Source organism: Flavobacterium sp. (genome assembly GCF_043773265.1).
GTDB lineage: Bacteria > Bacteroidota > Bacteroidia > Flavobacteriales > Flavobacteriaceae > Flavobacterium.
In genome coordinates this window covers 1-51,298 of sequence record NZ_JAYVFH010000247.1, presented here as the reverse complement: position 1 = coordinate 51,298, position 51,298 = coordinate 1, and the positions used below count along the sequence as shown (strand labels likewise).

Below are 51,298 nucleotides of genomic sequence, written 5' to 3'. Positions count from 1 at the left end.
GTCATTTTATTATACAATTGAATTCTTGTTTTTCCGCCATAAATTCCATGATTTTTATCAGGATAAACTGCCCAGTCAAATTGCTTGTTGGATTGTACCAGAGCTTCAATCATTTGCATTGAATTTTGAAAATGCACGTTATCATCTGCTGTTCCATGAATTAAAAGAAAATTTCCTTTTAATTTATCTGTAAAATTTATTGGCGAATTACTGTCATATCCACTTGCGTTTTCTTGTGGCGTTTGTAAATATCTTTCGGTATAAATACTGTCATAAAATCTCCAATTGGTAACTGGCGCAACAGCAATGGCAGTTTTAAAAACATCTGCACCTTTTAAAATACAATTGCTTGCCATAAATCCTCCATACGACCAGCCAAATATACCAATTCTAGTTTTATCTACATAAGAATAATTTCCTATAACTTTGGCAGCATCAATTTGGTCTTCAACTTCATATTTTCCTAATTCTTTTTGGGTAATTTTCTTGAAAGCTGCACCTTTAAAACCTGTTCCACGACCATCAACACAAGCAATTATATAACCTTGTTGCGACAACATCATAAACCACATATCATTGGTATCTAACCAATTATTGGCAACTTCTTGCGAACCTGGACCAGAATATTGATACATAAAAACTGGATATTTCTTGGTTGCATCAAAATCTTTTGGCTTAATCATCCAAGCGTTTAGCTTGTTTCCTTTTTCTGTAGTAAGTTCGAAAAATTCCTTATTTGGAAGATTATATTTCTTTAATTTTTCTAATAAAGCATCGTTGTTTACAATAGATTGCACTTGTTTTCCATCTTTAGAATTATTCAAAGTATAAATTGTTGGAACAGTTACGCTTGAAAAAGTATTGATAAAATAATCAAAATTTGGACTAAAAGTGGCAGAATTAGTTCCTACTTGTTGTGATAATTTGACTTTCTTTTTTCCGTCGAGCGAAATTTTATAAACATCCCGAACTATTGAACCATTTTCAACCGATTGATAATAAATAGTTTTGTTTTTTTCGTCAAAACCATAATAAGCAGTTACTTCCCAATTTCCTTTGGTAACTTGATTTTTTAATTTTCCTGTTTTATCAAATAAATAAATGTGGTTGAAACCATCTTTTTCTGATGTCCAAATAAAACTATTGTCTTTTAAAAATGTTAAATTATCAGTTACATCTACATAAGCTTTGTCTTTTTCGTTCATTACAACTTTGGCATTTCCAGTAGTTGCGTCAACAAATATCAAATCTAGATTGTCTTGATGACGGTTTAAAACTTGTGCACAAACAATGTTGGCATCATTCGTCCATTTCATTCTTGCAATATAAAAGTCTTGATAATTTCCAAGATTTATATCTTTTTTAGATTTAGCATTTACATCATAAATATGTAAAGAAACAGTAGCGTTTTTTTCGCCAGCTTTTGGATATTTAAATGTTTCAACCGTTGGATACAATTCTTTTTTATAAATATTCATTGTAAATTCTGGCACTTCAGTTTCGTCAAAACGAATAAATGCTATTTTTTTAGAATCGGTACTCCAATCGAATGCTTTCACAAAGGCAAATTCTTCTTCATAAACCCAATCCGTAATTCCGTTAATTATAGCGTTTTTCTTTCCGTCAGAAGTAATTTGCACCGTTTGTTTGGACTCAATATCATATACAAATAAATCATTTGCTTTAGCATAAGCCACTTTTAAACCATCTGGAGAAAGCGTTGGTTCTTGAACTTGTTCAAATAATTTAGATAATTCTTTAGTTGTAGAATTATACAGATAATAATCGGCAGTAAACGAATGACGAAAAATTGGATTGGTATTGTTAGCAATTAAAATAAGTTTTTCATCAGACGAAAAAGTATAACTATCAATTCCATCTGACAATGCTGGGAAACTTTTAGTATCTATTAAAGTAGATGTTTTCTTTAGTGTAGCATAATCGTACAAATCTATTTGCTGACTATTAGAAGTTCTATCAGAATTTAAAATTGTGTATTGATTGGTGTTTTTCATTGCTTGCAATTCGTCCATTCCTTTGGTTCGAAAAGCTCCAGTGTATATTTCTTCAACAGTAATTTTTTGTTGTGCAACTAGCGAAATACTTACTAAAAATAGTAGTGCAAAAAGTTTAATTGATTTCATTTTTTAATTTGATTATAAACGACACCAATTTTAGTGAAAAATTTGGAAATAATTGCCATTATTTATGTTAAATGCAATTTTAGGATGCTTTATTTTTATCTGAAACCAAATATAACAATAAAATCTAAAACGTATCTTTACAAAAAATATAGCCAAAATCATTTCAACATGAAAAACGCCATTGCAGGATTTTCTAAACTAAGTAAAGAAGAAAAAATAAATTGGATTGCCAATGAATACTTTTCAAATCCAAATGAAGCTATATCGACAATAAAGCAATATTGGAATAGCGATGAAAATCTTCAAAAATTACACGACGAATTTATAGAAAACACTATTACCAATTTCTATTTGCCAATGGGAATTGCACCTAATTTTCTTGTAAACGGAAAATATCATTCAATTCCTATGGTTATTGAAGAAAGTTCGGTTGTTGCTGCAGCATCTAAATCGGCAAAATATTGGAGTACTCGTGGCGGTTTTAAAGCAACTGTTTTAAATTCTGAAAAAATTGGTCAAGTTCATTTTATTTATAAAGGTGATTCTGAAAAACTAGAAAAATTCTTCTCACAAATAAAAAATAAATTCTTCATTGCAACTGAAAGCATTACTAAAAATATGCAAAAACGTGGCGGTGGAATTTTAGATATTGAACTGAGAAATAAAACCAACGAACTAGAAAATTACTATCAACTTCATGCTACTTTTGAAACCAAAGATAGTATGGGTGCTAATTTTATTAACTCTTGTTTAGAACAATTTGCTAAAACTTTAAAGGAAGAATCTTTACTTTTTGATGATTTTTTAGAAGAAGAAAAAAATATCGAAGTTATAATGAGCATATTATCTAATTATGTTCCTAATTGCGTTGTACGAGCAGAAGTTTCATGTAAAGTTGAAGAATTATCAGATAAAAACATTTCAAATCCTAAAGAATTTGCAGAGAAAATTATTCAAGCCATTCGCATTGCAGAAGTAGAACCTTTTCGTGCTGTAACTCATAATAAAGGAATTATGAATGGTGTTGATGCTGTTGTGCTTGCAACTGGAAATGATTTTCGCGCTGTGGAAGCTGGAGTTCATGTTTATGCATCAAGAAACGGAAAATATACAAGTTTATCTCATGCTAAAATAGAAAATGATATTTTTACTTACTGGTTAGAAATTCCTTTAGCTTTGGGAACTGTTGGAGGTTTAACTTCGTTGCATCCAATGGTGAAAATGGCTTTAGAAATTTTAGGAAAACCATCTGCGCATGATTTGATGAAATTGGTTGCGGTTACAGGATTGGCGCAAAATTTTGCAGCTTTGCGTTCTTTAACCACGACTGGAATTCAAGAAGGACATATGAAAATGCATATAAATAATATTTTAAATCAGTTTAAAACAACTGATGAAGAACGGAAATTGATAAAAAAACATTTTGAAAATAATGCAATATCACATTCAGTAGTAGTTGAATTTATTGAAAATTTGAGGAAATAAGTTTTTTATTAAGGCACTTCGACTGCGCTCAGTATGACAAAAAAGCTTGTTGGCTTAGTGAGTTTGTGAAAAAATATATAAATTATTAACTTTTAATATACAAACTATGTGTTTTAGCGTCTTCGTGGCAAATACTTTACTGAAACAAGTTTATCATAAATGAAAAAAGAATTCTACAGCAACGGAAAATTATTAATAACAGGAGAATATGTTGTTCTTGATGGTGCGAAATCATTGGCATTACCTACAAAATTTGGTCAGAATTTAATTATTGAAGAAGCACAAAACGATTTAATTCATTGGACAAGTTTTGATGCTGACGGAAGCATTTGGTTTGAAGACACAATTCCGTTTTCATCTATAATTAGAAAAGAACGATTTGATGATGCTAAAAACATTAAGAATACTTTAATTGAAATTTTGAGCGAAGCTTATAAATTGAATTCAGATTTTATTACTAAATCAAGAGGTTACACTATTAAAACAGAATTAACTTTTCCGAAATTTTGGGGTTTAGGAACATCATCAACATTAATAAATAATATTTCTCAATGGTTACAAATTGATGCTTTTACATTGTTAAGAAATAGTTTTGGCGGAAGTGGTTATGATATTGCTTGTGCTCAAAATAATTCTGCAATTCTCTATCAATTAATTAATGAAAAACCAAAGATTGAAAATATAGTTTTTAAACCAAATTTTACAGAAAATATATATTTTGTATATCTAAATAAAAAACAAAATAGCAAATTGGCAATTGCATCTTATTATAATAAACAACCTAAAGTTTTTAAAATTATTGAAAAAATTAATGCCTTTACAAATACAATTATAAAAACTGAGAGTGTAAAAGAATTTGCTGAAGCTCTAAAAAAACACGAAATAGAAATGAGTTTGGTTTTAGAATTACAAACGGTTCAAGAAATATTATTTCATGATTTTATTGGTGTTGTAAAAAGTCTTGGTGCTTGGGGTGGAGATTTTGTTATGGTAGTTTCTAAAGAAAACCCAACAGAATATTTCAATGAAAAAGGATTTGAAATTGTAATTCCATATTGTGAAATGATTTTATAATATCATCTAAAATTAAAATAAAAATCCCAATTTGAAAAAACAAATTGGGATTTTTATTACTGTAGATTTTAAATTTATTAATAAAATTCTAATCTGTTATCGTCAATTTTAGCATCATTTTTTAATGCTGGAATTATTCTTCCTGCAGCTTGACCTGCGCTACCTTTTAATTTATTTACATAATCGTCATACTTTGCAATTTTTGGTGCTTTCGCAACTGATTTTGCTTTGATTACATATACTCCACTGTTACCTTCGATTGGTGCAGAAATTTTGTTTGCAGCAGTTCCATAAGCAGTTCCAACAACTTTTAGTTCCATTCCAGCTCCAGCTAAAACTGGGTTATCAATAGTAACATCTAACGCTTGTTGAACAGTTGTTGCGTTTGCTTTTGCAATTGTATCAAGTGAGCTACCTTTCATTTTAGCCATTAATTTTTCGGCTTTTTTCTGATTTTTCAAAGTAGTTTCAATCATTGGTTTAGCTTCTTCAACAGTCATCAAACCTTTTTGGTTTACTTTTTTCAATTTAGCAATTAGGTGACCAACATTAACAATTTCAAAACGTTTTACATCGCCAACATTAGTGTCTTCGTTATAAGCCCATTTTACAATTTGTCTTTGGTTTCCAACAGATCCAAAACTTTCGTCCATTGGCTTAGCTTTTATTGCAGGATTTACAATTACTCCAGCTGCTTTTGCAACTGTTGCAAAGTCTTTTCCGGCTGCATCCATTTCAAATTTAGTTGCTTTTGTGTATACTAAATTTGTAGTTGATTCTGAAGGATCAATTCTTTGAGCTATTGTAGCTAAACGAATTGCATCTTGTTTGTCTGTAACATTAATAACATGATAACCAAATTCAGATTCTACTAATCCTATTCTTCCAATTGGATTATTAAACACAAAATCATTGAAAGGTTTTACCATTTGATTTTGACCAAAAAACCCTAAATCACCACCTTGTTGAGCAGAAGAATCATCAGAACTTGTTAGTGCTAACATTGCAAAACTTGCAGGATTAGCTAATGCTTGAGCTAATATACTTTCGGCTTTAGCTTTAGCTTGTTCTTTAGTTCTTTTTTCTTTTTTGTTTGGCAATTGTGTTCCTTCCCAGCTTATTAAGATATGACTTGCTTTAGCTTTTGCTCCTGATTTTCTTCCCATTGATTTAGAAATACTATAGTTTTTTCCGTTCATGTATGGTCCATAAATTTCTCCTGCAGGCAAATTAAATAATGCTTCTGCATGTTCTGCAGGCAAATCTTGTTTTGCTATATAAGTAGAATCATAAGGTGTATCAGAATTTAAAGTAACAAATTCTTGAACATTTGTAGCTGCTTTAAAACTTGGTAATGTATCGTTTTGATTGGTTTCTTTGTTAAAAACAACTCCTCCAACTAAAAGTGCATTTACTTTATTTTTTACTTCATCTTCATCTTGTTTAGATGGTTTATCTTCTATAATTACATATTCTATTTCACGAGTTCCATCTGATTTGAATTTTTTCTCGTGTTTTTTCATGTAATCTAAATACTCTTCATCTGTAACTTTAATATCGCTATCTTTTACAGTTGAGTATGGAACGGCAACATATTCAAAAGAAACTTTGTTGGTTTCTAATTCATATTTAAACTTTCCTTCTGCAGTAGTTGTATACATTCCGCCTTTTACTAACGCTGCATACATTTGATATTTTGCATTTAAAACAGCATCTTTTTCTCTATCCTTCATCATTTGAGCTTGATCAGGATTGGTAACAAAATACTCTTTGAATTTTTTTAAATCAAATTTACCCAATTCGTTTTGAAACGCAAGATTTTGACCAATATTTGGATCGTTTTTGAAGTTTTCAATTATATGTTTTTCACCAGCACGAAGTCCTAAAGTTTCAAACTCAGAAGTTAACAATGCAATTGCAATTTCTTGATCCCAAAGTTGATTTGCGGCTTGAGTTGTTGTTGTACCTTGACCGTTTTTTTCCATATTTGCTACTTTCATTCTAAAAGTTTCAAATGGAATTTCTTTACCGTTTATATTTCCTACGTCTTTAGAAGGTGAATTAAAACCTCCGTTTTGGATTAAATCTCCAATAATAAATGCTAATAGACAAAACCCTATAACTAATATTAAAAGTAATGAACGTTGTCTGATTTTTTGTAAAACTGCCATTTTTAAGTTTGTTATTTTTATTTCAGTTTGCGAAAATACAATTATCTATGAAATAATTATAATACTAGACTATTAATTTACAATAAAATAGTATTTTTTTTATTTTTTACTCTCTAATTGTCATTTTCACCAAATCTATTTTAGTGTTTGAAGCTTCTTCTATGCTAAAATGAAAGTTATCAATTACTATTTGAGCTCCTTTTTGAGGAATTTCTTTTGTGAAATTTACAATAAATCCGCCAAGTGTTCCATAAGAATCATTTTCTGGAATATTGAGTTTGTATTCTTCGTTTAAATAAGTAACATCTAATCGAGCTGAAAAGAGGTAATTGTTTTCGTCTATTTGAGTTTCTAACAATTCTTCGTCATTGTCGTGTTCGTCTTCAATTTCTCCAAAAAGTTCTTCAACAATATCTTCAACTGTAATTATACCCGAAGTTCCTCCATATTCGTCTAGAATGATTGCAACACTTTTTCTTTTTTTGGTTAAAAGATTTAAGACATCTTTAATAAAAATCGTTTCTGGAACAAATTCTACAGCTATCATTATTGATTTAATGCTTCGTGGTTTTTTAAACAATTCAAACGAATGTATATATCCAATAATATCATCTAATGAGTTTTGATAAATTAAAATTTTAGAATAACCTGTTTTAATAAATAGTTCTTTTAATTCTGATATTGAACTATGTAACTCTACAGCAACAAGTTCTGTTCTTGGCGTCATTATTTCTCTTGCTTTTACTCCTGAAAATTCGAGTGCATTTTGAAAAATTTGAATTTCAGAATCTACATTTTCATTTTCATCCACTGTACTCATTTGTTCGTTAATATAGTTTCCTAATTCTACTTTACTAAAAAATGATGGTACATAATCGCCTTGGGTTTTAAAGAATTTTTTTAAAATAAAATCAGAAATCCAAATTACAAATGATGATAAATAGTTAAATATTATGTAGAAAAAATAGCTTGGAATTGCAAAAAACTTAATCAATGTATTGGCATAAATTTGAAAAAATACTTTTGGTAAGAATTCAGAAGTTATTAATACTATTAGTGTTGAGATTATAGTTTGAAGTAATAAATTAGTAAGTTCTGAGAAATGATATTCAAAGGAGTTTATCCAATTCATTACTAAATCGCCCATAAAAAAACCATATACAACTAGTGCAATATTGTTTCCAACAAGCATTGTTGCTATAAATTTAGACGGCTTTTCGGTGATTTTTGTTAAAATTTTTGATAGAAAAGTATCTTGTTTTTTTTCGATTTCAAGATAAATTTTATTGCTAGAAACATAGGCAATTTCCATTCCTGCAAAAAAAGCACAAAGAAGTAAACATGTTATGATTACTACTATTTCCATTTAGGAATTAGATTGGTTTTCTTGACTATTCTTTTGGTTTTGATTTTTTCTTTCTTCAAATTTTTTTGCAAAATGACTTCTAAAAAAATAGGTAAAAAATGCTGTTGCGGCAATAATAACTTGTAGCCATGGTTTTTCTGGCTCATTCCATTTAGAAATTGCATCATAAGTCATTACTGCTCCTACGATTAAATAAATGTATTTTGTAATGTTTAGATAATTCATAATTATTTTGAGCTTTCTACTTCGCCAGTTATTCTTTGCGAATTTATTATTTTAAAGTCTTTACTAAAATCTACTCCTTCGCCATAAGTGAATCCTTTTGGATCAGTAAATTTAAATCTTTTTTCGGTATAAAACCATTCGTTTTTTTGGTCAAAATACAATTGTTCTGTTTCAAATATTTGTCCAGTTTCGTTTGTTATTTTTACACTTCCTTGCAAATCAATTAAATCTGTGTTTTTAAATGATACTGCATATTTTGATGTTACAAATGTTTTTTTTCCATTTTCGTCATACATTGTAACTTTTATTCCAACAGGAAATTCGGTAAAAGGAAACGCAACAGTTGCATAATCTAGCATTTTTGGGCTTATTAAGATTGATTTAATTCGTCCTGAATCTGTATATTTTAAATTAATAGAATCAGCTTCTCCGCTTGGTGCAAATTCGGCAAAATTAGATTTTTGAACTTCTTTAAAATTACTTTCGCATGAAGTCATTACAAGCAATGAATAGATAATTGCTGATGCAAAAAAAAGTTTTTTTATTGAAAGAATCGCTTTAAAACTGTACTGTTTCATTTATCCAACAATTGATTAAAACCTTGTTATTAAATTTTTTCAAAGAATTTAATTCTTCTTTTGTAGGTGCGTTTTTTTGAGTTTCTTTTTCAAAAATAGATTCTGTAGCTTTATATTTTGGCTCTTTTAATGCTGCTTTTTGTGCTGTTAAATAAACAAGTCGTTTTATAGCTTTTTTTTCGATTTCTGTAGTTGCACATTCATTAGAATTTGAATATAAATTTACTAAAAACATATCATATTCACCATTAGCAGGATTGTTTTGCATTGCCAATTGAAGCATTTCTTTAGATTTTGCTTTATTATCTTGAGCAAGAATAGTTGCTAGTGTATAATAAATAGATGCTTTTTCTAATTTATCAGTTGCCAATGTTGCAGATAAAGAAAGATATTCTAATGCTTTTTCTCTGTTCCTGTTTTTTAAATTATAATTCGCTATATGATATGCCGATTTTGAAGTAGGATTTAATGTGTGTGATTTATTAGCAATTGTTCCAAATATTTTTGAATTGGGTGCTATTTCTGAAAGCAAAGTTGCTGTTGACGATAGCCATAATGGATTTTCTTTATTAGATTCAAAATTATTTTCAGAATAAGAAATGATATTTTCTTTATTAAAATCATCTTTTACTAATGAATTTACTGCTAGAATTGCATTGTCAAATTCAACTTTTTTTTCTGGAAAGTCAACGCTGTTTTTTTCAATAACTTCAATTACTTGACTGTATCTATTTAATAAATTGTCAAAGGAAATACTGTTTTTCTTGTCGTTATATTTTTCTTTAAATAGTTTAAAGTAAGTAAATAAAGCGTTTGGGTTTTTATATTGAAATTTGTCTTTTGCGAATGCTTTGTCAAAACTGAGGTAAGCTTCATCATCTTTTACAATGTTATTTTCATAAAGAAGCATTGCTTTACTAATTAAATTTCCGTTATTATTTAATGGAAAATTTTTATCGTATAAATCATAAAATTTGATTAGCTCTCTAATTTCATTTTCTTTTTTATCGCTTGCAGCAAATTCTATATTGTTTTGAAGAACTTCTATTCCCAAAAGATAAATATCTTCTGAATTTGAAGCACATTTAAGTTTTATTTGAGATAAAATTTCGTTTGCCTGCTTATACTCTTTATTAGAAATATTAGAAGATAGTTGTTTTAGTTTTTCTGCACAATTAATTTCTTGTGAAAAAAGAATTTCACTAGAAAAAACAAGTAAAATTAATATAACTGTCTTCATGATTTAACCAAATTAGTTTATTTTACGTTTCTTAAACCATTCATCATTAAATGAAATTCCAATGCTTATGTTGGCATAATTTTCTTCTATTAAACCTGCATTTGTTGTTCCTCTTTTTCCTAATTCAAAACCTAAATTAATGTTAGAAAAAGTTCCTCCTAAAGGTAACCCTAGTCCTAAAGACATTGCATAATCTTTAATTGGCTGACCATAAACAAGTAATCCTGTGTTTTCATATCTAAAACCACCACGATAGGTAACTTTTTTTAAATAACTTGTATAAGATGAATATTTAGGAATGTAATATCCACCTAAACTATATCTAACAGAATTTTCATAAGTTGCATTATTAATATCATTAAATCTATTGCCTAAATCGCTTGTTCCTTGCAAGGTAATTTCTGCTCCAACAGTCCATTTTCTTACTTCTCCAATTGCAGCACCAAAAGCCAATTTAGAAGGTAATTTTAATTTAGAATCGGCAACAACGACTTCTTCTTCATCAACAACAAATTCTCCGCCAGTTGACAAGAATTGAACTGTTGCAATTTTTCTTTCGTTATTTAAATTCAAATTAGATTGAGGAGAATAGGTTAAAGAACTAAAAAGTGTTAGTTTTTTATTTAGTTTAGATTGATAAGCAAGTCCAGTATTGATATTAACTCCAGAAACTTCTGAAATATTTTTTTCTCTTGAGCCAAATTGTACTCCATCAATAAACGCAATACTTGAAGTTTCTATATTTCCAAAATTGTATTGAAAATCAGCTCCAAAACTAAAATTTTTAGAAAATTGATATCCAACACCAACAAATGCTTTGTTAATTCCTCCGGTTCCATTAAATTTTTTAGTTGTTGGATCATCTGCTGTTGCAAAACTTTGAATTTTATATCCAACCGAAGAATAAGGAATTAAACCAAATCCAAATCCAAATTTCTTTGAAGGCAATCCAACAGCCAAATAATCTAGAGTTGTTCTTTGAGATTTTTCTTTTTGAGTATAAGTTTTTAGTTTGGTTGGTGTAAAAGTTCCAGCTAATGCAAAAGTTGTTAATTTTAATCCCGATAAATAGGCAGGATTTTGCAAATTAATATGAATACTGTCTGGAATTATTGATATTCCACCCATTGAACGGTTTTCTATTGAACCTCTAAAACGAACATCACCAATACCATAAAAAGAATAAGGAGAAGATGTACCTTCTTGTGCTAAAGAAACTAAAGATAAAAATAAGCTTATGCTTAAAATAAAATTTTTAATCATTGTGATTGTATTGATATGTTTGATTTAAACTTTCTAAAAGAAAATTTGAATTGGCAAATATGGTATTTTTTAATCGTTTAGCCAAAAATTCTGCATCGCCACCAGTTAAAATTATGATAAAGTTATCATTTTCATGTAATTTGGAGTTAATAAAACCATCTATTTCCATTGAAACACCATTTACAATTCCCGAATGAATAGATTGTATTGTAGAATTTCCAATAATGTTTTCTGGAATCTCTTTGTTTAGCAATGGTAACTTTGCTGTATAATTGTGTAATGATTCATATCTTAATCTAATTCCTGGCGATATTGCTCCGCCTAAATAATTATCTTTTTCATCGATAAAATCATAAGTTATACAAGTTCCTGCATCTATAACTAGTCGATTTTTTTTTGGAAATTGTAAAACTGCACCACAAGCTAAAACCATTCTATCTATTCCTAAACTATTTGGCGTTGCATACTTGTTTTGAAAAGGAAATTTAGTTTCTCTTGTAATAAAAAAGACTTTAATACCTACAATTTCTTCAATAAAGTCTTCTTTATTGAGTTTTGAAACAGATGCAATTACACAATTTTTAATATTTGGGAAGTTTTTTACAATACAATCAACTGCATTTTTCCAATCAGAACTTGCTGCTATTTCTTTTTGCAACAACGTATTGTGTTCAAATACAGCTAATTTGATTTTGGTGTTACCTACATCGATGGCTAGAAGCATATTTATATTTTTTGAAAGGCAAAGTTACAAATAGATTTTTTTTAAAAATTGTTTTGTATAAATTAAAATTCATTCTATATTTGCACCTCTTAAAAGAAAGGTACCTTAGCTCAGATGGTAGAGCAATGGACTGAAAATCCATGTGTCCCTGGTTCGATCCCTGGAGGTACCACAAAAAAATCCGAATAGAAATATTCGGATTTTTTGTTTCTATAATGTTCTTCCAAAAAAAAACTTTTCAAATAAATGAAAAGTCTTTTAGAAATCTATTTTAACTAACTCGAACTCTTTATTGTTTTATTAATTTCATTGTTTTTTGATGATTGTTATCATCTGAAACTTTTATTAAATAAATACCTTGATTCAAATCGTAAATTGGATATTGATTGTTTTCTACTTGACTTTCAAATGTTTTAACTAGTTGTCCCGTAATAGAAAATATTTGAACTTTAGTAAAACTTGAGTTATCAATTGAAAAATAAGTTGAAGCAGGATTTGGATATAAACTTACATCTAATAATGGATTAAAATCTACAGTGCTTAATGCAGGTTGATTTCCGTAAATTCTAAAACCACCTGAGTCAACATTAATTAACATTGCAGTATTTGTTACATTTATTGTTGAATTATCCATTAAATTATACCAAGTTCCTGCAAATGGAAAATCTGCAATGATATCTAAATTTGCAACTGAGAAATTTGCAAGAATGACAACATTAGATAATGGTGCTGCTGCTCCATATAAATAAACTCTTTGTCTAACATTATTGTTAACTCCACCTTGACCGCTAATTGTGTAATTGGCATTAAATACAGCATTGTTTTTTTTAAGATCAATCATCTTTGCCCAATTATTGTATACAACGCTTCTAGACACATCTGTTAACCAGTTGCTCGTCCATTGTGGTTGTAATTTAGTGTCTAGTTTACAGTCGCCTGCAGTTACATCATAATCTGTATTTACAGAACCACTATTGCACGTGAATATTGAACCTGCATGACCTAAATCACCAAAATGCCATATCATTTTTGGACCAGGAATTAGCAAACTTACTGCTCCAATTGCTGACATTCTTTTGATAGTATTTGTTAGATTTCCGTTTACTGGAAATGCTCCAGAACCATTTCCGAAGGTAAGTGCTGAATATAAAATTCTTTCTTTATCATGACTTTCAGGATATCCAATTAATCTTTTACCTGTAAATCCTCTAGAAACGTGTCCCATTCTTGTAATGTCTTTATCACCAGAAGTTCCTTGTGCAAGTTCAGCATATTTTGAAGTCATTTCACCCCACATCATGATTCCTTTACTTGGTGTTTCACCAATTCTATAATTTGCCCATTGTTGTTCTTCATTATCGGCACCAAGATGTTCAAAAATAACATAATGGTTAGTATCCAAACTCCAAGAATAATCTGCATATTCTTTTAAAACTGCAACTCTATCAGCTTGATAAGCATTAGTACAAGTGTCATCACCAGAAGAACATGCTTGAGTAAATCCTTTGGTTAAATCCCAACGGAAACCATCAATTTTAAACTCGTTAATCCATTGTTTAACAACTCTTTTGGTATAATTTTTTGTTAATGCAGAAGCATGATTAAAATCAGCTCCAACACCATAACTGTGTTTTGCAAACTCATTATAATATGGATTATCGGCAGCAGGATCACCCCAACCATCGCCATCGGCATCTTTCATCCACATTCTTACCATAGGGTTTCTTCCAAAAGAATGATTTAAAGCTACATCTAGAATTACTGCAATTCCGTTTTGATGACATAAATCTATAAATTCTTTAAATTTATTAGCAGTGCCATAAAACTTATCTAATGCTAAATGATATGCAGTATTGTAACCCCAAGATTCATTTCCTTCAAATTCCATTACTGGCATTAATTGAATAGCGTTTACTTTCAAATTTTTAAAGTAATCGATTCTGTTGATTAATGATTGAAAGTTTCTGGTGGCATCGAAATCTCTTATTAGAACTTCATAAACCACTAAATTATCTTTATTTGGTTTTACAAATCCTGTTGTAGCTGCACTCCAAGCATAAGGTGTTTGTCCTGTTTGTAAAACAGTAACTTCTCTTTCTTGACCAACTGGATAAACTGGCAAACTTGGATATGTTGTTGCTGGAATATATGGATCATCAAAAGGAGATAAAACTAATGTTGAATATGGATCGGCGGTTTTAACTAATGCCGGAGAATTTGTAGTTGGTGTAGTATCAACAACCCAATATTGATAGGAATGTTGTTGACCAGAAACTAATCCTGTTAATTCTAACCAAAACTTTCCTGTTGTTGCATCTTTTTTCATTGCATAACTAGAATTTGGTTGCCAGTTATTGAAACTTCCTGCTACATATACAAAATCTTTTCCTGGAGCATCAAGAACTAAGGTAGCTTTTGTTGCATCAGTTGTATTATAGTTTATTCCATCTTCTAAACCAGAAGGAATTGTTTGTGTAACTGTTCCTGGATTTACAATTACATTGAATTTTTTAATTTGAGTTACACTTGCTTGTGTAACTTCAAGTTGATATGCTTGATTTGTAGTAATTCCTGTATGAATAAAAGAATAAGCAGCAGTACTTGCATTTGTATTAATACTTATTCCATTTGCTTTTAAATTATAACTTGCATTTCCGTTAGAGTTTGTTGCAGCTATATTAATGCTTCCGCCTGAATTAATAATAGTAGAACTGTTAACTAAAGGAGAAGTTAAAGTTGATTGAAATAATCCAACTTCTAAAATAACATCTTGTGATTTTTTATCGCCTGTTGCATCTTTAGCTTTTATTAAAAAACCAATTCTTCCGATACCTGTTCTAGAATAAAATGTTTGTGGAACAAATGTAATTGTGTAATTATCTGGTCCAGAATTATAGGTTAATCTATTTGCTTCATTAGAATTTATCCAAGTTCCATTAGTTGGGCAATCTTGAATATTGGCATCATTTACATCGAATGACCATGACCAAATATAAAGTGCGTTACCAACAATTCCCCATGTAGATTCATTAACACTTGAGCCATTAATTGTAACGGTTATTGCTTGATTTTCTTCGAAAGTTGACGGAGAAACTGAATAGGTAACTGTTTGTTGTTGTGCAAAAACACTTAAGGAAAATAATAAAACAAATAATAAAGTGATTTTTTTCATAGCTTTAAAAATTATAAAAAAGGACTTTCAAAAAGAGAAAGTCCTTTTATTATTTTTTACAAATATTAATTTGCAGTTATTGTATAAGTATATGCTCTTGGATTAGATAAATCTAACTCTACAAGGTAATTTCCAGAAGTTGCAATATTAATATCGCTACCACCTTCATTAAGAGAACCATCTGCACCTGAATCACCATAATTTAAAGTCCATCTGTCGTTTGATCTAAATTTAATTTGGTTACCACCTGTTAATGCAATAGATATACTCCATTTTTTTGTTGTTGGATTGTAAGTCATGTCTTGATCTTGACCAGGAGTACCATCAGGACCAGCTGGCCAATTTAAAGGAGTTGCAGAACCAGTAATTGCCCAACTAGACAAAGTTGTTGTATAGGTCAAAGTTGTTGTGTTAGCTGTTATTTTATAATATCCAGGAGTTGATAATTGAATGTTAGATTCTCCTGTTTGTAATAATGCGCCTGAGAAACTTCCGTCATCACCATAATCACCATCAAAACTTGTGTTTGTTAGTAAAATTTTGAATTCTGGACTTGCAACATTCATGTAAACATATCCTTCAAAATCTGTAAGTCCAAAACCAGAAGCTGCCAATGCAGGTAAAGTTGATGCTGGTGACCAATCTGCGCCATATCCACTTGCATTTAAGAAATTACCAATTGCGTATACTTTTGGAGATTCTGTTGTGTATGGAGTGATGGTAATCGTGATTTTTTCAGAATACATTGGATCAAAACCTGTTGCTGAAGATTTAACTCTTACATCATAGCTTGAAACTGAAAATGGAGTTGCTCCAAGAGTTAAACAAGCTGTATTCATTGATTCTACAGAAACTGAAACTTGATTTGCGCTATTTGCACCACCTAAAACTGCTGGTGTAGCAAAATTTCCGTCTGCAACATCCATTTGAACTTCATAAGATATAGCAACACTACCACCATAATTAGCAGATGTCCATACAAATCTTTCAGCTTGTTGAGTCATGTTTTCTGGAGCTAAAACATAAATACTTGAATCATCTGGCGCACTTAAAACAGGTGCGTCAATTCCTTGAATCGTTGGTCTGTCTTGTACATCATCTGTACTACAAGCTACTGTAAAAACAGCAAATAAAGCTAAAATTGTTTTTGATATATTTTTCATTTTTTATATAATTATTAGTTAATAACCTGGGTTTTGTTGTAAGTTAGGATTAGATGAAATTGAATTTGATGGAATTGGAAATAATTTTCTAAAAGAAGCTGTTGGTGCACCATTAGGTACATTTCCTTTCCAAGGCCATAAATAAGAACCTCCAGTAAATTTACCAAAACGTATTAAATCTGTTCTTCTGTGTCCTTCCCAATGCAATTCTCTTCCTCTTTCATCTAAAATAAAGTCTAATGTTAAGTCACCACTGTCGATATTTGCAGTAGCATTGCCATATGCTCTTTCTCTTAATGAATTTACATAACCAACAGCTGTTGACATTGAACCACCTGCGCCTCTTGCTACACATTCTGTATACATTAAATACGCATCAGCTAAACGAAACATTGGAAAATCTGTATCTACAAAATCTCCTGTTGCATCTGAACCTGGATTTCCATTAACATCAACATTTTTCCATTTTCTAATAGCATATCCATCTGTAAATGAACCAACATTTCCAATTTCTAGAGTTTGTCCAGGTGAATGAAATTGTGCTCTCGAATCTCCTGTTGCTCCTGCAAATTTATTTACAAAAGCAGATGTAGTTCTTAAACCAGCCCAACCACCATTAATTCCAAAATCTGTTGCGGCCATGTTTCCACCAACTGGAGCATGAGTTAAATAAGTTGTTCCGCCATAGGTTTTTGTATTGATACCATCAAAAGCAACCGCAAAAATGAATTCATTTTGTGCTCCATTGGTATCATTATCAGCAATGAATAAATTTCTATAGTTAGAATTTATAGAATAACTTGATTCATTAATAACTTTAGAAATAGCTGTAAGTGCATCTGCATATCTATTTGTACCTACATAAACCTCGGCATTCATTAATAGTTTACCTTGTAACATCCAAGCAGCAGCTTTATCAACTCTGTACTGTTCATTGGTATTTGGAGATTTTAAATCAGTATGTAAATCAGTTAATTCCGCTTCAACAAAACTAAAAAGTTCTTGTCTAGTAGCATATGCTGGAACAAAATATGTTGTTGGAGATTCTTCTGTTACTAAAGATGCACCACCAAATAAATCTACAATATGCCAATAACTTAATGCTCTTAAAAATCTTGCTTCAGCTCGGTAAGTTTTAATTTCTGCTTTTAACTCATCAGAAACTCCTCTTGAACTTAATTTAGCATCAGTTGTTTGACGTAAAAACTCATTACAATTGGTAACTTGATAAGCTAATCTATTGAAAGTTGCAGTAATAAACACGTCTAATGAAGTCCATGTGTGATAATGAAAATCTTTAATAGTTGCATCATTCCAAGCAATAATAGCTTCGTCTGTAGTTAACTCTTGCATGTTCCAATAACCTCTTACATATTGACTAAAACCTTCGTCAATAAAAGAAATGTCTGGTGAACCTGCTGGTCCGCTTTGTCCTGTAGTAGCCAATCCTGCATACAATTTAGCTAAAAACTGTTTATATGAGTTAGGATTGCTAAAAAATGCTTCGTCTGATAATAAATTTTCATTATCAGGTGCTTGTTTAAGGTCATTCACACAGGAAGACATTAAAAAAAGCACTAAAAAAGAAGCAATACTTAAAAATTTAATTTGAATTCTTTTCATTTTTATTTTTTTTTTAAAAATTAACATTTAAACCTAATGTATAAATTTTTGGTCTAGGATATAAATTACTATCAATACCATTTTGAACTTCTGGATCTATACCTTTATAGTTAGTAAATAACAATAAATTTTGTCCTGCAAAAGATATTTTTACATTTGTTTTTGAACTCATGAAGTTTTTAAAATTATAACCTAAAGTTAGGTTGTCTAATCTTACAAATGAAGCGTCTTGAATATAATAATCAGATTCATATCTTTTAACATCTGTTGATGAAAAATCTGTTTCAAGAACATTTGTTACTCCATTTGATAAATCTGTATCTCTAACTAAAAGTTGGTTTGTCCATCCATATTGAGAATCAACATTATTATAATTATAATTACCCCAACTTCCTCTCCATGACATTGCTAAATCCCAATTTTTATAGTTCAAGCTTGTTGAGAAACCATAAAACACATCTGCTGCTGGCTTTTTATATCTGTATTTATCTTGTTCATTTACAGCACCATCACCATTTCTGTCAATAAAAACACCATCTATTGGACTTCCGTTTAAATCGTATGCTTGTTCATAAACATAAAATGAATTTGGAGCATAACCAACTTGATGATTTTGAATTGTATTTCCAACTCCACCTGAATATCCTCCAGTATTAATACCTGGAAAAAATTGAGGATCTAAAAACAAATCTTCAATCTCTGAGTTTTGGAATGTTACATTTCCACCAATTCTCCAATTTAAATTTTCGCCTTGAACAGCAACTACTTCAGCAGATAACTCAATACCTTTATTTCTCATTTTACCAATATTATAAAAATCGGCATTAGAGAAACCAAAAAATGGAGGATTTGATATAAATGCTAACAAATCTTTGGTTCTTTTTTCATAAACATCTATAGTACCATTAAATCTGTTTTTGAAAAATCCAAAATCAAGACCAATATTTCTTGTTTCTGTTTCTTCCCATTTTAAATTACTATTATATGATTGTGGTCTAAATGGTATAAAAAATTGATTGCCAAATTGGTACTGAGCTCCTGTATCAGCACCTAAATATAATGGTATTGATGGATAAATACTTCCAATATCTTGTTGTCCTGTAATTCCCCATCCAAATCTCAATTTCAAATTAGAGAGATTTTTAATATTTTTAAACAATCCTTCCTCATTCAGTTTCCAAGCTAAAGCAGCTGCAGGAAAATCACTCCATCTGTTTTCTTCTGTAAAACGAGAAGAACCATCTCTTCTATAAGAAAAAGTTAATAAATATTTATCTGCTATTGTTATATTAGTTCTAGCAAAGAAAGATTGAAGATTAGTTCTTGTTGGAATTATTGGATTAGGAATTAGAATATCATTTGCAGCATCATAATTAAATGATTCTGTAACGTCTCTAAAATCTTGATAAGTATATCCTGCCGTTAAATCAAAAACTGTTTTAATAGAATTAATATTTTTATTATAATTAAAAAACAAATCCATTAATTTATTTTTTCTTGTATTTCTACTATCATATCTATTTCCAGCTCCAGGAAATGCAAAATCAGTAGAAGTATTTCCATAAGAACGACCAGATAATTCATCATAACCTAGATTAGCAACTAATTTTAATTCTGGCAAGAAATGTAATTTATATTCTGTTTGAACATTTCCAATACTTCTAAATGAATTTCCATAATTATTAAATTGATTAATAAGCGAAAGCGGATTTCTGCCTGCTAAATTATTTGTCCATTGAAAATAATCGCCATTTGAATCAAAAACAGATTGTGTAGGATCAAATGAAACTGCTGCTCCAATTGCACCTCTATTACTATAATTATTTCTCATTGAAGAACTATTATTATTTAGCTCTACTTTTAAATGATTATCAAGAAATTTTCCTACTAAACTAAGACCAATTGTAGATCTAAATAAATTATCTCTTTTTAAAATACCATTCAAATCAGCTAAACCTAATGAAGCTCTGTAAGTTATGTTTTCAACTCCTCCAGATAACGCAACATTATGGTCGTTTCCTATTGCTGTTCTATAAATTTCATCTTGCCAATCTGTATCAGCTTGACCAACTAAAGCTTGTTGTGAAGCGTTACCATTTGCAGTAATAAAATCTCTGAATTGAGTCGACGATAGAGCATCAACTTTTTTATCTACTTGACTTAAAGAAAGATAACTATTGTATTCAACTTTTAAGTCGCCAGTCTTACCTTTTTTTGTAGTAATAATAATTACTCCATTGGATGCTCTAGAGCCATATATTGCTGTTGCAGAAGCATCTTTTAAAACAGTAACAGATTCAATATTGTTTTGATTAATTGTTGCTAAAGGATTTCTTCCTCCATTAATACCACCATTTGCAACTGGAATTCCATCTATTACAAATAACGGATCGTTATTTGCACTTAAAGATGAACCACCTCTAATTCTTATTGTTGCACCTTCACCAGGCGAACCACCACCGTTTGTAACTTGCAAACCTGCAACTTTACCTTGAATCATTTGGTCTACTGCAACCACTGGACCTTTAACAAAGTCTTTAGAAGTTATAGTAGTAACCGAACCTGTAGCATCTTTTTTCTTAACAGAACCATAACCAATTTGAACTACAACTTCTTGTAATTGATTAGCTTCTTCTTCTAAAGAAACCGAAATTGATTTTTGATTGTTAAATTGAACAATTTGTTCTTTGTAACCAATAAAAGAGAACACAATTTTGTCTCCACTTTTAACTTTTCCCAATTTAAATTTACCATCGAAATCGGTTGATGTACCTGTTGCGGTACCTTGAATAACTACATTTACTCCTGGAAGCGGCTGCTTAGATTTAGAATCTAAAACAACTCCTTCTAAACTGCTTTGAGCCAACAATGTAGCAGGCAGTAAGAGTATTAAAAATAACAACTTTTTGTAAATTGTTTTCATACATTTTGTTTAGGTTAATAATTTTGTTTTTGCGTATACTTTAAACTTCGAGTGTTAAATATATGTAAATTTTCAACATATACAAATAAACACTTGTTAAACACACTCCGAAAACGTTTTCGTGTTGAAAACTTTCTCAATATTTCATGTTTTTAATAGTAAAATTGATAGTAATAAAAAATAAATATATCTTTATTGAAAAATAAATATTTATCAAATTCGCATCATGAGAAGAAAAGTAACTTTAAAGCAAATTGCAAGAGAATTAGATGTGTCCATTTCAACTGTTTCAAAATCCTTAAGAAACAGTTTAGAAATAAGTGAAGACACACGTCAAAAAGTACAAGCTTTTGCCAAACTTTACAATTACAGACCTAACAATATTGCTCTGAGTTTAAAAAATAGAAAGTCAAAAACTATTTGCATTATTATTCCAGAAATTATTCATCATTTTTTTGCCACAGTTATTAGCGGAGTTGAACGCATTGCTAATGAAAAAGGATATAATGTAATTGTTTGTTTGTCTGACGAATCGTTTGATAAAGAAGTAATTAACATGGAAATGCTTGCCAATGGAAGCATTGACGGATTCATAATGTCATTATCTAAAGAAACCCAACAAAAAAGAGATTTTCATCATATTTCCGAAGTAATAAATCAAGGTATGCCAGTGGTAATGTTTGACAGAGTTACTAACGATATTTTATGTGACAAAGTCATTATTGACGATAGTTTAGCCGCTTTTAACGCAACCCAATTTCTAATTGAAAAAGGGTTTAAAAAAATTGCTATAATATCAACAGTTGATTATGTTAGCGTAGGAAAATTAAGAACAGAAGGTTATATCCGAGCATTAAAATCAAATGATTTAAAAGTAGACGAAAATTTAATTTTAAAAATTGAAGACACTAATAATTTTGAATCTCAAATTGTAACACTGATTGAAAACAATGATTTGGATGCCGTTTTTGCAGTAAATGAAATTTTTGCAGTTACAGCAATAAAAGTTGCCGCTAGATTAGGCAAGAAAGTTCCAGAAGACATTTCAATTATTGGTTTTACAGATGGAATTATTTCTAAATATTCTTCTCCGTCAATTTCTACAGTAAGCCAAAACGGCATTAAAATGGGAGAAAAAGCAGCCAAAATGTTAATAGAAAAATTAGAAATTGAAGAAGAAGAGGATGAAGAATATCAAGAACAGTACAAAACAGAAGTTATAGAAACCGAATTGGTTCAAAGAGAATCTACTTTGTAGAATTTATTCTATTTATTAACATATAACGTTTTCGTAATGCATTATTCCTAATTTGTATTTGATACTATATTGCATTTAAAAAACTTTTTTATCTTTACAAAATCAAAGCTTGTACTTTTTACTTCGAAAAAAAAAATAAGTTTTGATAAGCATCGCGCTTATCGTTTTATTAATCAATAAATTACGATAATGGAAAAGCGTAAGTTAAGTTTCTGGCAAATTTGGAACATGAGTTTCGGATTTCTAGGAATACAAATGGGTTTTGCACTACAAAATTCTAATGTAAGTAGGATATTTCAAACACTTGGCGCTGAAATTGACAACATACCAATTCTTTGGGTTGCCGCACCAATGACAGGTTTAATTGTTCAACCAATTATCGGCTATTTTTCTGATAGAACTTGGACAAAACTCGGCAGAAGAAAACCATATTTTCTTGCTGGTGCAATTTTAGCTTCGGCTGCATTATTTGTAATGCCAAATTCTCCTGTGCTTTGGTTTGCAGCTGGTATGTTGTGGATTATGGATGCCTCAATAAATGTTTCTATGGAACCTTTTAGAGCTTTTGTTGGAGACAATCTTTCAGAAAAGCAAAGAACAACTGGTTTTGCAATGCAAAGTTTCTTTATAGGAATTGGCGCTTACTTCGCGTCTAAACTTCCATTAATTTTTACATACTTTGGAGTAAGTAATACTGCACCTTTGGGAATTATTCCCAATTCTGTAAAATATTCATTCTATTTTGGTGGAATTGCTTTTATATTAACAGTACTTTGGACAGTTATAACTTCTAAAGAATATTCTCCCGAAGAATTAGAATCTTTTGAAAAAAACAAAGAAACTTTTAAAAAAGAAGTTCATTCAAAAGAATGGTTTATTGCAAATGGTAAATCTCATTTAAGTAAAGGAATTTTATTTTTGGTTATAAGTGCATTGTTTTCATTTGCCATTTATAATTATGACTTGAAAAAAGATTTATATGTTTTATCAATTGGATTAATTGGGCTTGGCGGAATTGCTATGTTGATTTCTGGCTTAATGCAAAAAACAAATAATACAGAAAATGGTTTTGTAACTATTATGAATGATTTTCAGTTTATGCCAAAAATCATGAAACAACTCGCATGGGTGCAATTCTTTTCTTGGTTTGCACTTTTCTCCATGTGGATTTATACAACGCTTGCCGTAACACAACACATTTACAAAACTACAGACACAACATCTGAAGCATACAATACTGGGGCAAATCAAGTTGGTGAAATGTTTGCAAATTATAATTTAATTGCAGCTTTGGCAGCTTTTCTTTTACCTTTATTAGCAAAATATACAAGCAGAAAATTTACCCATTTCATAGCATTAGTTTGTGGCGGATTAGGTTTAATTTCTGTATATTTTATTTCTGAACCAACCGTTTTTACAATGGAATGGCTTCCTATGATTGGAGTTGGTATTGCTTGGGCTAGTATATTGTCAATTCCATATGCAATGCTTTCTGGTTCTTTGCCATCAAGCAAAATGGGTTACTACATGGGAGTATTTAATTTTTTTATTGTAATTCCTCAATTAGTTGCAGCTTCAATTTTAGGGTTTTTAGTTTCTAAATATTTCAATAACGAACCAATTTATGCGCTTTTAATTGGAGGTTCATCTATGATTCTTGCCGGAATTATTGCTTTAACCATAAACGACGAATCGAAAATTATTATTAATGAATAAAAAAGCATTCATATTCGACCTTGACGGCGTAATTGTTGACACAGCAAAATACCATTTTTTGGCGTGGCAAAAACTTGCACAAGAACTCGGGATCGAATTTACACCCGAACACAACGAAGAATTAAAAGGCGTTTCTAGAGTTCGTTCGCTAGACATTATCCTTCAATTAGGAAATGTTACCGCTTCGCAAGAAGATAAAAATAAATGGCTCGTCCAAAAAAACGAAGATTATTTATCCTATTTAGTAAACATGGATGAATCTGAATTATTACCGGGAGTTTTGCCTGTTTTACATTATCTAAAAGATAAAAATCAATTGATTGCTTTGGGTTCGGCAAGTAAAAACGCAAGACCAATATTAGAAAAAACAGGGATTTTAGATTTATTTGATGCCATAGTTGATGGAAACGATGTTGTTAATGCAAAACCTGATCCGGAAGTATTTTTGCAAGCAGCAAAATTATTAAATGCAACTTGGGAAAATTCAATAGTTTTTGAAGATTCGGTTGCCGGAATTCAAGCAGCAAACACAGCCAATATGATAAGTGTAGGTATTGGAGATGATAAAATCCTGCACGAAGCAAAGTACAATTTCAAAGATTTTACATTTATTGATGTTTCTTTTATTGAAGCATTGATCAATTAATTTTTGTTTCAAGTTTCAGGTTTCAAGTTTGACATAACCTGAAACCTGAAACCTGAAACTTTTTTTAAACAAAAAATTATGAACCAAGATTATATAAAACCAAACAATTGGTCCATCATTGAAGAAGGATTTGATGCCGAGAGAGTAAAATCGTCCGAAAGTTTGTTCAGCATCGGAAACGGTGCAATGGGACAACGTGCCAACTTTGAAGAAAGCTATAGTGGCGAAACTTTTCAAGGAAGTTACATCGCCGGAATTTATTATCCAGATAAAACCAAAGTCGGTTGGTGGAAAAACGGCTATCCTAAATATTTTGCCAAAGTTCTCAATGCGCCTAATTGGATTGGAATTGACATTGAAATAAATGGTGAAAATTTAGATTTAAAAATGTGTACCGAAGTGAATAATTTCCGTCGCGAATTGAATATGAAAAGCGGAATTTATACACGTTCCTTTGAAGCCACTTTGCAAAACGGAACCGAAATTGAAGTTACCGTAAAACGTTTTCTTTCTCTAGATTTGGACGAATTTGGCGTAATAAATTACGAAATTACTCCTATTAATAAGGATGCAAAAATTGTTTTTAAACCTTATATCGATGCTGGAGTTACTAATGAAGATGCCAACTGGGAAGAAAAATTTTGGGAACCATTGGATGTAAAAAATTCAGGTAACGAAGCATTTGTAACCGCAAGAACTTTTAAAACTCATTTTGTTGCCACTACATTTATGCAAAATAGTATTTTGTTAAACGATGTAAATTTGAATTTAAAACCTTCTAATGTAGAAACCAATAAAGAAAAAGTTGAATTCTCTTATGAAGTTCAAGTTGCAAAAGGAGAAAAAGCTGTTATTCAAAAAATTGCTGGATATACGGTTTCACTAAATCACCAAAACACACAAACTGGTGCAGAAAATGCAATAAAAGCTGCATTAGCAATAGGTTACAACCAACTTTTAGAAAATCAAATTGATGCTTGGGCAAAAATTTGGGAAATGTCAGACATCACAATTGATGGTGATGTAAAAGCTCAACAAGGAATTCGTTTTAATATTTTTCAATTAAACCAAACCTATTTAGGAAAAGATTCTCGACTCAATATTGGTCCAAAAGGATTTACTGGCGAAAAATATGGTGGCTCGACTTATTGGGACACTGAAGCGTATTGCATTCCGTTTTACATGGCGACAAAAGACCAACAAGTTGCACGAAATTTATTGACCTATCGATACAATCAATTAGATAAAGCCATTGAAAATGCCAAAGACAATTTGGGTTTTACAAATGGTGCAGCTTTGTATCCAATGGTAACAATGAATGGCGAAGAATGTCATAACGAATGGGAAATCACCCACGAAGAAATTCATAGAAATGGCGCAATAGCTTTTGCTATTTTCAATTACCACAGATACACTGGCGATTACAGTTATATTCCCGAAAAAGGACTAGAAGTTTTAATTGCCATTGCTCGTTTTTGGCATCAAAGAGCTAGTTTTTCAACCAACAAAAATCAGTATATGATATTAGGAGTTACTGGTCCAAACGAATATGAAAATAATGTAAATAATAATTTTTACACCAATTATATTGCAAAATGGTGTATCGATTATACTCATGAACAAATTCAGAAAGTTTCGTTAGAATATCCACAAGATCACAAGCGAATTATCGAAAAAGTAAAACTTTCGGATGCTGAATTGCAAGATTGGAAGAAAGTTTCGGGCAATATGTATTTTCCGTTTTCTGAAGAACACGATGTTTATTTGCAACAAGATGGATTTTTAGATAAAGATTTAGTTCCTGTAAAAGATTTAGATAAATCGCAACGTCCAATAAACCAAAAATGGTCTTGGGATCGAGTTTTGCGTTCGCCATACATCAAACAAGCCGATACTTTACAAGGATTTTATTTCTTTGAAGATCATTTTACAAAAGAACAATTAAAAAAACATTTCGATTTTTACGAACCATTTACCGTTCACGAAAGTTCGTTGTCACCTTGTGTTCACTCTATACAAGCTGCCAAATTAGATAAAATCGATATGGCTTATACGTTCTATTTGCGTACATCACGTTTAGATTTAGACGATTATAATAAAGAAGTTGAAGAAGGTTGTCATATTACATCTATGGCTGGAACTTGGATGAGTATTGTGGAAGGTTTTGGCGGAATGAGAGTAAAAAATGATGCTTTACATTTTGAACCAAAAATCCCAAAAGAATGGAACGGATATAGTTTTAAAATCAATTTTAGAAATCAAATTTTAAAGGTTTCGGTGAATCATAAAGAAACGCAATTTTCATTGGAAGGGAATAAAGAAATTACAGTTTTTGTTAATGGAAATTCGGTTTTAGTGGAACCAAATAGTTTAGTAACGGTTTAATTACATACAAACCTCAAAGGTTTCAAAAACCTTTGAGGATTAACTAAAATAAAACACCAAACCTCAAAGGTTTCAAAAACCTTTAAGGATTAACTAAAATAAAACACCAAACCTCAAAGGTTTGAAAACCTTTGAGGTTTAATATCATTTGATTATTAATAGGATTAATAAAAAATCCAATAAAGTAAATATGGAAAAACAAGACATTTTAGAGCCAGATTGTTTTTACCACATTTTCAATAGAGGAAACAATAAAGAAAATCTATTTATTGAAGATGAAAATTATTTACATTTTTTAAAATTAATTAAAAATCATTTAACAGCAGTAGCTGAAATTTATACATATTGCTTAATGAAAAATCATTTTCATTTAGTTTTAAAAATAAAATCTAAAGAAGAAATTGAAAAGCTATTGTCAATAGATAAAATACACCAACCATTTTCAAATTTATTTAACGCATATACAAAAGCAATTAATAAAAAATACAATAGAGAAGGAAGTTTATTTAAGGTTCGTTTCAAAAGAGAAAGAATAAATTCTGAAGATTATTTAAGAAATGTTATTGTTTACACGCATCTTAATCCTGTAAAACATAAATTTAAAGACAATTATATTGATTACAAATATTCATCTTACAATTCAATATTATCTGAAAAACCAACTTTGTTATTAAGAAATGATATTTATGACCTTTTTGGTGGCAAAGAAAATTTTATATATCAACATAATGAAATTTTCAGAAAAGGTAATTATGAAGATTTTGAATAGAATTGAAGTTTTAAAATTTATTTTCCAATTAAAAAACCTTTGAGGTTTAACAATAAAAATTCAAATAAAATAACAAACCTCAAAGGTTTTGAAAACCTTTGAGGTTTAACTAAAATAAAATACAAAATAAAATACAAAACCTCAAAGGTTTTAAAAACTTTAAGGATTAACTAAAATAAAATACCAAACCTCAAAGGTTTTAAAAACCTTTGAGGTTTAACTAAAATAAATAGAAAACAATGAAAAAACTACTTCTTTTTTTATTAATCTCAATTTCATCTTTCGCGCAAATCGAAAAAGTAGAACCTCCATTTTGGTGGAGCGATATGAATTTATCAAGTGTACAAATTATGTTCTACGGAAAAAACATTACTCAAAATGAAGTTTCTGTTAACAATGGAATTATCATTAAAGGAATTCAGAAAACCGAAAATCCCAATTATCTTTTTGTTACAATTGATACCAAAAATCTCGTATCACAAGATTTTGTTTTCACTTTTAAAAACGGAAAAAATTCGTTTACACAAAAATATTCTTTGAAAAACAGAAAAGAAAACTCAAAAAACAGAAAAAGTTTTGATGCATCCGATGTAATTTATCTAATTATGCCCGATCGATTTGCTAACGGTAATCCAAACAACGACAGCGATAAATTGGTTACAGAAAAAGGAAATCGTGAACTTCCAGGTGGACGTCATGGCGGCGATATAGATGGAATTATAAAAAATCTAGATTATTTAAAATCATTAGGAATTACTGCGCTTTGGCCAACACCTTTAAATGAAGATAATGATGAAAGATATTCCTATCACGGTTACGGTCAATCTGATATTTACAAAGTAGATCCTCGTTACGGATCCAATGATGATTATGCCAAATTATCAGCAGAATTACACCAACGTGGCATGAAAAACATTATGGATTATGTAACCAATCATTGGGGATGGCAACATTGGATGATAAAAGATTTACCTACTTATGATTGGATTCATCAATTTCCAGGTTTTTCACAATCTAATTACAGAATGACCACACAATTTGACCAAAACGCTTCGGCAATTGATGCCAAAAATTGTATGGACGGTTGGTTTGTAAAATCAATGCCCGATTTAAACCAGTCTAATCCTTTAGTATTAAATTATTTAACCCAAAATGCAATTTGGTGGATAGAATTTGCCGATTTAGATGGTTTTCGAGTAGATACGTATTCTTATAATGACAAAGTAGGAATCTCTAAATGGACCAAAGAAATAGCCGATGAATATCCTAATTTTAATATAGTTGGCGAAGTTTGGATGCACAACCAAGCACAAATGGCATATTGGCAAAAAGACAGTAAAATTGGCGCAATTCAAAATTACAATTCCTATTTACCAAGTGTAATGGATTTTACGTTACACGATGCAATAAGTCAAGTTTTTAATGAAGATAAAGCAAGTTGGGACAAAGGAATGGTTAAGGTTTACGAAAATTTTACTAATGATTTTCTGTATCCAAACCCAAATAGTATAATGACTTTTATCGAAAATCATGATACACAACGATTTAACGAAATTTACAAAAACGATTTCAAAAAATACCAGATGGCAATAACATTAATTGCAACAGTTAGAGGAATTCCGCAAATTTATTATGGTTCAGAAATTGGAATGAAAGGCAATAAAGATAAATTTGGCGATGCCGATATTCGTCAAGATTTTCCTGGCGGATGGAATGGCGATACAAATAATGCTTTTACTGCATCTGGAAGAACAGAAGAACAAAAAAAATACCACGATTTTACAGCTAAATTATTCAATTGGAGAAAATCCAAAGAAGTAATACATTCTGGAAAAATGATGCATTACATTCCAGATAACAATGTATACACCTATTTTAGATTTAATGATAAACAAAGTGTAATGGTTGTGTTGAACAATGATACAGACAAACACAAATTAAAAATTGATCAATTTAAAGAAAGCATCAAAAACTATAATTTAGGAAAAGATGTTTTATCAGAAAAATCATTTGATTTAAAAAACGACATTGAAATTGAAGGGAAATCGGTTTTAATATTGGAATTGAAATAAAATGACAATTAATCAAACCTCAAAGGTTTTTAAAACCTTTGAGGTTTAAAACTTACAAAAAAAATTATTGATGAAAAAACTACTCTTTCTTTTATTAATTACATCCATTTCGTTTGCACAAAAAGAAATTGAAAGTTATCAATTAATAGATATAGAAAAATTTCAAGGCACAATTTATCGAACCGATATTTTTCCATCTAAATATATTACTCCTAGAACTGTAGATGTTTGGTTGCCAAGTAATTATTCTAAAAATAAAAAATATAGCGTTTTGTATATGCACGATGGTCAAATGCTTTTTGACCCAAACACAACTTGGAACAAACAAGAATGGATGGTTGACGAAGTTGTTACAAAACTGAATTTAGAAAATAAAATTGAAGATATAATTGTTGTAGCTATTTGGAACATACCAGATCTTCGTTATACTGATTTATATCCCAAAAAACCATTTAATCTACTAACCAAATCAGACCAAGAAAAAGTACAAACTGAAGCAAAAAAAGTCAATAGAAGCATCTCTTTAAAAGAAATTAATTCTGATAATTATTTAAAATTTATAGTTAAAGAATTAAAACCTTTTATAGACAAATATTATTCGGTTTATACCGATGCAAAACATACAGCAATAATGGGTTCTAGCATGGGTGGCTTAATATCAATGTATGCCATTTGCGAATATCCAAAAATATTTGGTAGTGCAGCTTGCCTTTCAACACATTGGATTGGGGTAAAAGATTTTGAAAAAAACCCAATTCCAGAAAGTTTTTTTAGATATATGATGAAAAAATTACCAAATCCAAAAAATCACAAAATCTATTTCGATTATGGAACTGAAACCATTGATGCAGGTTATATAAAATATGCATATCGGGTTGATGAAGTTTTACAAACAAAAGGATATACAACAGAAAATTACAAAAACCTAAAATTTGAAGGCGAAAATCATTCGGAAGCTTCATGGCAAAACCGAATTCACATTCCCTTAGAATTTATGTTTAGAAAATGATCAAAATTTAAAACGAATACATAACCTCAAAGGTTTAAAAAACCTTCGTGGTTTGAATAAATAAAATACAAATGAAAAAATTACTTATCTTATTATTAATTACATCAATTTCATTTGCACAAAATGCAACTCGAAAATACATTTCGCACAGTTGGGAAACCAATTTTTTAAATGTAAAAGTTACCGATGGAAATTATCAAATTAAATTAATTTCAGACAATATTGCCCAAACTACATTTATTCCAAATGGCGAAATCTATAATCCTATTTCGCATGCAGTAGTTTTAGAAACCAATGTTCTCGATATTCAATACACTACAAACGAAAGTAATTTTTTGGAAATAAGTTCAAAAACTTTAAAAATTCACATCGAATTTAATCCATTTAAAATTTCTTATTTAAAAAATGATATCGAATTTTTATCTGAAAAAAACGGCTACACCAAAAAAGATTCGACCGAAGTAATCGATTTCAATATTACAGCTGACGAAGTTCTTTATGGTGGCGGAGCAAGAGTTCTTGGTATGAATCGACGTGGCAATAGATTACAACTTTATAATCGTGCTCAATATGGCTATGGAAATCGTGCCGAGTTGATGAATTTTTGTATTCCATTAGTTTTATCATCCAAACTATATGCTGTGCATTTTGACAATCCAGCCATTGGATATTTAGATTTAGATTCCAAAAAAGACAATACAATTGCTTACGAAACCATTTCTGGACGAAAAACCTATCAAGTAATAGTTGGTGATTCTTGGGAAGGTTTAGTAAAATATTACACCGATTTAACAGGAAAACAACCATTACCGCCACGTTGGGCATTTGGCAATTTATCTTCACGATTTGGGTATCATAATCAAGACGAAGTAGAAAGTACAATCAAGAAATTTGAAGAAAATAAAATCCCTGTTGATGCCATTATTCTAGATTTATATTGGTTCGGAAAAACTGTTCAGCACACCTTAGGAAATCTCGATTGGGACAAAGATAATTTTCCTAATCCAGATAAAATGATTGCCGATTTGAATTTTAAAAACATCAAAACAATTCTCATTACCGAACCATTTATTTTAACAACTTCAACAAAATGGAATGAAGCAATTGATAAAAAAATTCTAGCCACCGACAAATTAGGAAATCCTGCAAAATTTGATTTTTATTTTGGAAATTCAGGAATTATTGATATATGGAAACCCGAAGGAAAAACATGGTTTTGGAATGTCTATAAAAAATTAATCAATCAAGGAGTTGCCGGACTTTGGGGTGATTTGGGCGAACCCGAAGCAATGCCATCAAACGTGTTGACTTTTGGAGGAAAAGCTGATGAAATTCACAATATTTATGGTCACAACTGGGCAAAACTTATTGCCGATGGTTATAAAAATGATTTTCCTAATCAAAGACCATTTATTTTAATGCGAGCTGGATATTCTGGTTCTCAACGATTTGGAATGATTCCTTGGAGTGGTGATGTGTCTAGAAGTTGGGATGGTTTATCTGGACAAATGGAAGTTGCGCTTCAAATGGGAATGCAAGGAATTGGCTATATGCACTCTGATCTTGGAGGTTTTGCAGGCGATTATTTTGATAACGAATTGTATTTACGTTGGTTGCAATATGGCGTTTTCAACCCAATATTTCGTCCGCATGCACACGAAGCAGTTGCCTCTGAAGTTGCCAAAAAAGACATAGTAACAATGGCAAAAGCCAAAAAATTAGTCGAATTACGTTACCAGATGCTTCCTTATAATTATACATTAGCTTATCAAAATTCGCAAAACGGAATTCCATTAATGAGACCATTATTTTTTGACGAACCTAGCAATTTAAAATTACAAACAAGTTCAGAAGAATACCTTTGGGGAAAAGATTTATTAGTAAAACCAATAATCAAAGCTGGAATAAAAGAAACCGAAATGTATTTTCCAAACAACAGTAATTGGTTTGATTTTTATACTGGTAAAAAATATATTGGAGGAACAACTACAACTTTAAAAGTTAACCAAGATTATATTCCAACTTTTGTACGTGGCAATGTATTTTATCCTTTGACAAAGTTGGTTCAGAATACAACTTTATATTCCAATTCCGATTTAGATTTACATTTCTATTATGAAGGAAAACAATCAAGCGAAAGAGAATTCTATTTTGATGATGGAAAAACTCCAAATGCTGAAAACAATATAGATAATCACGAAATTTTAACTTGTTCAACTGAGTTGATAAAAAATATTTTTTCAATAAATTTAGAAAGTAAAACAAACAATCAAGAATTACTTTCAAAAGGTAAAAACGGTATTATATATTTTTATAATTTTACAAAAAAACCAAAATCTATAAAAATTAATGATACTTTAGTAACATCTAAATTTGATAAAAAAACTAAAATATTACAACTGAATTATTCACATACTAGTTATAAAACCAACATTGTTATTACTTTTTAAAAATGAAAAAAATTCTAATTCTATTTTCAATTTCATTACTGTTTTCGGGTTGTTGTTCAAAAAAAACAACAATTCAAGAATCAAATACAGCAGCAACAAAAACTCCTTTTGTTTGGGAAAATGCCAACGTTTATTTTCTTTTAACCGATAGATTTCAAAATGGCGATAAAACCAACGATTTAAACTACAATCGCAACAAACCAACAGGAAAATTACGTGGTTTTGAAGGTGGCGATATTCGTGGAATTATTCAAAAACTTGACGAAGGATATTTTGAAAATTTAGGAATAAATGTACTTTGGATGACACCAGTTGTAGAGCAAATTCACGATGGCGTTGATGAAGGAACTGGATTTTCTTATGGTTTTCATGGATATTGGACACGAGATTGGAGTGCGTTAGATCCAAGTTTTGGAACCAAAAAAGATTTGGCAGAATTAGTTGCAAAAGCACACGCAAAAGGCATTAGAATTATGCTTGATGCAGTTATCAATCACACTGGACCAGTTACTACTGAAGATTCGGTTTATCCAAATGATTGGGTTCGCACTTCACCAAAATGCAATTATAAATCGTATGATACATACATCAATTGTACCTTGGTTGAAAATCTTCCTGATGTAAAAACCGAAAGTAATGAAGCTGTAGAATTACCAACTTTTTTAATCGAAAAATGGAAAAAAGAAGGTCGTTACGATGAAGAACTAAAAGAATTAGACACGTTTTTTAAAAAAACTGGTTATCCAAGAGCTCCACGATTTTATATAATGAAATGGCTTTCTGATTATATTTCTGATTATGGAATTGATGGTTATCGAGTTGATACTGCAAAGCATACCACCGAAAATGTATGGAAAGAATTTAAAAATGTTTGCGATTTAGCTTTTACAGATTTTAAACAGAAAAATCCAAAAAAAGTGTTAGATGATAATCCATTTTTTACTGTTGGAGAAGTTTACGGATATAATATTGGCAACAAATTACTTTATGATTTTGGAGATAAAAAAGTAAATTATTTTGATAATGGTTTTACAGCTTTAATCAATTTCGATTTTAGAAATGAAGCTAAAATGAATTATGAACTATTATTTTCTAAATATTCAGATATTTTGCAATCTGATTTAAAAGGAAAAACGGTTATGAATTACACCACTTCTCACGATGATGGTTATCCGTTTGATAAAAAACGCGAAAAAACATTTGAAGCAGGAACAAAATTATTGCTTACACCAGGAATTTCGCAAGTTTATTATGGTGATGAATTGGCTCGTTCACTTGAAATAGAAGACACCCAAGGCGATGCTACATTGCGTTCTTTTATGAATTGGGATGATTTGAAAACCAACAAAATGACTTTTAAATTATTAAATCATTATCAAAAATTAGGTCAATTTAGACGCAATCATCTAGCAATTGGAGCAGGAATTCACAAACAAATTTCTTTAGGAAATCAATATGTTTTTGGACGAATTTATTCAAAAGACAATTATAATGATGTTGTAGTTGTTGGCTTGGATTTACCTCTTGGAAAAAAAGAAATTTCTGTTGAAAATTTATTTAAAAATGGAACTACTATTAAAGATGCTTACTCAGGGAAAACTGCAATTGTAGTTGATGGAAAAGTTTCAATTGATAGTGAATTTGGAATTTTATTGTTGGAGAAAAATTGAAAATTAAAAAATTCAAATTCTTGATGGTTTAAAAATGAATAAAATCTTAAAAATAGGTCATCGTGGTGCCAAAGGATATGTTGCCGAAAATACATTAGCATCATTTGAAAAAGCACTTGATTTAAAAGTTGATGGTATTGAACTCGATGTTCATTTGTCATCTGATGGAAAAGTAATGGTAATTCACGATGAAACTATCGATAAAACTACTTCGAAAAAAGGTTATGTAAACGATTTTACCTCATCTGAATTAAATAAATTAAACATTCCAACTTTAGAAAAAGTTTTTGATTTGATTGATAAAAAATGCTTTGTAAATATTGAAATCAAAGATAACAAAGCAACAAAATTTGTTGTAGAATTAATTCAAAAGTACATTACAGAAAAGAATTGGAACAAGAATTTATTTCAGATTTCAAGTTTTGAATGGACAATTTTGAAAGATATTTCAAAGGTAAAACCAAAATTGCAACTCGGCATATTAACCGAATATTCTGTCGAAGAAGCATTGCTATTCGCTAAAAAAATAAAAGCTCATTCTATAAATCCGTATTTCAAGTTATTAAATGTTGGAAATGTGAAACTCATTCACGAAAACGGATTTAAAATTTTTCCTTGGACAGTAAATTCATCCGAAGACATTACCTTTGTAAAATCTTTAAATGTAGACGGAATAATTTCTGATTTTCCTGATAAGATTTAAATTTACGTTTGTCATTTTGACGAAGGAAAAATCTCATCAAATTATCAAGGGTATGTGATTTCTCCTTCGTCGAAATGACAAAAAACAGAGTTTTACTTAATGGTTAAAAAAACTAATGAATTCAAAATACGATATAATCATAGTTGGTGCTGGCGCAGCAGGTTTTTTTACAGCAATAAATATAGTTGAGAAAAATTCGAAATTAAAAGTTGCCATTCTCGAACGCGGAAAAGAAGTTTTAACAAAAGTTAGAATTTCTGGTGGCGGACGATGCAATGTTACTCACGCCTGTTTTATTCCAAATGATTTAGTGAAGTTTTATCCTCGAGGAGAAAAAGAATTGCGTGGTCCATTTCATCAATTTTGTTCTGGCGATACTATAGATTGGTTTGAAAAAAAAGGAGTTGAACTCAAAATTGAAGATGATGGCAGAATGTTTCCAATATCTGATTCATCGCAAACTATTATAGATTGTTTTCAAGATGCTGCAAAGAAACTTGGCATCGATATTTTAATAAATCAAAGTGTGCAATCTCTTTTTAAATCTGAAACTTTAGAAGGAAATTATTGGAAAGTGGAAACCAATTCAGAAAATTTTGCTTGTCAAAAATTAATTCTAACCACAGGAAGTAATCCAAAAATTTGGGAAATGTTATCTAATATTGGACATACCATTATTGAAGCTGTTCCATCACTTTTCACCTTTAATATAAAGGACAATCGCATCAAAGATTTAATGGGATTATCGGCATTTGCATCTGTAAAAGTAAAAAATACTAAATTGGAATCTTCCGGACCATTATTGATAACACATTGGGGAATGTCTGGCCCAGGAATTTTACGGCTTTCGGCTTGGGGTGCAAGAATTTTGGCAGAAAAAAAGTATCAATTTACCTTGCAAGTTAATTGGTTAAACGATTTAACATTTGAGGAAACTCTTGAAAAACTTAAAGAACTCAAACAAGAACATTCTAAAAAAGCAGTTTCAAAGAAGTCACCTTTTGAATTTCCTAATAGGTTGTGGGAAAGTTTGGTTTTGGCTTCAACTATTGAATTCGAAACAAAATGGGCAGATTTAACCAAAAATCAGCTTGTAAATTTAGCCAATCAACTCACAAATGGCGAATTTCAAGTTAACGGAAAAAGCACATTTAAAGAAGAATTTGTAACTGCTGGCGGAATAGATTTAAAAGAAATAAATTTTAAAACTATGGAAAGCAAATTACACGAAAATTTATTTTTTGCAGGCGAAATTGTAAATATTGATGCTATAACTGGCGGTTTTAATTTTCAGAATGCTTGGACTAGCGGTTTTATTGTGGCTAAAGCTGTTTAGTGAAAATAATACTATTTTTCTTGCGCAAGTAACTAAAAATCAATTATATTTGGAGCTCTATAAATCAAACCAAACATGAAAAAACAATTACTATTAACTTTATTTGCTTTATTTTTTGCAACAATAGTTACATCTGCTCAATCTACACCTGTTTGTGGTGGGACTTTTACTGATGCTGCTGGACCAAATGCTAATTATGCTAATTTCTCAAACGTTACTACAACTATTTGTCCTAATAATCCTGGAGAATATGTTACTGTTACTTTTACTTCATTTGCATTAGAAACTAATTTTGATAGATTAAAAATTTATGATGGAACATCAGCAACAGCTCCATTAATTGCTAATTTAACTGGAAGTGTTTTGCCTTCGGCTTATACTGCAAGTAATTCTAGTGGTTGTTTAACATTTGTATTTACTTCTGATGGTTCCGTAAATCAAGCTGGTTGGATTGCAAACATAACTTGTGCTGCAGCAACAACTTGTCCTAAACCATTATCTGTAAATTTATCAAACATTACATCAAACTCTGTTGTAATTGGATGGTTAGAAACTGGAAATGCAAATCAATGGGAAGTAATTGCTTTACCATGCGGAAGTGTTCCTACAGCAACATCAGTTGGAACAATTACTACTGCAAATCCATATGTAATTACCGGATTAAATTCTGCTACTTGTTATAATTTCTTTGTTAGATCTTTATGCTCTGCAACTGATGTTAGTTTATGGTCAAATATTACAACCGCAACTACATTAATATTGTGTCCAACTCCAACAACATTAACTTCAAATACACTTACATCAAACTCTGTAAATTTTGCCTGGACAGAAATTGGTTCAGCAACATCATGGGAATATTTAGTTTTGCCATGTACAGCAATTGCACCAACAGCTACAACTACTGGTTCTGTTACAACCTCAAATTCAGTTAGTATAAATAGTTTGAATCCATTAACATGTTATAAATTATATGTTAGGTCATTATGTAATACTGCATCAACCGAATTAAGTGCTTGGTCAGTTGGATTATCTATAACAACAACATCATTACCAATAGTAAATCCTATATGTGGCGAACAATTTATTGATAATGGTGGTGCAAATTCGAATTATGCAAGTGGTTCAGACAATACTTATGTGATTTGTCCAACAATTGCTGGTGAAGTAGTAAATGTTGTTTTCAATTCATTTGATACCGAAACAAATTGGGATGGATTATATGTTTATGATGGAAATTCAATTACAGCACCACAAATTTCGAGTTTAAATCCTGCTGGAAGTGTTCCAGGTGGATTAGCTGGAGCTTATTGGGGCACAAATATTCCGGAAGTTTTTACTTCAACAAGTACTAATGGATGTTTAACCTTTAGATTTAGAAGTGATGCCTCTGTAAACAAACCAGGTTGGGTTGCTGATGTAATTTGTGGAAATTTTACATTTTGTTATAAACCAACAAATGTTGTTATTTCGAATACAACTTATAACAGCGCTACTGTTAGTTGGACAGAAAATAATACTTCATCACAATGGGAAATTATTGTTCAGCCATCATCCATGCTTGCTCCAACATCAGCTTCAACTGGAATATTAACTTCTACTAATCCATATTTAATAACTGGATTAACATCAAGTACAACATATAGTGTTTTTGTTAGATCAATATGTTCTGCTTCAAGTTTTAGCAATTGGTCTACTATTTCTACATTCACTACATCATCTTGTGTAACTCCAACATCAATTACAACAAATAGTGTTACTGATTCTAGCGCAGTTTTAGCATGGTCAGCAGGAGTTTCAACTCAGTGGGAAGTACTAGTTTTAACTGCGGGTTCAGTTGCTCCAACTAGTACAACGGTTGGAACATTTGTTAATGTAAATAATTATACAGCAACTGGATTAATTTTAGGAACAAATTATCAATTTTATGTAAGGGCAATTTGTGGAGTTGGTTATATAAGTAATTGGTCAGTTCCGTATGCTTTTACTCCTTATGTTGCTTTACCTCCATTAGTTACTAATTCTACAACTTATACAAATTCACAATTAGTTTCTAATGTATTAGTAAACAATCCTTGTATTACTATTTCAAATGTAACATCTAGTACTGGAACAAATTTTGGCACTACAACAAATGGAATTGGTTATTTTACAAATACAAATCCAACGTTTCCTTTAACATCTGGAATTGTATTATCAACTGGTAGTGTTGCAAATGTTCCTGGCCCAAACTCATCAATATTAAGTGATGGAAATTCATCATGGCTTGGAGATACTCAACTAGAATCTATTGTATTGGCCGGAACTGGCTCTGCGATGAATTCTCAAAACGCTACAAAATTAGAATTTGACTTTACAAGTTTAAATGAATTTATGAGTTTTAATTTCTTATTTGCATCAGATGAATATGGAGCGTTTCAATGCACTTATTCTGATGCATTTGCTTTTTTACTTACTGATATTGAAACTGGAGTTACAACTAATTTAGCTGTAGTTCCAGGAACTGTTGCTCCAATTTCTGTAGTTACAATTAGAGATGAAGCTTTTAATACTAGTTGCTCATCGGTAAATCCAGATTTCTTTGGTACTTATTTTACTGGAGGTTTAAATTATTCTTCGGCAACTAATTTTAATGGTCAAACAGTTGAAATGACAGCATCATCAGTTATTTTACCAAATCATCCTTATCACATTAAACTAGTTGTTGCAGATAGAAGTGATTCTGCATTTGACTCAGCTGTATTTATTAAAGCTGGAAGTTTTACTTCTGGACCACCACAATGTGCAGATAAAATAGATTTAATTGCCTTCATAGATTTAAATACCAATGGAGTTCAAGATTCTGGAGAAGTTAATTTTACTTATGGCTCTTTTGTTTCACAACAAAATAATACTGGAGATATAACTAACGTTTCGTCACCTTTTGGAAGCTATACAGTTTATGATTCTAATTCTAGTAATACTTATGATTTTAGTTTTCAAATAAATTCTGAATACGCACCCTATTTTAGTGCATCATCTACTAATTATAACGACATAAACATTGCATTAGGTAGTGGAACTCAAACCATATATTTTCCTATAGTATTAACAAACGGATTTAATGATGTTACTGTTTCTATAGTTCCATTAACACAGCCAAGACCTGGATTTAGTTATACAAATAAAGTTATTTATAGAAATCTTGGTATTGCTACAGCATCAGGCACAGTAACTTTCACTAAAGATCCTTTGACAACAATTACTTCTGTTTCGCAAACTGGTATAGTAAATAATTCAACTGGATTTAGTTATGATTTTACAAATTTAAATCCATATGAAACTCGAAGTTTTAATGTTACTATGAGTGTTCCTTCAATTCCTACAGTGAACATCAATAACATTTTAACAAATAATGCTACTATTTCTGCGCCATCAGGAGATATTAATTTGTCAAACAACTCGTTCGTAAATTCTCAAATTGTTGTTGCTTCATATGATCCAAATGATAAATCTGAATCACATGGAGATAAAATACAATTTAATCAGTTTGCCGAAGGTGATTATTTATATTACACTATTAATTTTCAAAACGAAGGAACTGCAAATGCATTAACTGTTAGCGTTGAAGATATACTAGATGCTAAATTAGATGAAACTAGTATAAGAATGATTAGTGCAAGTCATGACTATGTAATGGAAAGGGTAGATAATCAAATAATTTGGAAATTTGAATATATCAATTTGCCACCAGCAATTGCCAATGCAGAATTAAGTAGAGGATATATTTTCTTCAAAATTAAATTAAAACCTGGCTTTGCAATTGGAGATATTATACCAAATACAGCTTCAATATATTTTGATACAAATCCTGCTATTGTAACTAATACTTTTAATTCTGAATTTGTAACAACTTTAAACAATCTAGCATTTGAATCTGGAAGTTTCTTATTGTATCCTAATCCTGCAAATGGTTTTGTTCAAATTAGTTTACAAAACAATTCAGAAAATATTAAAGGGATAAAATTGTTTGATGTTCTTGGCAAGGTTGTTAAAACATTACATTCTTTTACTTCAAATCTAGCAAATATTAATACATCTGACCTTTCAAAAGGAGTATATATGGTTGAAGTCACCAGTGAAAATAACTTGAAACAAGTTAAAAAATTAGTGATTAAATAGAATTAATTTCATTCTTATTTAAATCCCAATTAATAAAATATTGATTGGGATTTTTTTTGTTAAAAAAACAAATCAAATTGTTAAAAACTTTCTTGATTACTTTATTTTATCGGCAAAAAATTCATGGTTTTTTGGTTTAATTTGCAATCGTTTTGTGCCCACAAATCTATACCGACTTACACAGCTTTTGTTTAAATACATTATTTTTACAATACAAACTTATTATGAAAAATATTTACATTTTTGGATTATTATTATTTTCTTTACTAGCTCAATCTCAGGGCTTTGACGCCTTTGCAAGTGGAGTAAAAATCAACAATACCATTTACAACACGACTGGCACTGGAGTTAATCAAATAAATCCAAATGTTGGCGCGCAATCTTTTGATGGAATAAATTTGGGGGTTTTTGGTCAGAATTCAACTTGTGCAAGAATTACTGGAGCAGAAGTTAAAACATGGAAAACAGTTACAAGCAATGTTTGTAGTACAAAATTATATTGGAGAGTATATCCTGTAAGTTCAACTCCATCTGGAAGTTTTACTGCAATTTCTCTTTCAAATGTGTCTGATTGTAATATAACAACAAATGTTTTTAATGATGGTTTTGGTCCATGTTCTATTAACGATCAGAAATGGAAAAATTATACAGTAACTGATAATTTTATTAGCAGTTTATTGCCTGGTAATTATATTATAGAAATATATTTTGATTTAACTGGATCTGACACCTCACCAGCAACTTGTGAAACTACTAGAAACATTAATAATGCTGGCGCAAATTTTAAAGCAAATTTCACGATATCCAATCCAACATGTAGTCCAACTATTTCATCAACTAATGTTTGTGAAGATTCTAATGTTATACTTACGGCTAATCCTGCTAATGGTGTTTTACCTTATACTTATTCTTGGACTGGACCAAATGGATATACATCAAATGTTGAAAATCCAACTTTTGTTGCAACTTTAGCATCTGCTGGAATATATTCTTTAATTGTTACTGATGCTTGTGGCGCAGTTTCTTCAATGCAAAGTACACAAACATTAACTGTTAATGATAAAATCGTTCCAGAGTTTGAAGGATTAAATCCTGGATTGTGTAGATTTGGAACGCCACCTTTTTTGCCAAATTTATCATCTAACGGAATTACTGGAACTTGGAATCCAGCCACAGTAAATAACACAACCGTTGGTGTTTTCTTTTATACTTTTACACCTAATGCTGGTCAATGTGCCGAAGTTTTTATTCAAACAATTTTTGTTGTAAACAATGTTATTCCTGTTTTTAGTTTACCTGCATCAATTTGTTATGGCTCAGCATTACCAATATTAAATACTACATCTAACAATGGTGTTGTTGGAACTTGGAGTCCATCAATAGTTAGTAATATAGCAGACGGAACTTACGTTTTTACACCAAACGGCGGTCAATGTGCCACGACAAAGACAATTACTATAACAATTACACCAATTGTAAATCCAACTTTTACACTTCCATCATCAATTTGTGAAAATGCTACTGCTCCAATTTTACCAACAACATCAAACAATGGTGTAACTGGTACTTGGAACCCATCAACAGTTAGTAACACTACTTCAGGAAATTATATTTTTACACATACACCTGGAACTTGTGCCACAAATTTAACTATTTCAATAACTGTTACGCCAAATGTAATTCCAACTTTTGATCCAGTTACTCCAATATGCGAAAATGGACTTGCTCCAACGTTACCTACCAGTTCTACAAATGGAATTACTGGAACTTGGAATCCTGCTTTAGTTAGCAATACAGTTTCTGGAACTTATACTTTTACGCCATCACTTGGAGTATGTGCTTTAACAGCAACATTAAATGTAATTGTAAACCCAAATATTACACCAACATTTGATCCTATTCCGAATGTTTGTTATCAATCAGTTTCACCCATTTTACCAACTACATCAACAAATGGAATTACAGGAACTTGGAATCCTGTAACAGTTAGTAATACAGTTTCTGGAACCTATACTTTTACTCCAAATCCTGGACAATGTGCCACAACAACATCAATAAATGTTATTGTTGACATAATTACACCAGTGTTTGATACAATTACACCTATTTGCTCTGGGGAAACAGCTCCAATTTTAAACTCAACTTCTAATAATGGAATTACTGGAACTTGGAATCCATCAACAATAAGCAATACAATTTCTGCATCATATACATTTACTCCAGATGCTGGACAATGTGCAATTGTTACAACAATAAATGTAACAATAACGCCAAATATCTCTCCAACATTTACAATAATTACTACTATTTGTGAAGGAGATAGTGCACCACTATTAAATACAACTTCTAACAATGGAATTACTGGTACTTGGAATCCAGCAACTGTTAGCAATACAACTTCAGGAACTTATGATTTTACTCCTGATGCAGGACAATGTGCATTACCAATAACTATTAATGTAACTGTTAATCCTAATATTACTCCAACTTTTGATACTATTACTCCTTTTTGCCAAGGACAAACTGCTCCAACATTACAAACAACATCAAACAATGGAATTACTGGAACTTGGAATCCTGCTACAGTTAGTAATACAATTTCTGGAACTTATACTTTTACTCCAAATGCAAATCAATGTTCAACAACTGCAACAATTTCTGTAGTTGTAATTCCAAATGAAACACCAACATTTAATGATATTCCTCCTTTTTGTTCAGGAACTGTTGCTCCAGTTTTACCAACAACTTCTATCAATGGATTTACTGGAACCTGGAATCCTGCAACTGTTAGTAATACAACTTCTGGAACCTATACTTTTACTCCAACTACAGGACAATGCGCTACAATTACAACTTTAAATGTTACTGTAACTCCTAATATCACTCCAACTTTTGATTCTGTACCTAATGTTTGTTATGGAACTACAGCTCCAACATTGCCAACTACTTCTAATAACGGAATTACTGGAACTTGGAATCCAGCAACAGTTAGTAATACAGCTTCTGCAACCTACACTTTTACCCCAACTCCAGGACAATGTGCTACAACAGCTACTTTAAATGTAACAGTTATAATAATAAATCCAATATTCGACCCAATTAATCCAATTTGTTATGGTTCTTCTGTGCCAACATTATCAACAATTTCAAACAATGGAATTACTGGAACTTGGAATCCATCTACAATTAGCAACACATCGTCTGGAACTTATACTTTTACTCCAAATGCAAATCAATGTGCACCGATTTTAACAATATCTGTTAGTGTTACAACAGTAACGCCAACTTTCAATGCAATTGCCAATGTTTGTTATGGTTCAACTGCACCAATTTTACAATCAACATCTAATAATGGAATTACTGGAACATGGAATCCTGCAACTGTTAGCAATACAATTTCCGGAACCTATACATTTACACCAACTGCTGGGCAATGTGCACCAATTGTAAATATAACTATTAATGTAACTACAATAACTCCAACATTTAATACAATTACACCAATTTGTGGAGATGCATCTGTCCCAATCTTACAAACAACTTCTAATAATGGAATCACTGGAACTTGGAATCCTGCAACGGTTAATAATACAACTTCTGGAACTTATACTTTTACTCCTGATGCAAATCAATGTGCTACGACTGTAACTTTAAATATAACTGTAACTCCAAATGTAACTCCAACATTTGATGCAGTTCCAGATGTGTGTTATGGTTCAACTGCTCCAACATTGCCAACTACTTCAAATAACGGAATTACTGGAACTTGGAATCCTGCGACGGTTAGTAATACTGCTTCTGCAACTTATACATTTACTCCAAATATTGGACAATGTGCTACAACTGCAACTTTAAATGTAATTGTAAATACAATAACACCAACATTTACTGCAATTGCAGATGTTTGTTATAATTCAACTCCTCCAACATTACCAACAATTTCAAATAATGGAATTACTGGAACTTGGAATCCTGCAACAGTTAGTAGTACAGCTTCTGGAATTTATACTTTTACGCCAACTGCTGGACAGTGTGCAATCACTACAACATTATCTATTAATGTAAATGCTGTTACTCCAACATTTGATACAATTGCACCAATTTGTGAAAATGCAACTTCACCAATTTTAGCTACAACATCTAATAATGGAATCACTGGAACTTGGAATCCTGCAACTATAAATAATACTACTTCTGGAACCTATAATTTTACTCCAGACGCAAATCAATGTGCAATAACAACAACATTAAATATAGTTGTAAACCCAATAATAACACCAACTTTTACTGCAATAGCTGATGTTTGTTATGGTTCAACTGCTCCAACTTTGCCAACTAATTCTAATAATGGAATAATTGGAACTTGGAATCCTGCAACTGTAAGCAATACAACTGCAGGAACATATACATTCACTCCAAATGCTGGTCAATGTGCTACAACTGCAACATTAACGATTAATATAAATGTAATTAATCCTACTTTTAATACAATTGCTGCAATTTGCGAAAACGCAACTGCTCCAACATTACAAACTACTTCTAATAATGGAATCATTGGAACTTGGAATCCTGCAACGGTTAGTAATACAACTTCTGGAACTTATACTTTTACTCCTGATGCAAATCAATGTGCTACAACAGTAACTTTAAATATAACTGTAACTCCAAATGTAACTCCAACATTTGATGCAGTTCCAGATGTGTGTTATGGTTCAACTGCTCCAACATTGCCAACTATTTCTAATAATGGAATTTCTGGAACTTGGAATCCTGCAACTGTTAGTAATACTGCTTCTGCAACTTATACATTTACGCCAAATGTTGGTGAGTGTGCAGTTACAACTTCATTAATAATAAATGTAAATACAATAACACCAACATTTACAGCAATTCCAGATGTGTGTTTTGGTTCAACTGCTCCAACATTACCAACAATTTCAAATAATGGAATTACTGGAACTTGGAATCCTGCTTTAGTTAGTAATGTAAATGCTGGAACATACACCTTTACACCAGATTTAAATCAATGTGCAACAACTGCTTCATTAACTGTGAACATTAATACTATAACTCCAACATTTAATACAATACCTAATATTTGTTATGGTTCAACTTCTCCAATTTTACCAACAACTTCAAATAATGGTATTACAGGAGTATGGAATCCTGCAACTGTAAGTAATACAACAACTGGAAGTTATACTTTTAATCCTGATAATGGTCAATGTGCGACAACTATAACAATAACAATTATTGTAGATACAATTACTCCAACATTTACAGTAATTAATCCAATCTGTGAAAATGGTACTGTACCAACATTACCAACAATATCGACTAATGGAATTTTAGGAACTTGGAATTCGACTGTAAGTAATACTACAACAGGAACTTATACATTTACTCCAAATGCTGGACAATGTGCTATAACAACTACATTAACCGTTGTGGTAAATCCAAATATAACTCCAACATTCAATGCTATAGCTCCAATTTGTGAAAATGCAACTGCACCAATATTACCAACAACTTCTACAAATGGAGTTTCAGGAACATGGAATTCATTAGTTAGCAATACCATATCAGGAACTTATACATTTACCCCAAATGCTGGTCAATGTGCATTAGGAACAACACTTTCTATAACTGTTATTCCGAATGATATACCAACATTTACGCCAATTGCTCCAATATGTAGTAATTCTATAAGTCCAATTTTACCATTAACATCTAACAATGGATATAGTGGAACTTGGTTGCCACCATTAGTTAGTAATACAACAACTGGAACTTATATATTTACACCAGGAATTGGTCAATGTGTTACTAGTGTTAGTTTAACAGTAGTGGTTAATCCAACTCCTACTGATTTAGACATTTCAACAAGTGATGTATTCAATCAAACATCACAAGGTTCAATTATAATAAATGGCGTTACAAGCGGATTAAGTCCCTATTTATATAGTATAAATGGAGGAACATTTACTAGTAATGTTAATTATACTAACTTAGCACCAGGAAATTATATAGTAACAGTTAGAGATGCTAATGGATGTGAATATGAAGAGTCTGTTACAATTATTTCAAATTGTATGTTTCCAAATGGAATTTCTCCAAATGGTGATGGACTAAATGATACTTTCAATTTAAATGGATGTAATGTTGTAAAACTAGAATTATTCAACAGATATGGAATGAAAATTAATAGCTTTTCAAATTATACAAATCAATGGAAAGGAACAACTTCAAATGGAGATGAACTTCCAGACGGAACTTATTTTTATACCGCAGAGCAATCTGATGGAACAACTAAAACAGGTTGGGTTTATATAGCTAGATAATAATAATAAAAGCTTTCGTTACATTACGAAAGCTTTTTTTTATTTGTTTAACCAATAAATACTAGCATTTAAAAGAGTTGCAAAACTCACCCATGCTAGATATGGAATAAATAAAAATCCAGCAATTTTATCAATTTTCTTGAATTGAATATAGGTTTCAAAAATAATTAACCATAATAAAATAATTTCAATTAAAGCTAGAAGTGGATTATGAAGTCCAAAAAACAAATAAGACCATAGTGCATTTAATCCTAGTTGAAGAATAAAAAACAAGAATGCTTTTTTTACATTTTCATTATCAGACTCTAATCTATTCCAAATCATTCCTCCAGAAACACCCATCATTATGTACAAAACAGTCCAAACTGGAGCAAAAATCCAATTTGGAGGGTTAAAAAATGGCTTAATAATTGTAGGATACCATGTTAAAATACTTTCTCTAGTAACAGTTCCTGATAAATAACCAATAACCAAACAAGTGGTTACAACTAAAACTATTCTTAATATTCTTTGCATTTTGTTTAAATTTTATACAAATATAGTAAACAAGACGGTTTAGTTTTTGCAAAATAAGTATCTTTGTTATTAAATTTTTAAACATGATTTTTGAAAAGGAATTTATTATAAACCCAAATTATCAACTTATAGAAAAAGGAAACTTTGAATGGAGTTCACCAAGCAACATAGCTTTAGTTAAATATTGGGGTAAAAAGGATAATCTAATTCCTGCCAATCCGTCAATAAGTTTTACGTTAAACAATTGTAAAACAATTACAAAATTGTTGTTTGAAAAGAAATTTAATTCTACAGAGTTTTCATTTGATCTATTATTTGAAGGAAAACCAAAAGAAGATTTTAAACCAAAAATTTCAAAATTTTTAGAACGCATTGAAAAATATTGTCCTTATATAAAAAACTATCATTTTACAATTGATACTAAGAATACTTTTCCTCACAGTTCAGGAATAGCATCTTCTGCTTCTGGAATGGCTGCATTGGCAATGAACATAATGAGTTTAGAAAAACTTTTAACTCCAGAAATATCTGATGATTTTTTTTATGAAAAAGCATCATTTTTGGCAAGATTAGGTTCTGGAAGCGCTTGTAGAAGCATTAAAGGAAGTGTTGTTGTTTGGGGTGAACATGAGGAAATCAAAGAGAGTTCTGATTTATTTGGTATTGATTTTTCATCTAACATTCATTCAAATTTTAATCATTATCAAGATACTATTTTACTTGTAGATAAAGGAGAAAAACAAGTTTCTAGCACAGTTGGCCATGATTTAATGCACAATCATCCGTTTGCAGAAAAACGTTTTTCACAGGCGTATCACAATTTATCTACAATAAAAGGCGTTTTAACGAATGGGAATTTAGAAGATTTTATAAAAATTGTAGAAAGTGAAGCATTAACTTTGCATGCTATGATGATGACATCAATGCCTTATTTTATTTTGATAAAACCTAATACTTTAGAAATTATCAATAAAATTTGGAAATTTAGAAACGAAACAAAAATTCCTGTATGTTTTACTTTAGATGCTGGTGCAAATGTTCATGTTTTATATCCCGAAAACGTTAGAGTTGAAACTTTGCAATTTATTAAGGACGAATTAGTTGGCTATTGTCAAAATGGTCAGTATATTTGTGATGAAATTGGTTTTGGAAGTCAGAAATTAATTTAACATTACCTCAAATCAGAATATGAAAGGACCATTATTTTATTCAAAAATACTTCTCTTTGGAGAATACGGAATCATTAAAGATTCTAAAGGTTTATCAATTCCATATAATTTTTATAATGGCGCTTTGAAAGTGGAAGAAAATCCTTCAGAAGAAGCTATAAAATCTAATGCAAGCTTAAGAAGATTTGTTGTTTATTTAGAGCAATTACAAAAGGAACAATCTGATTTAATTACTTTTAATCTTGAGGTTTTAAAAACGGATGTTGAACGAGGAATGTATTTTGACTCAAGTATTCCTCAAGGATATGGAGTTGGTAGTAGTGGTGCGTTAGTTGCTGCTATTTATGACAAATATGCTGATAATAAAATAACAGTTTTAGAAAATTTAACAAGAGAAAAATTATTACAGCTTAAAAACATTTTCTCACAAATGGAGTCTTTTTTTCATGGAAAAAGTTCAGGTTTAGATCCATTAAATAGTTATTTAAGTATACCTATTTTAATAAATTCCAAAGACAATATTGAAGCTACAGGAATTCCAACTCAAAGCACAAATGGTAAAGGTGCTGTATTTCTATTAGATTCTGGAATTGTGGGCGAAACGGCTCCAATGGTTTCAATTTTTATGGAAAATTTGAAAGATCAAGGTTTTCGTACTATGTTAAAAAATCAATTTGTAAAACATACAGATGCATGTGTAGAAAATTTTCTTGGTGGCGACTTAAAGTCATTGTTTTCTAACACAAAAAAACTTTCTAAAGTAGTTCTTAACAATTTTAAACCCATGATTCCTGAAAAATTTCATGGAATTTGGCAAAAAGGAATTGACACTAACGATTATTACTTAAAACTTTGTGGTTCTGGTGGTGGCGGATATATTCTAGGTTTTACAGAAGATTTAGAAAAAGCAAAAAAATCTTTAAAAGATTATAAGTTAGAAGTAGTTTATAATTTCTAATTTATATAAAAATGCTTAGCAGAGAAGCCAAACTTAATTTATTGAAAACCTTAAGTATGTTTTCTGTAATTCGTGGTTATAATATTCCAATAATTGCATTAGCACAATATTTATCGGCTATTTTTATTTTAGCACCCGAAAAAGGTGCCCTATCTGTTTTGCTAGATTTTAATCTTTTTATTATTGTTGTCGCTTCGAGTTTAACAATAGCTTCTGGTTATATCATTAACAATTTTTACGACAGCAAAAAAGATTTAATCAATCGTCCAAATAAGTCGAGAATAGATAGATTGGTTAGCCAAAAAACAAAATTACAAGTTTATTTTACTGTTAATTTTGCAGTAGCATTAATAGCTTTTTTTGTATCTATTAGAGCAGTTTTATTCTTTTCAGTCTATATTTTTATGATTTGGTTTTACTCACATAAATTAAAAAAATATCCTATAATTGGTAATTTAACAGCATCGCTTTTAGCAGTATTACCTTTTTTTGCAATTCTATTATACTATAAAAATCTGTATCCACAAATTTTCGCGCATGCTACATTTTTATTTTTATTAATACTTATACGAGAAATAATCAAAGATTTAGAAAACATTAAAGGTGACATTGCAAACGATTACCAAACTATTCCTGTAAAATTTGGAGAAGTATTTGCAAAGAAAACAATCACATTCTTAACTATTTTCACAATTATTCCTGTTTACTTTTTGGTTGAAATTTATGATGTTGGTTTTATGGATATCTATTTTTACATAAGTTTAATTATACTGATATTCTTTCTCATTTTTCTTTGGAAGGCAAACAATAAAATACAATATTTACAATTACACAACATCCTAAAATTCTTAGTTGTATCGGGAGTTTTTTGTATAATACTTATAAATCCTGATGTATTAATACATGGAAAAGCGTTACTTAAAATATAATTTAGAGCAAGTCAGTAGTTATAGTTTTTAAGCCATTTTCCTGCTTTTCGTTACAATCTTTT

At 30.5% G+C, this 51,298-nt stretch carries 31 protein-coding genes and 1 tRNA gene; 19 read left to right on the top strand and 13 right to left on the bottom strand.

The window, feature by feature from the left end; all coding sequences use genetic code 11:
- Window positions 1–2,144 (bottom strand): S9 family peptidase (locus ACH2BO_RS13385; protein ID WP_395045236.1); only part of this gene is annotated, 2,144 nt, incomplete at its 3' end.
- Window positions 2,145–2,228: 84 nt separating this feature from the next.
- On the opposite strand from ACH2BO_RS13385, the gene ACH2BO_RS13380 reads away from it, so the two are divergent.
- Window positions 2,229–3,629: a hydroxymethylglutaryl-CoA reductase, degradative gene (locus tag ACH2BO_RS13380; protein ID WP_395045235.1), complete on the top strand. Its 1,401-nt coding sequence runs from the start codon at window positions 2,229–2,231 to the stop codon at window positions 3,627–3,629.
- Between the two features lie 159 nt (window positions 3,630–3,788).
- The gene (locus tag ACH2BO_RS13375; protein ID WP_395045234.1) at window positions 3,789–4,703 is read left to right on the top strand and encodes a GYDIA family GHMP kinase; all 915 of its coding nucleotides are present in this window, start codon (window positions 3,789–3,791) and stop codon (window positions 4,701–4,703) included.
- 77 nt (window positions 4,704–4,780) lie between these two features.
- Here the strand turns inward: ACH2BO_RS13375 and ACH2BO_RS13370 are convergent, their stop codons facing one another.
- From ACH2BO_RS13370 to ACH2BO_RS13340, 7 genes are all read right to left on the bottom strand, one after another.
- Window positions 4,781–6,874, bottom strand: a complete 2,094-nt coding sequence (locus tag ACH2BO_RS13370; RefSeq protein WP_395045233.1) for a peptidylprolyl isomerase — start codon at window positions 6,872–6,874, stop codon at window positions 4,781–4,783.
- A gap of 106 nt (window positions 6,875–6,980) precedes the next feature.
- Entirely contained in the window at window positions 6,981–8,240 is a 1,260-nt protein-coding gene (locus ACH2BO_RS13365) for a hemolysin family protein (RefSeq protein WP_395045232.1), read from the bottom strand.
- The gene (locus ACH2BO_RS13360; RefSeq protein ID WP_395045231.1) at window positions 8,241–8,465 is read right to left on the bottom strand and encodes a hypothetical protein; all 225 of its coding nucleotides are present in this window, start codon (window positions 8,463–8,465) and stop codon (window positions 8,241–8,243) included.
- 2 nt (window positions 8,466–8,467) lie between these two features.
- A complete protein-coding gene (gene lptC / locus ACH2BO_RS13355; RefSeq protein WP_395045230.1) occupies window positions 8,468–9,043 on the bottom strand; it encodes an LPS export ABC transporter periplasmic protein LptC in 576 nt (191 codons plus the stop codon).
- Window positions 9,024–10,283, bottom strand: a complete 1,260-nt coding sequence (locus ACH2BO_RS13350; protein ID WP_395045229.1) for a hypothetical protein — start codon at window positions 10,281–10,283, stop codon at window positions 9,024–9,026. Before ACH2BO_RS13350 ends, lptC begins: the two co-directional genes overlap by 20 nt.
- A gap of 12 nt (window positions 10,284–10,295) precedes the next feature.
- Entirely contained in the window at window positions 10,296–11,546 is a 1,251-nt protein-coding gene (locus tag ACH2BO_RS13345; protein WP_395045227.1) for a hypothetical protein, read from the bottom strand.
- A complete protein-coding gene (locus ACH2BO_RS13340) occupies window positions 11,539–12,270 on the bottom strand; it encodes a type III pantothenate kinase (protein WP_395045226.1) in 732 nt (243 codons plus the stop codon). The genes ACH2BO_RS13345 and ACH2BO_RS13340 overlap by 8 nt, the downstream gene beginning before the upstream one ends.
- A 99-nt stretch (window positions 12,271–12,369) precedes the next feature.
- On the opposite strand from ACH2BO_RS13340, the gene ACH2BO_RS13335 reads away from it, so the two are divergent.
- Window positions 12,370–12,442, top strand: a tRNA-Phe gene (locus ACH2BO_RS13335).
- 117 nt (window positions 12,443–12,559) lie between these two features.
- Here the strand turns inward: ACH2BO_RS13335 and ACH2BO_RS13330 are convergent.
- From ACH2BO_RS13330 to ACH2BO_RS13315, 4 genes are all read right to left on the bottom strand, one after another.
- Window positions 12,560–15,442 (bottom strand): alpha-amylase family glycosyl hydrolase, encoded by a 2,883-nt coding sequence (locus ACH2BO_RS13330; RefSeq protein WP_395045225.1) that lies wholly within the window; start codon window positions 15,440–15,442, stop codon window positions 12,560–12,562.
- A gap of 65 nt (window positions 15,443–15,507) precedes the next feature.
- Window positions 15,508–16,605 (bottom strand): SusE domain-containing protein, encoded by a 1,098-nt coding sequence (locus tag ACH2BO_RS13325; RefSeq protein ID WP_395045224.1) that lies wholly within the window; start codon window positions 16,603–16,605, stop codon window positions 15,508–15,510.
- Window positions 16,606–16,623: 18 nt separating this feature from the next.
- Window positions 16,624–18,228, bottom strand: coding sequence for a RagB/SusD family nutrient uptake outer membrane protein (locus tag ACH2BO_RS13320; protein WP_395045223.1), 1,605 nt, complete (start codon window positions 18,226–18,228; stop codon window positions 16,624–16,626).
- Between the two features lie 13 nt (window positions 18,229–18,241).
- Complete coding sequence (locus ACH2BO_RS13315; protein ID WP_395045222.1) at window positions 18,242–21,151, bottom strand: SusC/RagA family TonB-linked outer membrane protein; 2,910 nt, start codon at window positions 21,149–21,151, stop codon at window positions 18,242–18,244.
- 226 nt (window positions 21,152–21,377) lie between these two features.
- On the opposite strand from ACH2BO_RS13315, the gene ACH2BO_RS13310 reads away from it, so the two are divergent.
- From ACH2BO_RS13310 to ACH2BO_RS13250, 13 genes are all read left to right on the top strand, one after another.
- Window positions 21,378–22,409: a LacI family DNA-binding transcriptional regulator gene (locus ACH2BO_RS13310; protein WP_395045221.1), complete on the top strand. Its 1,032-nt coding sequence runs from the start codon at window positions 21,378–21,380 to the stop codon at window positions 22,407–22,409.
- A 189-nt stretch (window positions 22,410–22,598) separates the two neighbouring features.
- Window positions 22,599–24,125: an MFS transporter gene (locus ACH2BO_RS13305; RefSeq protein ID WP_395045220.1), complete on the top strand. Its 1,527-nt coding sequence runs from the start codon at window positions 22,599–22,601 to the stop codon at window positions 24,123–24,125.
- Window positions 24,118–24,771, top strand: coding sequence for a beta-phosphoglucomutase (pgmB, locus tag ACH2BO_RS13300; protein ID WP_395045219.1), 654 nt, complete (start codon window positions 24,118–24,120; stop codon window positions 24,769–24,771). The genes ACH2BO_RS13305 and pgmB overlap by 8 nt, the downstream gene beginning before the upstream one ends.
- Window positions 24,772–24,849: 78 nt before the next feature.
- Window positions 24,850–27,156, top strand: a complete 2,307-nt coding sequence (locus ACH2BO_RS13295; RefSeq protein ID WP_395045218.1) for a glycoside hydrolase family 65 protein — start codon at window positions 24,850–24,852, stop codon at window positions 27,154–27,156.
- A gap of 190 nt (window positions 27,157–27,346) precedes the next feature.
- Window positions 27,347–27,925 carry a transposase gene (locus tag ACH2BO_RS13290; protein ID WP_395045217.1) on the top strand — a complete coding sequence of 193 codons (579 nt, stop codon included), beginning with the start codon at window positions 27,347–27,349 and terminating at the stop codon, window positions 27,923–27,925.
- Window positions 27,926–28,164: 239 nt separating this feature from the next.
- Window positions 28,165–29,997 (top strand): glycoside hydrolase family 13 protein, encoded by a 1,833-nt coding sequence (locus tag ACH2BO_RS13285; protein ID WP_395045216.1) that lies wholly within the window; start codon window positions 28,165–28,167, stop codon window positions 29,995–29,997.
- Window positions 29,998–30,067: 70 nt separating this feature from the next.
- Window positions 30,068–31,006, top strand: a complete 939-nt coding sequence (locus ACH2BO_RS13280; protein WP_395045215.1) for an alpha/beta hydrolase — start codon at window positions 30,068–30,070, stop codon at window positions 31,004–31,006.
- Window positions 31,007–31,077: 71 nt separating this feature from the next.
- Window positions 31,078–33,456 (top strand): TIM-barrel domain-containing protein, encoded by a 2,379-nt coding sequence (locus tag ACH2BO_RS13275; RefSeq protein WP_395045214.1) that lies wholly within the window; start codon window positions 31,078–31,080, stop codon window positions 33,454–33,456.
- Between the two features lie 2 nt (window positions 33,457–33,458).
- Entirely contained in the window at window positions 33,459–35,126 is a 1,668-nt protein-coding gene (locus ACH2BO_RS13270; protein ID WP_395045213.1) for an alpha-amylase family glycosyl hydrolase, read from the top strand.
- A gap of 34 nt (window positions 35,127–35,160) precedes the next feature.
- Entirely contained in the window at window positions 35,161–35,829 is a 669-nt protein-coding gene (locus tag ACH2BO_RS13265) for a glycerophosphodiester phosphodiesterase (protein ID WP_395045212.1), read from the top strand.
- 115 nt (window positions 35,830–35,944) lie between these two features.
- Window positions 35,945–37,165: an NAD(P)/FAD-dependent oxidoreductase gene (locus ACH2BO_RS13260; protein WP_395045211.1), complete on the top strand. Its 1,221-nt coding sequence runs from the start codon at window positions 35,945–35,947 to the stop codon at window positions 37,163–37,165.
- A 75-nt stretch (window positions 37,166–37,240) separates the two neighbouring features.
- A complete protein-coding gene (locus ACH2BO_RS13255; protein WP_395045210.1) occupies window positions 37,241–41,323 on the top strand; it encodes a choice-of-anchor L domain-containing protein in 4,083 nt (1,360 codons plus the stop codon).
- Between the two features lie 224 nt (window positions 41,324–41,547).
- Window positions 41,548–47,664 carry a gliding motility-associated C-terminal domain-containing protein gene (locus ACH2BO_RS13250; RefSeq protein WP_395045209.1) on the top strand — a complete coding sequence of 2,039 codons (6,117 nt, stop codon included), beginning with the start codon at window positions 41,548–41,550 and terminating at the stop codon, window positions 47,662–47,664.
- Window positions 47,665–47,703: 39 nt separating this feature from the next.
- Here the strand turns inward: ACH2BO_RS13250 and ACH2BO_RS13245 are convergent, their stop codons facing one another.
- Window positions 47,704–48,180 carry a TspO/MBR family protein gene (locus ACH2BO_RS13245; protein ID WP_395045208.1) on the bottom strand — a complete coding sequence of 159 codons (477 nt, stop codon included), beginning with the start codon at window positions 48,178–48,180 and terminating at the stop codon, window positions 47,704–47,706.
- Window positions 48,181–48,263: 83 nt separating this feature from the next.
- Between ACH2BO_RS13245 and ACH2BO_RS13240 the strand changes: the two genes are divergently transcribed.
- The 3 genes from ACH2BO_RS13240 to ACH2BO_RS13230 are packed head-to-tail and all read left to right on the top strand — an operon-like array spanning window position 48,264 to window position 51,236.
- Entirely contained in the window at window positions 48,264–49,349 is a 1,086-nt protein-coding gene (locus tag ACH2BO_RS13240) for a diphosphomevalonate/mevalonate 3,5-bisphosphate decarboxylase family protein (protein WP_395045207.1), read from the top strand.
- A gap of 19 nt (window positions 49,350–49,368) precedes the next feature.
- Complete coding sequence (locus ACH2BO_RS13235; RefSeq protein WP_395045206.1) at window positions 49,369–50,307, top strand: mevalonate kinase; 939 nt, start codon at window positions 49,369–49,371, stop codon at window positions 50,305–50,307.
- 11 nt (window positions 50,308–50,318) lie between these two features.
- Complete coding sequence (locus ACH2BO_RS13230) at window positions 50,319–51,236, top strand: geranylgeranylglycerol-phosphate geranylgeranyltransferase (protein WP_395045205.1); 918 nt, start codon at window positions 50,319–50,321, stop codon at window positions 51,234–51,236.
- Window positions 51,237–51,298 lie beyond the last annotated feature (62 nt).

Bases quoted from the DNA above. Each gene is read 5' to 3' on its own strand.
- ACH2BO_RS13375 (WP_395045234.1), top strand. From the start codon at position 3,789: ATGAAAAAAGAATTCTACAGCAACGGAAAATTATTAATAACAGGAGAA.
- ACH2BO_RS13260 (WP_395045211.1), top strand. From the start codon at position 35,945: ATGAATTCAAAATACGATATAATCATAGTTGGTGCTGGCGCAGCAGGT.
- ACH2BO_RS13320 (WP_395045223.1), bottom strand. From the start codon at position 18,228: ATGAAAAGAATTCAAATTAAATTTTTAAGTATTGCTTCTTTTTTAGTG.
- ACH2BO_RS13250 (WP_395045209.1), top strand. From the start codon at position 41,548: ATGAAAAATATTTACATTTTTGGATTATTATTATTTTCTTTACTAGCT.
- ACH2BO_RS13380 (WP_395045235.1), top strand. From the start codon at position 2,229: ATGCTTTATTTTTATCTGAAACCAAATATAACAATAAAATCTAAAACG.
- ACH2BO_RS13360 (WP_395045231.1), bottom strand. From the start codon at position 8,465: ATGAATTATCTAAACATTACAAAATACATTTATTTAATCGTAGGAGCA.
- ACH2BO_RS13370 (WP_395045233.1), bottom strand. From the start codon at position 6,874: ATGGCAGTTTTACAAAAAATCAGACAACGTTCATTACTTTTAATATTA.
- ACH2BO_RS13265 (WP_395045212.1), top strand. From the start codon at position 35,161: ATGAATAAAATCTTAAAAATAGGTCATCGTGGTGCCAAAGGATATGTT.
- ACH2BO_RS13280 (WP_395045215.1), top strand. From the start codon at position 30,068: ATGAAAAAACTACTCTTTCTTTTATTAATTACATCCATTTCGTTTGCA.
- ACH2BO_RS13245 (WP_395045208.1), bottom strand. From the start codon at position 48,180: ATGCAAAGAATATTAAGAATAGTTTTAGTTGTAACCACTTGTTTGGTT.
- ACH2BO_RS13240 (WP_395045207.1), top strand. From the start codon at position 48,264: ATGATTTTTGAAAAGGAATTTATTATAAACCCAAATTATCAACTTATA.
- ACH2BO_RS13230 (WP_395045205.1), top strand. From the start codon at position 50,319: ATGCTTAGCAGAGAAGCCAAACTTAATTTATTGAAAACCTTAAGTATG.
- ACH2BO_RS13290 (WP_395045217.1), top strand. From the start codon at position 27,347: ATGGAAAAACAAGACATTTTAGAGCCAGATTGTTTTTACCACATTTTC.
- ACH2BO_RS13270 (WP_395045213.1), top strand. From the start codon at position 33,459: ATGAAAAAAATTCTAATTCTATTTTCAATTTCATTACTGTTTTCGGGT.
- ACH2BO_RS13305 (WP_395045220.1), top strand. From the start codon at position 22,599: ATGGAAAAGCGTAAGTTAAGTTTCTGGCAAATTTGGAACATGAGTTTC.
- ACH2BO_RS13295 (WP_395045218.1), top strand. From the start codon at position 24,850: ATGAACCAAGATTATATAAAACCAAACAATTGGTCCATCATTGAAGAA.
- ACH2BO_RS13345 (WP_395045227.1), bottom strand. From the start codon at position 11,546: ATGATTAAAAATTTTATTTTAAGCATAAGCTTATTTTTATCTTTAGTT.
- ACH2BO_RS13340 (WP_395045226.1), bottom strand. From the start codon at position 12,270: ATGCTTCTAGCCATCGATGTAGGTAACACCAAAATCAAATTAGCTGTA.
- lptC (WP_395045230.1), bottom strand. From the start codon at position 9,043: ATGAAACAGTACAGTTTTAAAGCGATTCTTTCAATAAAAAAACTTTTT.
- pgmB (WP_395045219.1), top strand. From the start codon at position 24,118: ATGAATAAAAAAGCATTCATATTCGACCTTGACGGCGTAATTGTTGAC.
- ACH2BO_RS13285 (WP_395045216.1), top strand. From the start codon at position 28,165: ATGAAAAAACTACTTCTTTTTTTATTAATCTCAATTTCATCTTTCGCG.
- ACH2BO_RS13255 (WP_395045210.1), top strand. From the start codon at position 37,241: ATGAAAAAACAATTACTATTAACTTTATTTGCTTTATTTTTTGCAACA.
- ACH2BO_RS13330 (WP_395045225.1), bottom strand. From the start codon at position 15,442: ATGAAAAAAATCACTTTATTATTTGTTTTATTATTTTCCTTAAGTGTT.
- ACH2BO_RS13315 (WP_395045222.1), bottom strand. From the start codon at position 21,151: ATGAAAACAATTTACAAAAAGTTGTTATTTTTAATACTCTTACTGCCT.
- ACH2BO_RS13310 (WP_395045221.1), top strand. From the start codon at position 21,378: ATGAGAAGAAAAGTAACTTTAAAGCAAATTGCAAGAGAATTAGATGTG.
- ACH2BO_RS13365 (WP_395045232.1), bottom strand. From the start codon at position 8,240: ATGGAAATAGTAGTAATCATAACATGTTTACTTCTTTGTGCTTTTTTT.
- ACH2BO_RS13350 (WP_395045229.1), bottom strand. From the start codon at position 10,283: ATGAAGACAGTTATATTAATTTTACTTGTTTTTTCTAGTGAAATTCTT.
- ACH2BO_RS13325 (WP_395045224.1), bottom strand. From the start codon at position 16,605: ATGAAAAATATATCAAAAACAATTTTAGCTTTATTTGCTGTTTTTACA.
- ACH2BO_RS13235 (WP_395045206.1), top strand. From the start codon at position 49,369: ATGAAAGGACCATTATTTTATTCAAAAATACTTCTCTTTGGAGAATAC.
- ACH2BO_RS13275 (WP_395045214.1), top strand. From the start codon at position 31,078: ATGAAAAAATTACTTATCTTATTATTAATTACATCAATTTCATTTGCA.